This is a genomic window from Flavobacterium sp. DW-iso2, assembly GCF_058725285.1.
In genome coordinates, this window is the sequence record NZ_JBZXDY010000003.1 from 230687 (window position 1) to 276672 (window position 45986).

The following is a 45986-nucleotide window of genomic DNA, read 5'->3' on the forward strand; positions in this document are numbered from 1 at the left end:
GGAAGTAATTTAACCGTTAATGTTGTAGTAAAAGAAGAAACTAATACACTAAAAGAAGTAGTTGTTGTCTCGACTAAATCTAACGGAGCTTTTAATAAGGGAAAAACTGGGGCTTCGCAACAATTTTCTAATAGAGAATTGACTGCTATTCCTATTACAGGCGCCAGATCGATCAATTCAATCACCAAGTATAATGCTAATGCTGGTGGTGGTGGGTCTTTTGGAGGACAAGATTCAAGATTAAATAACTTTACTATCGATGGTTCTGTATTTAATAATGGTTTCGGACTTGGATCTGATGCTCAAGCGGGAGGAAGAACAGGTTCTACTGCTATTTCATTAGATGCAATCGAGCAGTTGCAAATAAGTATTGCGCCTTTCGATGTTCGTCAATCAGGTTTTACTGGTACTGGAATCAATGGTGTTACTAGAAGTGGAACGAACGAAATTGAAGGTTCTGTTTATGCTTCTACCAGAAGTAATAAAAAAGAATTCATTGGAACTAAAGCAGGTCAAACTGTAATTGCACCAGCTACTTTTGAAGAAAAAATATTAGGTGCTAGAATTGGTTTGCCAATCATTAAAAATAAATTGTTTTTCTTTGGAAACTTTGAAACAGTTGATAATACAAGTCCGGCTACAACATGGACATCCACAGGTTCTCCTGCTCCAAGTGGTCAGGTATCTGCTCCTACATTTCAACAAATGCAGGATCTTTCTACTTTTTTGCAAGATAAGTTGGGATATACTACTGGTCCATGGGAAAATTATGACGCAAAAAAACTTTCTAAAAAGTATCTTGCTAAAATTGATTGGAACATTAATGATAATAATAAATTTTCTATTCGTTACGTTCATCATGATTCCTCTTCTGACGAATTAACGTCTAATTCAAATTCATTAGGATTTGGAAACAGAAGAACGAATGTAAATTCAATGTCTTTCAAAAATAGTGGTTATACTATTCTTGACAATACAAGATCTATCGTTGTTCAATTAGACAGTAAATTATCTGAATCTTGGAGTAACAACTTCATTGGAGGTTATGATAAACAAATTGAGGATAGAGGTAGACAAGGTGGTGGATTATTCCCAACTATTGACATTAAAAATGGGCAGCCAAATGCTACGGGTCCTGGATTTACAACAGGTAACTTAACCTTCATTTCAGCTGGTTTGGATCCTTTTACGCAAGGAAATAAATTGACTTATTCTACACTACACTTTACTGATAATGTGACAAAAACGATAGGGAAACACTCTTTATTATTTGGAGCTAACTATGAGCATTTTGAATCAAGTAATTTATTTTTCTCGGGTTCTAATGGTGTTTTCATATTTAACTCTTTAGGTGAGTTTTATAATGCGGCCAATGAGTCTATTGCATTAAGTGGAGCTCCTTCAGTGAATAATTTACCAGTAAGAACTCAATTTAGATATTCTGCTTTACCAGGAGCCGTTGAGCCTTTACAGGTTTTAAAATCAGATAAAATTGATCTTTATTTTCAAGATGAATTCAAAGTTAACGATCAGTTAAAAGTTACTTTTGGTTTAAGAGGTTCAAGAGTATCATTTGTAGATACGGCACTTGAAAACGCTGTAGTGAATGGTTTGACTTTTGCTAATGGCCAAAAATTCAATACTGGTGATATGCCAAATTCTCAATATCTTTTTGAACCTAGAGCAGGTTTCAATTTAGATGTTACTGGTGATGCTAAAACTATTGTTAGAGGAGGTTCTGGTATATTCTCAGGAAGACCGCCGCTTGTATTTTTATCGAATGCAATAGGTAATAACGGAGTTCTTACAGGATTTATTGATGCAAGTGATTCTAATGTTGGTCCAGGTGGATATGGTTTTACAGCTGATCCTAATAAATATTTCACACCTTCTACACCAACCTTACCTTCTTCTATAGATTTAGCATTTACAGAAAAAAATTATAAATTCCCACAAACGTGGAAAACAACTATTGCCTTAGACCAAAAACTACCTTTCGGTTTTACAGGTACAATAGAGGGAATTTACAGTAAGAATATCAATGAAACTGCTTATTCTAATGCCAATTTTGAAAATCCAGTAGGAACAATTAATGGTCCAGATAACAGACCGTTATTTGCTGGAAATGATAATGGTGTAAGAATAAACAACAATGTTATTAATGCGATTGTTCTTAGTAATACAGATAAAGGATATTTTTATTCTACGACATTCAAGCTAGAGTATCCTTACAAAAAAGGGCTATGGGGTTCATTTGCTTACACACATTCACAAGCTAATGACTTATTGTCTCCAGGATCAACTGCTTCAGGTAGCTGGAACGGAGTGCGTTCAATCAATGGAAATAACGATCAAAAATTAGGTTTGTCTAATAATAATACGCCACACAGAATGGTGGGTATTCTTGGTTACAAAATCGAATATGGAGATAAAACTGGAGCATCAACGTCTATCAACCTTGGGTACATTGGTGAGCAATCGAGTTCTTTCTCTTACACTTATGGAGGAGATTTAAACGGTGACCGTATTAATGGAAATGATTTATTATTTGTTCCTAATAAAGCGACTGATCTTCGATTTGTTCCAATATCTCAAAATTTTGGGGGTTCATCAATTGTATTGTATACCGAAGCGCAACAACAAGAAGCTTTTGATAAATTCATTGACCAAGACCCATACCTTTCTACAAAAAGAGGGCAATATGTTGATAGAAACGTGAATCTTTTACCAATGTTACATAGAGTTGATTTATCGGTAACACAAGATTTCTTTCTTAAAATTGGTGGAAAAAAGAATAGTTTTCAATTTAGAGCTGATATCTTAAACTTTACAAACTTACTTAACCGTAGTTGGGGAGTTTCGCAAAGAGCGACAGCAGCAAGTATTTTAAATGTCTCTCAAGCACCAAGTAGTTCAAATAATTTTATTCCAGGTTACACGTTAGCATTTCAAACGGACAATCAAGGAGTAAGGACTTTGGCGAAGGACACTTTCCAAAAAAACGCCTCGACATTTGATGTTTGGCAAGCGCAGTTTACACTTAGATATACTTTCGGAAATTAATTAGTATTACATATTTTAAAAATAAAAAGTTCAAAAAATAAATTTAAACGTCATGAAAATAAAAAATCAAATTCTGTCTTTCATAGCAATCGTAGCTGTTGCTGTTACGACTTTTTCTTGTACTAGTGATTCACCAAAAGAGGTGACTCCTTTGAAATCTATTCTAGATATAGCAAAAGCTGATCCTGCTAACTTTAGTATATTAGTTGATGCATTAAAGAAGACCGGCTTAGATGCTACTTTAGGTAATGCAGGATCTTATACTGTTTTTGCTCCAACAAACGCTGCTTTCACTGCAGCAGGTTTTACAAGCGCAAGTATTAATGCGTTAGTTGCTCCAGCTGATAACGTTGCTATCGCAAATTTAAAATTGGTATTGCAAAACCACGTAATTGGTTTAGGAACTAAAGCTAATGATTTAGTTGCAGGAGGTTATTTTAAAACTTTTGGGTTCTTAAAGACATCTTCTACTTCTACGTCAGGTGCTAACTTAAGTGTATTTGTTAGGATGGTAGGCAATGATGTAATTTTAAACGGAGGAATAGCTAACGGTGGTGCTAAAGTTACTACTGCTGATGCTGCAATTGCTAATAACGGAATCATCCATATTATTGATGCAGTTTTGAAATTACCAACAATCGTCGATCAAATAAAATCTAACCCTAACTTGTCTTCTTTATTAGCGGTTGTTACTTCTGCGCCGCAGGCTTCAGTTTTAACTACGTTGAATGGAGCTACAGGTTCAGCTGCAGTTACAGTATATGCTCCAGATAATGGTGCTTTTACTACTGCAACTGCTACGGGTGGTTATTTAGTAGGTAAAACGGATGCTGAAGTAACAAGTATCTTAAGATATCATTTAGAGAGCGGGAACAAAACTTCAAGTTCAGCAACTTCATTTACATCATCTAGTGCTACTGCTGACGTTTCAGTTACAACTTTAAATACACCTAATAAATTTACTATTTTATTAGGTACTGTAAAAATTAAGGATGTAGTAGGGACTAATAATGGTACGATTAAGACTGTTAATATTCAAGGAACTAATGGAGTAATTCAAATAGTAGATAAAGTATTGCAACCATTTTTGTAAGACTATAATCTAAATTTATATAAACTGCCTAAAATTTATTTTAGGCAGTTTATTTTATAATAGTAATTATACAGCCACTTTAGCTTTTAGCAATAAGTGGTTTTTTTATGCCTTTTTTGTTTATATTTGTTTTTAAAAAAATAACATTTACTCTATGTACGAATTTTTAAAAGAATTTCATTCTGGTTGGGCTTATGTAGCTCTTGTATTATTAGTGGTTGCAGTAGTTAATGCTTTTATTGGAATGTTTTCCAAAAAAGAATTTACGGCTAAGGATCGAAAAATAGCTATTTTTGGTTTGATAGGAACACATACTCAGTTATTAATTGGATTGATTTTGTATTTTGTCTCCCCACTTGGTTTTGCTTCATTGGGGCAAATGTCTGATAAAGCATTGCGATTGACTTCCTTAGAACATCCTCTAATTAACATTATTGCTATCACGTTAATCACGATTGGATGGACAAAACATAAAAAATTGACAACGTCTGAATCAAAATTTAAGACTTTTTCTATTTTTTACGGATTGGGATTGTTGCTTATTTTGAGTAGAATTCCATGGGCAATGTGGTTATAAAAAAACAAAAAAAGTCCTATTTATAGGGCTTTTTTTATCAAGGTATGGTTTTTGTTTAAACAGAGTCGAACTAAAAAGTTAATAATGAGAAAATCAATCACAGCTCTTTTTTTATTTACCATTGTTGCATTGGTGAGTAGTCAAAGTTTAATTATCAATAATCAAAAAACTCCAATTCAAAAAACTTCAGTAGCCAAAGACACTATCAAAAAGGCCAAGGTCTTAGTTCTGCAGCAAGAAATTAAAAAAGATTCGGTAGAAGATAAGATGGGTCAGTTAGTAATGTACAAGAAAGATGCCCATGCCTCGTATTATGCTGATAAGTTTCACGGTAGGAGAACAGCCAGCGGTGCACTATTTGACATGCACAAATATACAGCAGCTCATAAAAAATTCCCATTTGGAACTAAGCTAAAAATAACGAATCAAGCCAATGGACAATCTGTTATTGTAGAGGTTACTGACAGAGGGCCTTTTGTAAAATCGAGAGATATTGACCTTTCTAAAATAGCTTTTATGGAAATAGCAAAAAACAAAGGCGCTGGAGTTATGATTGTAACGATTGAAGCTTTTAAAAAATAATTATTACCAGTTCATAAAAGGATTAATACTTAAATTAGAGTTGTAATACCGGTTGTCATTCGTTACTTCTTTGCCTAGCCAGCTTGGTTTTTCAAAAGTTTCACCTTCAGAGTGAAGCTCTATTTCGGCAATAATTAATCCTTTGTTTTCGCCATAAAATTCGTCTATTTCATAGATGTGATTTCCTATTTTTACCTCAAAGCGAGTTTTATCAATGACTCCTTTCTCACAGAGTAACAATAATTTGTTTGCTTCGTCTACGGGGATTTCTTTTTCCCACTCAAAACGGGACATGCCTGTCTCGTTTGAAGCTCCTTTTATCGTTATAAATGCTTTGTCTCCTTTTGTTCGAACACGAACGGTTCGTTCAGGAACGGAGCTTAAATAACCCTGTTTAATGCGTTTTTGAGAAAAGGCTTCTTTTTTATAAGTGTCTGATGTAACTAAAAATTTTCGTTCTATTTCTATCATATAAAAGTGTATTTGTTTTAAGTGCAAAGATGTCATTACCGTCTGGGCTATCCGGAATTCAAATGTATCAAAATTATATACTGGAATAGAATGTTTTCATAGAAAAGCTATTTAAATTTGTATCATGTCCGAAAGTATCCCAAATAGAAAAATCATACACATTGACATGGACGCTTTCTACGCTTCTGTGGAGCAGATGGATAATCCTTCATTACGAGGAAAACCAGTTGCTGTGGGTGGTTCTGAAAATCGGGGTGTTGTAGCGGCTGCAAGTTATGAGGCGAGAAAATTTGGAGTAAGAAGTGCTATTAGTGGGGTAATGGCAAAGAAAAATTGTCCTGACATTATTTTTGTTAGTCCGCGATTTGATAGATACAAAGAAATTTCGACTAAGATTCATAAAATTTTTAGAGAGTATACTGATTTAGTGGAGCCGCTTTCACTTGATGAAGCCTATTTAGACGTTACTCAAAATAAAAAAGGAAACCCTAGTGCTAGTCTATTGGCAGAAGAAATCCGCTTACGAATATTCAAAGAAGTGGGACTAACCGCATCAGCAGGAATATCAGTCAACAAGTTTGTTGCAAAAATCGCTAGTGATTACAACAAACCCAATGGACAAAAGACAGTAAATCCAGAGGAGGTGATCACTTTTTTAGAAGAATTACCCATTCGTAAATTTTATGGAGTAGGGAAAGTTACTACCGAAAAGATGTATCAGTTGGGAATCTTTACCGGAGTTGAATTAAAAAGCAAGTCATTAGAATTCCTGGAGAAACATTTTGGAAAAGCGGGAGGCTTCTATTATAATGTCGTGCGGGGAATTCATAACAGCGAGGTCAAATCAGATCGAATCACTAAATCTGTTGCTGCAGAACATACTTTTGACATAAATCTTTCATCGGAGATCTTTATGATTGAGCAACTGGAAAACATTGCAAATACATTAGAGAGAAGGCTCAAAAAACATAATATTTCTGGGAAGACAGTTACTTTAAAAATCAAGTACAGTGATTTTACTCAGCAAACCAGAAGTAAAACATTGCCTTATTTTATTGCTGACAAAGGATTGATTTTAGAAACGGTAAAGGAGCTTTTATATCAGGAACGCATGAAAAATTCGGTTCGGTTATTAGGAATATCCTTGAATAATTTAAATACGGAAGTTAAGAAAGCTGTTGTGGTACAGCTAAAATTTAGTTTTTAAGACCTGCTTAGGCATCTTCAACAATAGTTAAATCCCTTAGAAAAACATTTTATTTTTTTATTTTTATTTATATTTGATTAAAAATACAGGTCATGTTAGATTTTAAACACTACGATAGTGCATTTGCGAGGCGTTATGATACTCTTGATCGGACGTTAGTTCCTATTTTGACATGGAATTTTCACCGTGAATACTTAGATGAAGTAAAAAACATCTATGTTGACTGTATTAAATTAAATCTAATTGCAAGTAATAGTAAATGGGGAGTAGATGATTGGGATTTCAAAAATAAGCTAAAAGAGGAGGTGATTATTGTTACTGACGCTAAATTAGAGATTGTTTTTGCTTCACATAACCTTACTAAAATGAATGGTTATAGAGAAGAAGAAGTTATGGGTAGGACCCCAAAAATGTTTCATGGGTCTGCAACGAATTCACTAACTTCTAATGAAATTAGAAAAGCAATCCAATTGCAAGAGCCTTTCGAAAAAACAGTTTTGAATTATAAAAAGAATGGTGATACTTATCTTTGTCTAATTAAGGGATTTCCAGTATTTAATAGAAAAGGGGAATTATCTCATTTTATTGCCTTTGAAAAAGCAGCATAAAAAAAGCCCTTTTTATTTAAAAAAGGGCTTTTTTACGTTTTATAGAATCTAGAATTAATCTTTACTTGAGAGCTTAGAAAGCAATCTTAAAAACTCAATGTACAACCATACAAGAGTAATCATCAAGCCCATCGCGCCAAACCACTCCATGTATTTAGGCATTTTTTCTTGAACTCCTTTTTCAATTCTGTCAAAGTCCAAAAACAAGTTTAAAGCAGCGATAATAATTACAAACACACTGATACCAATACTCATCATCGAATTACCATAGTGAACCGGAGTAAAACTGGTAAACATAGAAACAATCCATGAGATAATGTAGTAAGTAGCAATGGCAAGTGTAGCAGCAACAACAACTGATTTAAATTGTTCTGTTACTTTTACAATTTTGAATCTGTAAAGGCCTAAGCATACTGCAAAAGTTACAAATGTGGCTCCGACTGCCTGTATCACAATTCCAGGATATTTAGCTTCGAAAATAGCAGAAATTCCTCCAATAAACAGACCCTCAAATAACGCGTATCCAGGAGCTAAATAGGGTGAATATTGCGGTTTGAAAGCGGCAATTACAACTAGGACTAATCCGGCTATAGCGCCACCAATAGCAGGTACTATTGGGTTTGTGCCATTAAAAGCCATCCACCAAATCACGATGGCAGAGGCAATAAGTAATAGAAACAAAAGTAATGTCTTATTCATTGTGCCAGATAACGTCATCTCTTGATCGTAATCAATAACAGTAGCTCTGTGCACTTGTTCTTTTCCTGATGCTGATGTAGCCGAAAAAGATTTATTAGTTAAAAAAGGGTTTTTTGATTTGAAATTCATGTTAAATAAAATTTGTTTTTTCAAAGGTAAATTAAAAAAAATGTAAGCACAAAAAAACCGTCTCGTTTAATTTATAACAAGACGGTTTTTGATTGAAGAGTATTTAAATTACTCTATTTCTGAAACTCTCATGGTGTTTACCATCCCTTTTTCTTTAATAGGCATTGCGGCTAAGTTGATCAGGAAATCTCCTTTAGTTACGTATCCTTTTTCTCTTGCAATTTCATTAACATCAGTTACGGTATCATCAGTACTTACAATTTTGTCATAGTAATATGATTTTACCCCCCATAACAAACTTAATTGTGTAACGATTCGTTTGTTTGATGTGAATACTAAAATATGTGCTGATGGTCTCCAAGCAGATATTTGAAATGCTGTATAACCACTATTTGTCAAAGTACAAATTGCTTTCGCTTTAATAGCATCGGCCATAATTGCTGCATGACGACAAATTGTTTTAGTGATAAAACGTTTTGTTTTAATTTGTGGTGTATTTTGTGGCACATGAATTAACGGAGAGTTTTCAACAGCTTTAATAATCTGTGTCATTTTCTCGATTACTTGTACTGGGTAATTTCCTGTAGCAGTTTCTCCAGAAAGCATTACCGCATCTGCACCGTCCATTACAGAGTTAGCAACATCATTTACTTCAGCTCTTGTAGGAGTCAAACTAGTAATCATAGTCTCCATCATTTGAGTAGCTACAATAACTGGGATTCGTGCCATTTTGGCTTTACGAATCAATTCTTTTTGAACTAATGGTACTTCATGTGCAGGAAGTTCCACTCCAAGATCACCACGCGCTACCATTAAGGCATCACAATAAGCAACAATCTTGTCTATGTTTTCTAATGCTTCCGGCATTTCTATTTTGGCAACAATCGGAATTTTATAATCAGAATGTTCAGCGATCAGATTTTGTAAATCTTTTAAATCTTGAGGTGTTTTTACAAAAGAAAGTGCAATCCAGTCTACTTTTTGTTCAATAGCAAAAATAGCATCAGCAATATCTTTTTCTGTCATTGCAGGAAGAGATATTTTTGTATTAGGAAGATTAACTCCTTTTTTAGACTTCAATTCACCACCTTGTATTACTCTAGCAACTACCTCTGTATTTTTGTCTGTTTCTACAATTTCGAAAATTAGTTTTCCGTCATCCAATAAAATTCTTTCTCCCGGATTGACATCATTTGGAAAGTTTTTATATTTCATGAACACTTTTTGAGCTGTTCCAAGAATATCTTCTGCAGTCGTAAACGTAATTAAGTCACCGTCATGTACTACAACGCCTTCATTCATTACTCCTACACGAAGTTTTGGACCTTGTAAGTCGCCAAGTATTGCTGTAGTATATCCATACTCTTCATTAAGATCTCTAATGATTTTCATTTTTTCTTTGACATCAGCATAATCGGCATGAGAAAAATTAACTCTAAACACATTTACGCCTGCGTCAATCATATCTTTTATAATCTCTCTTGTGCTACATGCAGGTCCTAGTGTGGCTACAATTTTGGTTTTTTTGCTTGGAATCATTTGTATTAAAAAATTAAATTGTTTTTTGATTTTATTTGGTTAGTATCAACAGTATAAATTGCTGATATACTATCAATGGTATTTAATATTGTTTTTATTTTAGGTAGGTTCATCGTATCTTCCGTATTTTCAATTTTTAGAAAATAATCTGCCTTTTTAAATTCTGGAAGCAAGTACACTTTTGTAGAAATTTCCAGGGTTGTATTTGAAAATAAATTTTGGATAGCGTCTTTTTTTTGTTGCGTAACCTCATTTTTATTTTGAATCAAATTCCAGGAAATTGCATTTTCGGAATCATAATAATAAAATCTGGAAAATTTTGTCTCTCCTTCTTTTATATTGATTTGAACTTCATCCTTACTTTTACCTAAGTTTATGGGAAGCTTTTGGTTGATGAAATAGGCTAATCGATAATCCTCTAATGAAGTATGTATCGCAATAAGATGGTAATCTATTTCGTCAAATTCGCCAAGATCCAGTTTATGAATTGCCATTTGATGATAAAATAAGTTGTAAATATAGTGTATCCAAAGAAGTTATGATGCACTAATTCAGGATGTTTTGGTTAATTTACTAACGAAAACGTTATAGCTTTATGTAAATAGATTTTATTTTTTATCCATTTTTTCCTGTAATGCAAAATAGGTACGCTGAGATGCTTTTTCTTCTGCTTTCTTTTTTGAAGTAGCTCTTGCCTTTGCAATTACTTTACCGTCTATACTTAATTTTACCCCGAAGAAGCGTGTTCCGTCTATTCCGTTGTCTTCATAGATATCATAATGAAATATTTTTTTCTCTTTTTGACACCATTCGATAACAAGACTTTTGTAGCTAATTACTTTTCCTTCTAATCTGGAAATGTCCACATAAGGAATGATCACTCTTTTCTGAATGAATTTTTCACAGTAGCTATAGCCTCTGTCTAGGTAAATTGCACCTACTAACGATTCAAAGATGTTTCCGTGGATGTTTTCTCCAAAATGATGTACTGGAACTTTACTTTCGATAAACCGAATTAGATTTAAATCTTTTCCTAATTCATTTAAGTGTTCTCTACTAACAATTTTAGAACGCATTTTAGTAAGGTAGCCTTCGTCTCCAAGTGGTGCTTTATTAAATAAATGCGCTGCAATTACGGAGCTTAACATGGCATCTCCTAGAAATTCTAAGCGCTCGTAATTGACAGGAACCCCGTCTGAATTAAGTTTATTTGAAGAACGATGTGTGAACGCCTTTTTATAGTTGTCTAGATTTTTTGGAGGAAAACCTAAAATGACTTGTATAGAACCAAAAAAAATCCCGTCTTCTAGAGAACGGGATTTTGTAAATATTTTTTTTAGTATACTCATTTAAATTAGAAGTCTAATTTTTTAACTAACACACAAGCGTTGTGTCCACCAAAACCAAACGTATTGCTCATCACAACATTCATTTCTCTTTTTTGTGCAACATTAAAAGTGAAGTTCAGTTTAGGGTCAATATTTTCATCATCCGTAAAATGATTTATTGTTGGAGGTACTATTCCGTGTTTCATAGAAAGAATTGAGGATATAGTTTCAACAGCCCCAGCAGCGCCTAAAAGATGACCTGTCATGGATTTTGTTGAATTTAAATTCATTGTGTAAGCATGTTCGCCAAAAACATGTGTGATTGCTTTAGATTCCGCTAAATCTCCCAGCGGAGTTGAAGTACCGTGCATGTTAACACCATCAACATCTGTTGGTTTTAACCCTGCGTCTCTTAGGCAGTTTATCATTACGTTTTTAGCTCCTAAACCATCAGGGTGCGGTGCTGTAATATGATACGCATCAGCAGACATACCACCACCACCAATCTCGCAGTAGATAGTTGCGCCACGAGCGATTGCGTGTTCATACTCTTCAAGAATTAATGCTCCTGCACCTTCCCCTAAAACAAAGCCATCTCTGTCCTTGTCCATTGGTCTGGAAGCTGTTTTTGGATCATCATTTCGTGTAGATAGTGCGTGCATGGCATTAAATCCACCCATACCTGCTATTGTTACCGCAGCTTCAGAACCTCCAGTTACCATTACGTCTGCATGTCCTAATCTAATATAATTGAATGCGTCAATAATTGCATTTGTAGAAGAAGCACAAGCGGATACGGTAGCGAAATTAGGGCCTCTAAAGCCGTATTTTATTGAAATATGACCACAAGCAATATCTGAAATCATTTTTGGAATAAAGAAAGGATTGAATTTTGGCGTACCGTCACCAGCAGCAAAGTTCAACATTTCTATTTGGAAAGTTTCCAATCCACCGATGCCTGATCCCCAAATCACTCCTGCTCTGTCTTTATCCAGTTTCTCAAAATCGAAACCGGCATCAGTTACTGCTTCTTCTGAAGCAACCATAGCATATTGTGCATAGCGGTCCATTTTTCTGGCTTCCTTTCTATCTAAAAAATCTTCAGCATTAAAGTTTTTTAGTTCGCATGCAAAATGTGTTCTAAATTTAGTAGGATCAAAATAAGTTATTGGGGCGGCTCCACTAACACCGTTAATAAGAGCATTCCAATATTCTTTAACATTATTTCCAATAGGAGTAAGAGCACCTAAACCTGTCACAACAACTCGCCTTAATACCATAACTTTTATATTTTGTTATCTTTAAACAAATAAAACCCATGCTTTCTTCACTGTATTAATATTACAAAAGAGCCATGGGTATTACAATAAATATTTTTTTGATTGAATATTTAAAATCAATCTTGAATTTAAATTTAAAAAAAATAATAACACCCGCATGCATGTAAGTAAGCGGGTGTTTAAATTATTATTTTTTAGCTTCTTCGATATAAGAAATAGCTTGACCTACAGTAGCAATGTTTTCTGCTTGATCATCTGGAATTTGAATGTCAAATTCTTTTTCGAATTCCATAATAAGCTCAACAGTGTCTAATGAATCAGCCCCTAAATCATTAGTGAAGCTTGCTTCTGTTACAACTTCGTTTTCGTCAACACCTAATTTGTCTACGATAATCGCTTTTACTCTTGATGCAATGTCTGACATAATCTTTAATTTTAGAATTTAATTTGTTGGCAAAAATAAAAAACTTTATTTTAAAACAACGAATAAGTTGATAAATGTATCAACTAAATTATAAAATAAATTTTAACAAAGACTTCCTAATGTTATTTATTTTCAATTTTTATCCCGTTTTTTGCGTAATTAAAATGAGGTTGATCATGAAAAAAATAGTTGTTTTTGCTTCTGGATCGGGTACTAATGCTGAAAATATTATAAAGTATTTTGCTTCTAGTGAAACCGGAACGGTGGTTGCAGTTTTTACAAACAATGCAAGTGCCAAGGTAATTGAACGAGCAAAAAATAATCAAATACCAACAGAGGTTTTTTCGAAAGAAGAACTGTTTGAAAGTAAAGTACTACGGGTATTAAATGCAATTGAACCAGATTTGATTGTTCTTGCTGGGTTTTTGTTGAAATTTCCTCAAAATATTATCGCTGCCTATCCCAATAAAATTATAAATATACACCCCGCATTACTGCCCAAATATGGGGGCAAAGGAATGTATGGAATGAATGTGCATAAAGCAATTGTAGAGAATAGGGAAAAAGAAACCGGTATTACCATTCATTATGTGAATGAACATTATGATGAAGGAGGGATTATTTTTCAAAAAAAGGTACTCTTAACTGGAAATGAAGCGCCAGAAGACGTGGCTGAAAAAATTCATGAATTAGAGCAGGAATTTTTCCCTCAGGTCATCGCTGGCTTATTGGGATAACTATTTGAAGATTCATTTCTAATATTGCACAAATCTATTTTAACTATAATGAATTACGATGTACATATATATACAGATGGTGCTGCCAAAGGAAATCCTGGAAAAGGTGGCTATGGCGTTGTTATGGAAAGTGTGAAAGACGGTAAAACCTATAGAAAGGAATTTTTTGAAGGGTTTAGGCTAACGACTAATAATAGAATGGAGCTGTTAGCGGTGATAGTAGGTCTTGAAAAATTAAAAAATCCAAATACAAAAGTGCTTGTTGTTTCTGACTCGAAGTATGTTGTGGATTCAGTACTGAAGAAATGGGTTTTTGGTTGGGAGAAAAAAAGATTTTTAGATCGAAAAAATTCTGATTTATGGAAACGGCTGTTGATTATTTATCGAAAACACCAAGTTGATTTTAAGTGGATAAAAGGGCATAATAATCATCCGCAGAATGAACGTTGTGATGCCCTTGCTGTTATGGCTACCCAAAGCACTCCCTTGTCAATAGATGCTTTTTATGAGAAGGAAGAGGGAAAAGTTTTATGAAAATTTTGCGAGTTTGAAACTTTGCAATATTGTAACTTATGAACTATCTTTGCGCCTTAATTCGAAACTCAAAAAATGAACAAATTATTGATTGTTGGAACCGTTGCTTTCGACGCAATTGAAACTCCCTTTGGCAAAACAGATAAAATTTTAGGTGGAGCAGGTACTTATATAGGACTTTCGGCTTCTTTTTTTAATTTGCAATCGGCTATAGTTTCTGTAGTTGGAGATGATTTTCCACAAGAATATTTGGATTTACTATTGGAGAGGAATATTGATATTTCTGGTCTTGAAGTAGTTAAAGGCGGAAAAACCTTCTTTTGGAGTGGTCGTTACCATAACGATTTAAACTCAAGAGATACTTTAGATACACAATTGAATGTTTTAGCTGATTTCCAGCCTAAAGTTCCAGAGAACTATAAAAATGCTGATGTTGTAATGCTAGGAAACTTGCATCCATTAGTACAAAGCAGTGTTTTAGACCAAATGGAAACCAAGCCAAAATTAGTAGTTTTAGATACTATGAATTTTTGGATGGATTGTGCATTACCGGAATTGCTTGAGGTGATGAAACGTGTTGACGTAATTACGATTAATGATGAGGAGGCAAGACAACTTTCGGGAGAATACTCTCTTGTTAAGGCTGCAGCCAAAATTCAGTCTATGGGGCCTAAATATGTTGTAATTAAAAAAGGAGAACATGGTGCGTTATTGTTTCATGATCTTCAGGTTTTCTTTGCGCCAGCTTTACCATTAGAAGAAGTTTTTGATCCAACAGGAGCGGGAGATACTTTTGCAGGTGGATTTGCCGGATTTATTACACAGAGTGAAAACGTGTCATTCGAAAACATGAAAAACGCCATTATTTATGGCTCAAATTTAGCTTCTTTTTGTGTAGAGAAATTTGGAACAGAAAGAATGATTGACTTGGAAAAGAATGAAGTAGTGTCAAGATTGAAACAATTCAAATCTTTAACACAATTTGATATAGAATTATAATGCCATAAAGCCTCGGAAACGGGGCTTTTTTGATTAATAGTCCCAGATGCTATTTGTAAGAATTTATTTTAGGAAACAACAACACAACAAACTACAATACGATGAGCGATGCTTTACAACATGAATGTGGGATAGCCTTAGTTAGACTACTTAAACCGCTTGAATTTTATAAAGAGAAATACGGGACTGCTTTCTACGGAATACAGAAAATGTATCTCCTAATGGAAAAGCAACACAACCGTGGACAAGATGGTGCTGGTTTTGCCAGTGTTAAACTTGATGTGGAACCAGGAGAAAGATATATTAGCCGAGTGCGATCCAATCATGCTCAACCCATTCAAGATGTTTTTGCTCAAATAAACGATAGAGTAAACGAAGAAATGGCTGCGCATCCTGAATATGCTGATAATGTGGCGCTTCAAAAAGCAAATATTCCATACATAGGCGAATTGTTTTTAGGACACGTTCGTTATGGAACATTTGGGAAAAATAGTATCGAGAGTGTTCATCCTTTCTTGCGTCAGAACAATTGGATGCATAGAAACCTGATATTAGCCGGGAATTTCAATATGACTAATGTAAAGGAGCTTTTTCAAAGTCTGGTTGAATTAGGTCAACATCCAAAAGAGATGGCAGATACGGTTACTGTAATGGAGAAAATAGGTCATTTTTTGGATGATGAAGTTACTGATTTGTATCAAGAGTGCAAAAACAATGGCTTGTCAAAAAGAGAGGCGTCTCCAGTTATTGCAGAAAAATTAGATGTTGCTAAAATATTGACTAGGGCCTCTAAAAATTTAGATGGAGGATATGCTATGGCGGGACTTTTGGGTCATGGTGATGCTTTTGTTTTTAGAGATCCGGCAGGAATTCGTCCAGCGTATTTTTATCAGGATGATGAAGTAGTTGTTGTCGCTTCAGAAAGACCAGTTATTCAAACTGTTTTTAATGTCCCTTTTGAAGCAGTACATGAAATAGATCCTGGAAAAGCATTAATAATCAAAAAAAATGGGACTGTTTCTATGGAAGAAATTCTTCCTCCAACAGTGAAGAAAGCCTGTTCTTTTGAAAGAATCTATTTCTCAAGAGGAAGCGATGCCGAAATATATCAAGAAAGAAAAACTTTAGGAAGGTTGATATTACCTGCAGTTCTTGAAGCAATTGATCAAGATACTGATAATACTGTCTTTTCCTATATACCAAATACGGCGGAAACGTCATTTTATGGTTTAGTAGAAGCCGCTCAGGATTTTTTAAATCAAAGAAAGAAAAATTACATTCTTGAAAATAGAGATAAATTAACTAAGGATTCTTTAGAAGAGCTACTTTCAGTAAAGATTCGTACTGAGAAAGTAGCGATTAAAGACGCTAAATTACGAACGTTTATTACTGAAGACAGTAGTAGAGATGATCTAGTTGCCCATGTTTATGATGTGACCTATGGCGTTATTAAACCAACAGATAATTTAGTAATTATTGATGATAGTATCGTAAGAGGAACAACGTTAAAAATGAGTATCATCAAAATGATGGATCGTTTGAATCCAAAAAGTATTGTTGTCGTTTCCTCTGCACCACAAATAAGATATCCGGATTGTTACGGTATCGATATGGCTAAACTAGAAGGTTTAGTAGCTTTTAAAGCAGCTTTAGAATTACTTAAAGAGAGAAACTTACATCATATTGTAGATGAAGTCTATTTAAAATGTAAAGCGCAGGAAAATTTTAAAGACCATGACGTAGTAAATTACGTTACGGCTATTTATGAACCATTCCAGCCGCAAGAAGTTTCAGATAAAATTGCAGAAATGTTAAGTTCTGCGGAGATCAAGGCTGAAGTGAAAATTATATTTCAAACAGTTGAAGATTTACATATTGCTTGTCCAAAAAACCTTGGAGATTGGTACTTTACAGGCGATTACCCTACTCCAGGTGGTAACCGAGTAGTGAATAAAGCTTTTATGAATTTCTATGAAGGAAAAGATGCTAGAGCGTATTAATTTCATTAAGTGTAGTTAAACGTTTTTATAAGTTATTCATCTAAAATTTTTGCCAGAATATTTCATTTGGGTTAGATTTGGCTCACCATAAAATTAGTAGGTTAAGTTTATGGTAGATTTGGGGCAAAAAAGGTGGAAGTAATTCCACCTTTTTTATTGGAGTAGAATTGAGATAAAAAAGCAGTTAATTTCAGAAATGGAAAGTAACTGCTTTTTTATTTAGAATAACAGGATTTATATGTTTTGGCTTAGACATTTCAAAATGTTAACTATTTAGGATGTTGTTCTTTTTAAAATTGAGGTTAAAACTTATTAATCAGTAGTTTATCGTTTTAATATGTTGTTCGTCTTAAAAAGTTGCAGACAGCATTTTTTTGACTTAAATTTATATCACCATAAAATTAGTAGGTTAAGTTTATGGTAGATTTGGGGCAAAAAGGGTGGAAGAGATTCCACCTTTTTTATTGGAATAAAGTCAAGAGATAGTAAGTTAGAGAGCAGCGGTAAAAAAGCCATAAAAAAAGTCGTATCAACTATATAGTTCATACGACTTTTTTATTTCTAAAGTTAATTAAAGCCAGTTACGCGATTCGTAGATCCTGACTTCTAACCTTTTTATTATTTTTCAGATGCAAATCTTCGAGATACTTCTGTCCAGTTAATTACATTAAAGAAAGCTTCAATATAATCAGGTCTTCTGTTTTGGTAATGCAAATAATAAGCATGTTCCCACACGTCCATTCCTAAGATTGGAGTTCCACCACATCCTACTCCAGGCATTAGTGGATTGTCTTGATTAGGTGTTCCACAAACATCTAGTTTACCACCTTTATGAACACATAGCCAAGCCCAACCTGAACCAAACTGAGTCGCTCCCGCTTTGCTGAATTTTGCTTTAAATTCTTCAAAAGAACCAAAAGCCGCTTCAATCGCAGTAAGTAAATCTCCATTTGGAAGTCCGCCTCCATTTGGAGTCATTACATTCCAATAAAGATCGTGGTTGTAAAATCCTCCACCATTGTTACGAACGGCAGCATTTTTCATATCGAGGTTAATCAAGATGTTTTCGATAGTCTTACCTTCCATATCTGTACCTGCGATTGCTGCATTAAGATTGGTAGTATAAGCGTTATGATGCTTCGAATGATGAATTTCCATTGTACGTGCATCGATATAAGGTTCTAATGCGTCATACGCATAAGGTAATTGAGGTAATTCAAAAGCCATGATATATTTGTTTAATGATTTATAAAAATTTTATTCAAATTTAAACATTTAACTTTGTAATTGGAAATTCTATTTACCTATTATAACATTTATTTAATTGATAGTGTCATTTTTTTCGATGATTATCAGTCTTTAAGCAGATTGAAATGCCTGCCATGTTAAAATGAGAATGGTGTAAAAAGGTTGTTTCGGTCCAATGATAACTCGTATATTTCTTCGTTTGGAAACAGATTAATTTTTAGTTTAATTAATCTGTGAATGATAATTTGTCGTAACGGATTCAAGCATTCGATTAAATTCAGAACATTAGGATTGTGCCATCGCCATACATACAATACTAATTCTTGCACCTGGAATTTTCAATAATGATCTGGAACACGCCTCTAATGTAGCTCCAGTGGTGATAACATCGTCAATAAGGAGATAGTGTTTGTCGTGATCTTTTTCATTGAATGAAACATCAAAAACAGTATCAATTCCTTCGGTTCGACCCAACAGATTTTTTTTCGATTGTGTTTTAGAATAAACTCTTCGAAACAATAAGTCATGATTGTAAGGTATATTGAGTTGCTCTGAAAGTGCCAATCCAAAAGTGGTTACCTGATTATAGCCTCTTTCTTTAAATTTCCGCTTATGCAAAGGAACTGGGATGATGACATCTGCTGTTTTTAGGATGCTGCTTTCTTTTAAATCGCCGACATACCAGTATCCTAAAACTGTTCCTATTTCTTCATGGCCTTTGTATTTTAATTTATGAATCAGTTCTTGTACGATTCCTTTCTTATGGAAATAAAGAAAGGCAGAGGCATATTCTAATGGAATTCGGCCATAAAATTTTTTGAAAGCTTCATTTTCAGGAGTTAAATGATGGTTTGTTAAAGGAATATGATGTCTACAAAGCGTACATATTACTTTTTCATTTGTCATTAAAAACGAGTTACATCCACTGCATACGGGAGGGAAGAATAGATTTAGAAGATATTTAAACATTTAATTGCTAATTTATTTATAAAAATATGAAAATGAATGCTTCAAACTTCAGCTATTTTTCTTTTTTTAAGTTCACTTTTTATATTTTTGCAGTATGGCAAAACAAGAAGACATATTTAAGAATGTAATTTCGCATGCAAAAGAGTACGGATTTATTTTTCCGTCAAGCGAAATATACGATGGTTTAAGTGCAGTTTATGATTATGCGCAAAACGGAGTAGAGTTAAAAAAGAACATCCGCGAATATTGGTGGAAAGCAATGGTTCAGTTGAATGATAATATTGTAGGTCTTGATGCCTCAATATTAATGCATCCGACAACCTGGAAAGCTTCTGGCCACGTAGATGCCTTTAATGATCCGTTAATTGACAATAAAGATTCTAAAAGAAGATATAGAGCCGATGTTCTGATTGAAGATTATGCTGAAAAGCTTAATATTAAAGCAATCAAAGAAGTCGAAAAAGCAAAAACTCGTTTTGGTGATGCTTTCAATGAACAGGAATTTGTAACTACAAATCCTAGGGTGATGGAATATAAAGCTAGAGAAAGAGAAATCCTGGAGCGTTTAGGGCGTTCATTAGGAAATGAAGATTTAGAGGATGTAAAAGCATTAATTGAAGAGTTAGAAATAGCTTGTCCTGAAACCGGTTCTCGTAATTGGACAGAGGTAAGACAGTTTAATCTAATGTTTGGAACAAAATTAGGAGCATCAGCAGATACTGCAATGGATTTGTATTTGCGTCCTGAAACTGCTCAAGGTATTTTTGTCAATTTTCTAAATGTGCAAAAATCAGGAAGAATGAAAGTTCCTTTTGGAATTGCTCAAACAGGAAAAGCTTTTAGAAATGAAATCGTAGCGAGACAGTTTATCTTCCGTATGCGTGAATTTGAACAAATGGAAATGCAATTTTTTGTTCGTCCAGGAGATGAAATGAAACATTATGAATTCTGGAAAGAAGCGCGATTGAAATGGCATTTGTCTCTAGGTTTAGGGAAAGAAAATTACCGTTTCCATGACCACGAAAAACTAGCTCATTATGCTAATGCTGCTGCTGATATAGAATTTAATTTCCCTTTTGGATTCAAAGAATTAGAGGGAATTCATTCTCGTACGGATTTCGATTTAAAAGCACACGAGAAATTCTCAGGTAGAAAATTACAATATTTTGATGCTGAATTGAATCAGAATTATGTTCCTTATGTAGTGGAAACATCGGTAGGCTTAGACAGAATGTTCTTGGCTGTTTTTGCAACTTCTTTAAAAGAAGAAACTTTAGAAGATGGTTCAACACGAACAGTCTTGAAATTACCGTCAGTACTTGCGCCTACGAAAGCAGTAGTTTTACCATTGGTTAAAAAAGATGGTTTACCCGAAATAGCGCATAAAATTGTTGAAGACTTAAAATGGGATTTCAATGTAGGATACGATGAGAAAGATGCGGTAGGTCGTCGATATAGAAGACAAGATGCTTTAGGAACTCCATTTTGTATTACAGTGGACCATCAAACGATAGAAGATCAAACCGTAACGATTCGTCATCGCGATACGATGAAACAAGATCGAGTTAAAATTTCGGACTTGAATTCGATTATCGAAAATGAAGTGTCGATGAAAAATTGGTTGATGAAAATGTAACAACCTGCTTTATAGTGTATAAAAAGGCTTTCCGATTCGGAAAGCCTTTTGTTTTTAAATGTATATTACATTAATAAAGAGGTTTATTACGAGTCACGAAAACACGTTTTTTATCGGATTTATTTGCATTTCGTCGTGTTTTGTAAGCGTATACGAACAGCTTATTAGCATCATGCTCTAATGCGTACTGAAACATGTAATTTTATTTTGTTAAATAACAGGAACTAATTAATTAATTTTTATTTACTTAGTTTCCCCAAACTACCATAGATTTTATTTTTTTTGACGTAGTAGCTGCTGTAAGCATCTAATTAATAAGCCTAACAATTTAGGAACTGCTATAAATGAACTATTCGTACATTATTATTGACGATGATCAAGAAAGTGTTTTGAAAACAAAAGCCATGGCTGATCGTTTTTCGAAGCTTGACTTCGTAGCTTCGGCAAATAGTTATGAAGAAGGTCTAAATCTTATATTAGAACATATTCCCCAATTGATTTTTCTCGAAATTGATCCTTATGATAAAGAAAGTAAGTTGTCGTTGATGTTTATCGATGAATTGCACCGGTATCTGAAAGTAATCCCTAAAATTATTATTACCACTTCCAAGAAGGATTTAGCTTACGAAGCAATCCAATATGATGTTATAGGTTATATCTTAAAGCCTGTGGCTCGTATCGATTTTATAAAGTCAATATTAAAGTTAAATAAATTGAAAGCTGATCGAGCGCTTTTTTTTGCAGAGCCAGCTACTCTTGATGATAAAGCTATTTTTGTAATGAAACATGACGCTCTCATTAGTAAATTACCTCTAGTATTGTGCATCAAATCGTATGGTGATCACAGATATATTGACTCTAGAGATATTTGTTACTTGCAAGCGGATAATAATTCTACAGATATCCACTTGACTGGAGGCGAAATGATTACTGCTTTTAAGACATTAAAACATTTTGAAGCCATATTGTCTTACCCATTTGCACGAATTCATAATAGCTATATTGTTAACTCGCGGTACATTTCTAGAATCCACACCGGAAATGCAGTTTGTTATATTAAAAACAAGACAACGAAAATTCCTTTTTCGAAATCGTATAGGGTCAATATTGACCTTATAATCTCTGAAATTTCTAGCGGAAACTATTTAGAAATTTAAAAAAAACTGCCATTCACCACGATTTGGTTGTCACTCACTATCAAACAACGGTACTCTACAATATACTCTTTTTTTTGTAATAAAAACAGAAAGCCCTTGTGTACTTTTACATTGTAATAACTTATAAATCAATTTATTACAGGAGCTTTAAAACAAAACAATAACAAAAAAATCCCCAAATCATGAAAAAATCTATCTTAACAATCGGACTTTTCTCTTTAGTGATGACTTTAACATCTTTTACTACACCTGAGACAAATAATATCATTGGCAGTAATGAAGAAATGGATATCGTAGGAGGTCAAGCTACGGGTCATAATATGAAATTAGATATTGTAGGGGGTCAAGCTACCGGTCATAATATGAAATTAGATATCGTAGGAGGTCAAGCTACGGGTCATAATATGAAATTGGATATCGTAGGAGGTCAGGCTACGGGTCATAATATGAAATTAGACTGATTCTTTTAATAAATATCTGTTATAATATTTTGGCTGTCAATTTTTTGACAGCCTTTTTTTATGCTAATAGTTTTATTTTATTATTTTTGGTAAAATTAGAGAGCAACTATATTGAAAAATAATCGTTTTATAAGTGCAGTACTATTTTTTCTGTTTATTTTTTTTGGGTGTGCCAAGAAGAATTCGGATACCAATATCATTAATTCATCTAAAGATAGTCTTTCTGTTTATTTTTCCTTGGCCAACGATTTAAGTCTTAGTGTGGAGAAAAGAAGAGAAAACGTCCAAAAAGCTTTTGATATAGTGGTGAGCGAAGAAAATGATTCGCTTACGAGAGTGAATTTATTTAAAGTTGCAAATCGGTACTATAACATAAATGACCACAAAGATTATAGTAAAACGGTACAGTTTGTTTTGGATAAATCAGAAAGAGCCAGAGATAGTGTAAGTATTGCGAAAGCCTACAGCTATTTAGGAGATTATTACGACTCTCAAGGAGTTTTGGATAGCGCATATTTATTTTACTACAAAGTAGAAAAGATGTATAAAAAGCAAGGAAATAATATTAACCTCGCGAAAATTCTAATAAGTAAAGCATCTTTACAATTTAATTCTGGAGATTTTTTAGGATCTGAAAAATCGGTTTACAATGTGTTGCGAATAATTAAAGGAGAAAAAGGTGTTAATGGAATATATTATGATGCATATAATCTTCTTGGAGTTTCTTATAACGAACTTGGGGATTTTGATAGAGCGCTTGAATATAATAATAAGGCATTATCAGTGATTGATGGCGAAATAATACCTGAAGAGTTTCAGTCGAAAGCTACTTCTTACAATAACATTGGATTTTTATATTTGGATGCCAAAAAATACGAACTTGCTAAAAATTATTTTAAAAGGGGATTAGAGCAAAAAAATCTTATTATCCAAAAGCCTTTTGTTTATGCGCTTCTTTTAGATAATTTGGCCTATGCTAAATTTAAATTAAAAGAAAAAACGGGGCTACCTGAACTTTTTTTTCAATCACTAAAGTTGAAAGATAGTTTGAAATTATCCTCAGGAATTTTTATTAGTAAAATCCATTTAGCGGAATATTTTGTTTCTGAAGGAGATACTACAAAGGCAATCCTATATTCCAAAAAAGCATTATTATTATCTAGGAGTAATAATAATCCAAGGGATATTTTAGTAGCTTTAAAGCAATTGTCAATTATTGAACCCAAAAAGGCAGCGGTCTATAATAAAGAATATATCCGTATTAATGAAGAATTACAAAAAGAAGAGCGTAAAATGGGTGAGAAGTTCTCTCGCATTGAATATGAAACGGATGAAATTAAAGGACAAAACTCGAGTTTAGAACTTCAAAATAGGAATTTAGTGTATATTTTTAGTTTTGTAACGATCTTAGGTCTATTTCTGTATATTATCAAAGACCAAAAAACTCGAAACAGAGTTCTTTTATACAAGCAGCAGCAGCAAAAAGCGAATGAGGATATTTATAATTTAATGATATCTCAGCAAAACAGCATAGAATCCAGTAGAGTTGAAGAGAAAAAAAGAGTAGCTCAAGAATTACATGACGGTGTTTTAGGGAGGATGTTTGGTATTCGTATGAATTTAGACGGCTTAAATGGATTTCAGGACGAAATGGCTATCAATCAACGGAGTAGTTATTTAAATGAATTAAAGAATATAGAACAAGATATTCGTGAAATTTCACATGATTTAAACAAGGAAAAATCAGAATTAATTAATAACTTCGTTGCCATCGTCGACAATCTTTTTGAAGAACAAAGGAAAACGTTTCCTTCTAAATTAATTTCAAATATTGACAGGACTATAAAATGGGAATTGATAGAGAATTCTGTCAAGATCAATTTATACCGTATCATGCAGGAATCGCTTCAGAATATTAATAAATATGCCAATGCGAATACTATTAGGATAGAATTGAAGAAGAAGGATGACGATTTATCTCTTGTGATCAGTGATAATGGCGTCGGATTCAATACAAAAATAAAAAAGAAGGGAATTGGGATTCAAAATATGCTTACTCGAATAAATGAGTGCAACGGTGAATTTCATATTACTTCAAAAAAAGATGAAGGTACAATCATTACCATTATCATTCCAATAGAACAAAGTTTAAAACCTACAAAAAATGACAATTGAATCAGCTGCTACAACGACTGTAAAAAGTAATATACTTATTGTCGATGATCACCCTTTTATCATACAGGGGTATAAGAATGCAATTACAAGATATAAACCTAACAAATATGAGTTTTTTATAACTGAAGCCAAAGACTGCGAATCAGCTTACAATGTAATTACAAATCCTGACAGTGTAGTTTTTGATATTGCTTTTTTAGACATTAGCATGCCGCCTTATGAGGATAAAGCTATTTATTCAGGTGAAGATTTGGCAAAATTGATTTTAGAATTCATGCCAAATTGCAAAATTATCTTGCTTACCATGTTTACTGAGTTTTTAAAGATAAAAACGATCATAAAGAATATTAATCCTCATGGATTAGTTATAAAAAATGACTTAACATTTGATGAGCTATTATTTGCCTTCGATAAAGTGATAAAAAACGAAACGTATTACAGTCAAAGCGTTATTAAAATGTTAGAGTCACAAGAGCATAGTATCGAAATTGATTTGTTTGACAAACAAATTTTATTTCATTTGTCTAAAGGAACAAAAGCCAAAGACATGCCGCAATATATTCCAATATCTTTAAATGCAATCGAAGTACGAAAGTTGAATCTGAAAGAATTGTTGAAAGTAGTTGAAGGAAGTGATGTCGATTTGGTTCGCGAAGCAAGAAACATAGGATTGTTATTTTAACGGTCTGACAAGTAGTAAAAAACGGCATTTATAAATTTATAAATGCCGTTTTTGTTTTTTATTCAGTCATAGCATCCCAGCCACGTGCTTTTAGAGGAATTTTAGTATTCGCCCTCGTGATTAGATGTATTCCTTCGCTTTCCTGCGTCATGTGACCAATGATAGAGAAGTTAGGGTTTCCTTTAATTTTATCAAAATCTTCCATCGCAATGGTGAAAAGCAATTCATAATCTTCACCACCGTTTATCGCTACTGTGGTAGAATCGATGTCGAATTCTTCACAAACATTAATCAACTGTGGGTCCAGTGGTAATTTATCTTCGTATAAATTACAACCTACATTGGACTGCTTGCATAAATGCATAATTTCCGATGACAATCCATCTGAAATGTCAATCATTGCTGTTGGTTTTATTTCCAAAGCATGCAATAAGGTACGAACGTCTTTTCTAGCTTCTGGTTTCAGTTGACGCTCTATTAAATAAGTATAAGCATCTAAATCAGGTTGCGAATTTGGGTTTACTTGAAAAACTTGCTTTTCACGCTCTAAAACTTGTAGTCCCATATAAGCTGCACCAATGTCGCCAGTAACCACTAATAAGTCAGTTTGTTTGGCGCCATTTCTATATACAATCTCGGCTTCATCTGCTTCGCCAATAACTGTTATGCTGATGATTAATCCTTTTTGTGATGAAGTAGTGTCTCCACCAATAACATCTACTTTATATTCATTACAAGCATGTGTAATTCCAGCAAATAATTCGTCTAGTGCTTCCAATGGGAAACGATTTGAAACGGCAATTGAAACTGTAATTTGCGTAGCCTTTGCATTCATCGCACAAATATCAGAAATATTGGTAGTTACCGCTTTATAACCTAGATGTTTCAAAGGCATATAGGCCAAATCAAAATGAACGCCTTCTACCAGTATATCTGTAGAAATAATGACTTTCTTGTCCTTAAAGTCTAGCACTGCAGCGTCATCACCAATTCCCTTTAAAGTCGAAGGTTGGATGATTTCAAAGTTTTTTGTTAGGTGATCAATCAATGCGAATTCTCCTAATTGAGCAATACTAGTACGTTGTGGGGTTTTATCTTCAATCATATTTTTAAGTTTGTTTTTCTGTACGAGATTCTAAAGCAGTCCAGAGTTTGCAAAGGTACAAAGGTTTTGTCTAATTAATTCTGGATTCATCATCTGAAAAGAAGTAGTTAGATAGCAACATTTGAGATTTGAATATTTTTTCGCATCTTTAGAGTAGTAAAATTAAACAAAATGAAAGCATTTGATATAGTTACCATAACAGTAAATCCTGCATTAGATAAAAGTAGCCACTTTAAAGGTTTAGTAGCAGAGCAAAAAATTAGATGTGCAACTCCTCGTTATGACGCAGGTGGAGGGGGAATAAATGTTTCTAAGGCAATCGCTAGATTAGGAGGGGAATCAGTAGCTGTTTTCACATCGGGAGGAGCCACCGGAAAAATTCTTGAAGATTTAGTAGAAAAAGAATCTATTGCTTATCATGCGATTAAAGTAGAAACATGGACAAGAGAAAGCTTTGTAGCCGTTGATGATAATACGAACTCACAATACCGATTTGGTTTTACTGGAGGGGAAATCTCAACAAATGAAGAAAGCAAGTTGTTAGAAACGATCTCTACTATCCACTCTAGGTTTATCGTGGCAAGCGGTAGTTTAAATGAAGGTTTGTCTACTGATTTTTATCAAAAAATTGCTAAAATTGCAAAGAAATCAAATTCGAAACTAATAGTAGATACCTCAGGGGAAGCGTTAAAAAAAGTACTAGAAACAGGAGTTTATTTAATTAAACCTAATGTAGGTGAATTAGCCAAGCTAATAGGGGTAGAAAAACTAGAAATGGAGGAGGTGAATGCAGCTGCAAAACAAATCATTGCAAGCGGTGGAGCCGAAATTGTGGTTGTTTCTCTAGGGCCTCAAGGCGCAGTATTAGTTACCAAAGATTCTTATGATTACGTTCCTGCTCCAAATGTTGCTAAAAAAAGTACCGTAGGTGCCGGAGACAGCATGGTGGGTGGAATGACTTGGGCGCTAGCTCAAAACAAACCGCTGAAAGAAGTAATTCGTTGGGGAGTTGCCTGCGGTAGTGCTGCTACAATGAATGAAGGCACTCAGTTATTTAAATTTGAAGATGCTAAAAGGTTGTTTGAGTGGTTAAAGGATAAATAAGAGTCCCTAACCCCCGAAGGGGGAACAAAGTTGAGGAGTATAAAAAAACCTGACAATTTTTACATCGTCAGGTTTCTCAATATTGTAGTTCTCCGCCGCAGCGGAGCTAGGAGCTTTAATCATTCAATTTCAAAACAGCCATAAACGCTTCTTGAGGAATTTCAACATTCCCAACAAGTCTCATACGTTTTTTACCTTTTTTCTGTTTTTCTAATAGTTTACGTTTACGAGAAATATCTCCACCATAACATTTGGCAGTAACATCTTTACGTAACGCTTTAATAGTTTCACGAGAAATTACTTTTACACCAATAGCGGCTTGAACTGGAATATCAAATTGTTGTCTTGGAATCAATTCCTTCAACTTTTCACACATTTTTTTACCTATCGAGTAAGCATTGTCGGTATGCATCAAAGATGACAAAGCATCCACAATAGTAGCATTCAATAATATATCTACTTTTACCAAACTAGAAGTTCTCATTCCAATGGGCGTATAATCAAATGAAGCATAACCTTTAGAAACGGTTTTCAAACGGTCATAAAAGTCAAATACAATCTCAGCCAAAGGCATATCGAATGTCAATTCAACTCTTTCTGTAGTCAAATAGGTTTGATTAGTAATCAATCCACGTTTTTCAATACACAAGCTCATTACATTCCCAACATAATCAGACTTGGTAATAATAGTTGCTTTAATAAATGGCTCTTCAACATGGTCTAAACGGGACGGCTCAGGTAAGTCTGAAGGGTTGTTTACAATCAAAATAGTGTTTGGATCCTTTTTGGTGAAGGCGTGGTAGGAAACGTTAGGGACAGTTGTGATAACCGTCATGTTAAACTCTCTTTCCAGGCGCTCTTGAATAATCTCCATGTGCAGCATTCCAAGGAATCCACAACGGAAACCAAAACCTAATGCTGCTGAACTTTCCGGTAAAAACACAAGTGAAGCATCGTTCAATTGCAGTTTTTCCATAGAGTTTCTCAACTCCTCATAGTCTTCCGTATCCACGGGGTAGATTCCTGCAAAAACCATTGGTTTTACATCTTCAAAACCCTTAATTATATTTGTTGTTGGTGTTTTCGCATCGGTCAACGTATCACCTACTTTTACTTCTTTAGCTTCTTTAATTCCTGAAATTAGATATCCAACATCACCTGCTGAAATCATTTGCTTTGGAACTTGGTTTAACTTCAAAGTACCAATTTCATCTGCAAAATATTCATTTCCGGTAGCCATGAATTTAATCTTCTGCCCTTTTTTTATCTGCCCGTTTTTTACACGGAAAATAACTTCAATTCCACGGAATGGGTTATAGTGAGAATCAAAAATCAAAGCCTGTAATGGTTCATCAATATTTCCTGATGGAGGAGGTATTTTTTCGATTATTGCAGCCAAAATATTTTCTACACCAAAACCAGTTTTACCTGAAGCATGAATAATATCTTCTAATTTACATCCCAGTAAATCAATAATATCATCACTTACTTCCTCAGGATTAGCACTCGGTAAATCCACTTTATTTAAAACCGGAATAATTTCCAAGTCATTTTCTAAAGCCAAATACAAGTTAGAGATCGTTTGTGCTTGAATGCTTTGAGCCGCATCTACAATCAAAAGTGCCCCTTCACAAGCGGCAATAGATCGAGAAACTTCATAGGAGAAATCCACGTGACCAGGAGTGTCAATAAGGTTTAGAATATATTCTTCTCCTTTATAAGTGTATTCCATTTGGATCGCGTGACTCTTAATCGTAATCCCACGTTCGCGTTCCAAGTCCATGTTGTCAAGCAATTGTGCTTTTTCTTGACGTGCCGTAACAGTTTGTGTAGCGCCAAGTAAACGGTCAGCAAGTGTGCTTTTACCGTGGTCAATATGTGCAATAATGCAGAAATTCCTTATTTTTTTCATCTTATCCATCTGTCAATTTTATTTTTGGCTTACCCTGAAGTTATTTCTGGGCTTGTTCACCTTGGCGAACGGGCTATTCACTACAATCTTGCGAGGCAATATCACAACTACAAGGGTTTTCGTTGCAGTCCCGCATTCAAACTCATCTTTGAGGTAATTTACCTGACAGCCACTGGCTGTCCTCCTTTTAATTTCAAATCTCACGCATTCGTACACCGCGACCATTAATCTGCAAAGATAGTTTAAATTCAACAGTTTCAAAGTCCCAAATCGCAAACTAATGAGTTAAGTAATAAGTCTTTCATCGTTGCTATTTCATGCTTTGATCAAAAAAGCGTAATTTTGCACAAAATTGAAGCAGATGATTAAGATTGGCAACATAGAATTACCGGATTTTCCTTTACTTCTTGCTCCTATGGAGGATGTGAGCGACCCACCTTTTCGCAGGTTGTGTAAGATGCACGGTGCCGATATGATGTACTCAGAATTTATTTCCTCCGAAGGGCTAATTCGTGACGCTATAAAAAGCCGAATGAAATTAGATATCTTCGATTATGAAAGACCTGTTGGTATTCAGATTTTTGGAGGTGATGAAGAAGCTATGGCGTTGTCTTCTAAAATCGTTTCTACGGTAAATCCAGATATTATTGATATTAATTTTGGTTGTCCTGTAAAAAAAGTAGTTTGCAAAGGTGCTGGTGCCGGAGTATTAAAAGATGTCGATTTAATGATTCGATTGACTCAAGCTGTTATCGATAGTACGCATTTACCAGTAACGGTAAAAACCCGTTTGGGTTGGGATGATAATTCTATTAATATCGATGAGGTTGCAGAGCGTTTGCAAGATATTGGAGTTGCGGCATTAAGTATTCATGCGCGTACAAGAGCTCAAATGTACAAAGGTCATTCTGACTGGTCGCACATTGCCCGAGTAAAAAATAACCCAAGAATTACGATGCCTATTTTTGGTAACGGAGATATTGATAGCCCAGAAAAAGCATTACAATATAAAAACGAATACGGTATTGACGGAATCATGATTGGTCGTGCTGCGATAGGATATCCTTGGATTTTTAACGAAATCAAACATTATTTCAATACAGGGGAGCATTTGGCAAAACCTACCGTTGTCGATAGGGTTGAAGCAGTGCGCAATCACCTTACATGGGCAATGGAATGGAAAGGTGAAAGACTCGGTATTGTAGAAACAAGACCTCACTATACGAATTATTTTAAAGGGATTCATTCTTTTAAACCTTTCAAACAAAAACTAGTTACCTTAGATCGTCCAGAAGAGTTATTTGCTGCTTTGAATGAGATCGAAGAAGCGTATGTAGGATACGAAGTTGTTTAAAATTTTGTTTACCGCAAATTCGCAAATTATCTTTTTTGGCATTTAAAAAGACAGAGAATTTAAAAGAGAATGAAATTTGCGAATTAGCGGTGAAAACCTACTCTAACAACTTTTTACTCACTCGACTACTTGCAATCAGTGAAGCGATAAAACCAAGGGTTACAATCGTTCCCATAACAATCAATACATTTTCGAGTGTAAAAACCACCGGATAAGCCAATGTTGGGGTAATCATCACCAGCTGAAAATGTTGTTGCAAAAGCACAATTGCAATTCCTAAAAGGAGTCCGATAATTCCACCAAAAAGACTCAGTAAAGTTCCTTGTAGTAAAAATATTTTACGTAAATCCTTGATTTCAGTTCCCAGATTAAAAAGTGTTTTTAAGTTTCCTTTTTTGTCGAGAATCATCATGATCAGTGCGCCAATAAGATTAAAAAGCGCTACCACGATAACCAAAGTAAAAATTAAATACACAGCAATATTCTCTGTATTCAACATTTTATACAAGGCTTCGTTGAGTTGTGCCCTATTTTTTACCGTGATTTTATTGTTGAAGATGGTCTGTAGTTTCTCGATGATTGCTGCTTCATCAGCTCCAGCTTTTTCCTTAATCTCAATTCCCGAAATCTGATTGGTTTTGTATTCCAATAATTCTTGGGCCAGACCCAAATCTGCAAAAACATATTTAGAGTCGAGATCTTCACTTATGGCATAAATGCCTACGGGAAAAACATCGGTTTTATTAAAAGCTTGCGCGGGATTTGTAATGGCTCCTCTTCCTGGTTTAGGAACTAATACTTCCAGTTGTTTATTAAAATCCAGTAATCCCATGGAGAATTTCTGAGCAATTCCATAACCTACAACGACCTGATAGGTATCAGGCTCAATCCATTGTCCATTATACAATGTTTTTTTAATGTCGTTAACTTTACTGAAATTGGTGTCAACTCCTTTCAAATAGGTAACGACTTGCTTGTCATCAAAAACAAACAAAACGCGTTCTTCTATTATTTTGCTATAGGAAGCCACGCCTTCTATTTTCTTTATTTGTTCTTCTTCTGATGGAGAAACGAGAAATGATTTTCCTAAAGTGCTGCTTATTTTTATATCGGGATCAATGTCGTTTGTGAACGAAAGACTAAATACTTTCAATCCGCTAAAAACAGATAGTACCACAAACAAAGCCATGGCGCCAACAATGATTCCCATACTCGCAATGCGATTGATGATGTTTATGGCATTGTTTTTACTGTTACTTAGAATATAACGTTTGGCTATGTAAAGGGGGAAATTCAAATTATATCAGCTTGCGTTTCTCTAGAAGATCTCTATTTTCAATAGGATTATCTTTACTTGCTAAAGCATTGTCAATTTTTTCAATGTAGTCTAAAGAGTCATCAATAAAGAAAACCAAATTAGGCACTTTTCTCAATTGCAAACGTACTCTTTGTGATAAATCATGTTTTATTGTTTTAGAATTCGACTTAACAGCCTCTAAAATTTCTTTTGCTTTATCCTGAGGAAAAACACTTAAATGAACCGTCGCCACAGATAAATCTGAAGTAACAACAACCTTGGATACCGAAATAATTAAATTACTTACTCCGTTTTTTCTCACTTCACCTTGTAGGATATCAACCAAATCTTTTTGGATCACCCCACCTATTTTTTTCTGTCTATTTGTTTCCATAGTGCAAAAATACTACTTTTAAACATTAAACAAACAATTTTTAAAAGCAACCTAGCAATAGTTCTGTTTTTAGGAGCTTTTTCCTGCTATTCGTTACAATCTTTTTCTAAATCTTCCAGATTTAGAAAAAGGATTTTCACTTCTATCAGGGCTAGTTCTAGTAGTCATCGACATAGAGTATAATGTAGGAAAGGAATCCTACCGTATTGAAATACAAATAAAAAAACATAAACTAATTTGGAACATAAAGTAAATCCAGTTTCGACTCCCTCCCCTTCAGGAAGGTTAGAGAGACCATCCTTCGCCATATATGATGCATCCGCAGGTTCCGGTAAAACGTATGCGCTTGTAAAAGAATATCTGAAGATCATTTTAGTGGCTCCTAAAAATGATGCGTATCGCAACATTCTCGCCATTACGTTTACCAATAAAGCGGTACACGAAATGAAAAGTCGTATCGTGGGAAGTTTGTCCGAATTTGCAAAAGACGAACCTTCGAAAAAAGCAGAGGATTTGATGCAAGATTTGGCAAAGGATACAGCGTTGTCGATTATCCAAATTAAAACCAAATCGCAGCAAATCATCAAGCATATTATTCATAACTACGCTGCTTTTGATATTTCGACCATTGATAAATTTACGCACAAAGTCATTCGTGCCTTTGCCCATGATTTAAAGTTGCCTATGACATTTGAGGTAACCTTAGATACGGAGAATTTATTAATCGAGGCGGTTGATGCTATCATCGCGCAAGCTGGGGAAGACGAAACGCTGACCAAGTTGCTTATCGATTTCACCATGGAGAAAACGGATGATGATAAGTCCTGGGATATTTCCCGTGAGATTCTGGACACGGGGCGTTTAGTTCTTAATGAAAACCACCGAAATGAAATCACTCATTTTCATGATAAATCCATTGCCGATTTTGTCGAGATCAAAAAGAAATTAATTGAGTCCTGTAAAGTCTTGGAAAAAGACAATGCGGAATTTGCTCAAGCAGCTTTAGCATTAATAGAAAATAACGGAATTGATTTAAAATCATTCTCGCGAGGAACCTTTCCAAATCACTTAATTAGTATTCGAGATGGAAAATACAATCCGAAAAATAAAACCTTTCACGAGTTTGATGATATTGCCATTAATAAAACGGCTAAAGATCGCGCTTTAATTGAAAACCTAATTCCGGAGTTGATTCAGGTTCTCGTAACAATTTATAAAAATTTCGAAAAAAGAGATTTCTATAAAGCCTTTCTTAGAAACATAACGCCGTTATCATTACTGAATACGGTGAGCAATGAATTAGCTAAGATTCAAGAAGAGCAGAATGTGCTTTCGATTTCCGAATTTAATGCAATTATACATCGGGAGATTCAAAATCAACCTGCGCCGTTTATTTATGAGAGATTAGGGGAACGCTACCGTCATTTTTTTATTGACGAATTTCAGGATACCTCAGAGATGCAATGGCAAAATTTAATTCCGTTAATTGATAATGCGCTTGCCGGTCAAGATGATTACGGGGAGAAAGGAACTTTGATGATTGTGGGTGATCCCAAACAATCCATTTACCGCTGGCGTGGTGGAAAAGCGGAGCAGTTTATAGAACTAAGCAAAGACAACAATCCTTTCGCTAATCCAGACAAGAAGTTAGAGCACTTAGATAAAAATTACCGTTCTTATTCGCAGGTAATTGAGTTTAACAATGAATTTTTCAAGTTGTTGTCATCAGAGTTTGAACAGCCTGATTACAAAGATTTATATGAAAATCACAGCCACCAGAAAACCAATGATAAAAGCGGTGGCTATGTGAATATTTCTTTTATTCCAAAAGTGGAAACTATAGAAGAGGACGAAGAAGGCTTGGATAAAACAGAGCTGTTTGTCTTAGCCACTTTGAATACGATTCAAAAAGTACTTCAAGAAGGATTTGAATACAAAGACATTGTGATTTTGACTCGTAAAAGAAGTCAGGGAATTGCGATTGCTAATTACTTGACAGAACAGAATATTCCGCTGTTGTCTTCAGAAACGTTGATGATTCAGAACGCAACCGAAGTCAGGTTGATTATTCATCTTTTAAAATACCTGAAAAACAATGCCGATTTAGAGGCAAAAGCTCACTTTCTACATTATATCGCCAAAAACATTCAAGATCAGTTGTCTGTTCATGATTTCATTGCCAAAGGAATGGAACAAAAACTAGAAGCTGATTTTGAGAAATGGCTGATGAGTTATGATATTTCACTATCCTTTCAAAACATTCGAAAAAAATCATTGTACGAAGCAGTGGAAGTGATAGTGGCGAAGTTTATCCTCCCCCCGGCCCCCTCCGAAGGAGGGGGAGACAGTGTGGAAATACTGGGTGGAAATACTAATGAAGTAGTAATAAATCATAATACTATTTCGGGTAAAAAAGGATTTATGACTGGTGGGAATTATTCGCATCTTTTGATAGAAAAAGCAATTGCACATAGAAAAGAACTTACGGTTGCTGAGAAAATACTTTGGGATGAACTCAAAGAGCAGTCTTTGGGCAGCAAATTCAGGCAGCAACATTTGATAGATAATTATATAGTTGATTTTGTTTGTTTGTCAAAAAAACTAATCGTTGAGGTTGATGGAGAATATCATTTCACGGAGGAACAAATAGTATTAGATCAAGAAAGAACAACTGTTTTAAATAGTTTAGGATATAAAGTAATCCGCTTCCTTAATGAAGAAGTAGTAAGTTCAATTTCAAAAGTTTTAGATACTATTAGAAACGTACTGGAAGAGCAGCAACAAACTTTAGAATTGAATAATGACAAATTATTCAATTTGGCTAATAAATCAAAAGACAATACAACCGTTAAGTCTCCCTCCCCTTCGGGGAGGGCTGGGGTGGGGAATGCCTACGTGCAATATTTCCTTGATATTGTTCTCGAACGCGATGTTAGAAACCAGGCAGGAATAGCAGACTTTCTTAATTTTTGGGATAAAAATGGTGAGAAATTCAGTATCCCGTCACCTGAAGGAAATAATGCGGTTCGTATTATGACGATACACAAATCCAAAGGATTGGAATTTCCTGTGGTAATCATGCCTTTCGCCGAAGAAGATTACAGTCGAAAGCCAAAAGATAAGTTATGGCTTGACGGTGAAGAAATGGATTTCGGTCTGTCAAAGGTGTTGGTAGATAATAGTAGTGCTGTAGAAGGTTTTGGTGTCGAAGCAAAAGCGATCTATGATCAAAAGAAACAAGAAGAATTATTGGATAATGTCAATGTTTTGTATGTGGCTTTAACTAGGGCAGAGGAGCAGCTGTATGTGATTTCAAATATGAATTTGTCTAGTAAAGGAGAAGTTCCTAAAAATAATATGGCTACTTTTTTTATTAATTATTTAATGAGCAAAGGAGTTTTTGACGAAAACAAATTGGATTACGAATTTGGAAGTGCTACAAAATTATCAAATAAGGCAAAGCATATTGATACTTCAAAAGCAATTCGTGTTGTGGCTGAAATTTTAAATCCAAAAAATATTAAAATAGCCCAGCGAGAGGCATTGATGTGGGGGACATATCAGCAAGAGTCTATAGAATACGGGAATGTAGTTCATGAAATATTATCTTTTGTAAAGACAAAAAACGACATTGATCTGGCGGTTACTAAATCAATTGAAAGCGGATTGATTACTTTGAATCAAAAGGAATTGGTACACAAGACAATTCAAGATATTGTAAATCATCAAGAGTTACAATCTTTTTTTTCTGAAGAGCATGAAGTGTTAAATGAGCAAACCATAATTCAAAAGGAAGGAAAAACGATAAAGCCTGATAGAATGGTGGTGACCAAAGGCAAAGAGGTTTTTTTATTGGATTATAAAACGGGAGCTCACGATGCAAAATATCAAAAGCAATTAGAAAATTACCAATCGGCAATTGAATTAATGGGTTATAAAGTCGTAAAAAAAGCACTGATTTATATCGGAAAAGAAATCGATGTAGTAAATTTGTAGCGTAAAAATGAATTATTCGCAAAAATCAAACTTTTAAAAAAGATAAAAAAATGTACGGAAAAATAAAAGAACATCTTCAAAACGAATTGCAAACAATAGAAGATAACGGGATTTTTAAGAAAGAAAGAATCATTACATCACCGCAAGATGCTGAAATTACGGTTTCAACAGGAGAAACGGTTTTGAATTTTTGCGCTAATAATTATTTGGGACTATCATCACACCCAGAGGTGATCCAAGCGGCAAAAGACGCAATGGATACGCATGGTTTCGGAATGTCATCGGTGCGTTTTATTTGTGGAACACAAGATATTCATAAAACATTAGAAAGAAAGATTTCTGAGTTTTACGGAACAGAAGACACAATTCTGTATGCAGCAGCTTTTGATGCAAACGGAGGGGTTTTTGAACCATTATTTGGAGAAGGCGATGCTATAATTTCAGATAGTTTGAATCATGCTTCTATTATTGACGGAGTTCGTTTGTGTAAAGCAGCACGTTACCGTTATGCAAATAACGACATGGCCGATTTAGAACAACAATTGATCAAAGCAAACGAAGCGGGTAGTCGTTTTAAAATAATCGTTACTGACGGTGTTTTTTCTATGGACGGTATTGTAGCATCGTTAGACAAAATTTGTGACCTAGCGGATAAATATGACGCAATGGTTATGGTAGATGAATGTCATGCTGCTGGTTTTATTGGAGCGACAGGAAAAGGAACACTGGAGGCTAAAGGAGTAATGGGAAGAGTCGATATCATCACTGGAACTCTTGGAAAAGCCTTGGGAGGAGCAATGGGCGGATATACGACCGCTAAAAAAGAAATTATTGAATTGTTACGTCAACGTTCAAGACCGTATTTGTTTTCTAATTCTTTAGCACCTGCGATCGTTGGAGCCTCGATTAAAGTTTTCGAATTATTAGAAAAAGATACTACGTTAAGAGATAAATTAGAGTGGAATACCAATTATTTCAAAGCAGGGATGAAAGAAGCCGGTTTTGATATCGTCGAAGGAGATTCTGCGATTGTACCAGTTATGTTGTACGATGCCAAATTGTCCCAAACTATGGCAGATGAATTGTTGAAGAAAGGGATTTATGTCATTGGATTCTTTTTCCCCGTGGTACCTAAGGATAAAGCAAGGATTAGAGTCCAACTGTCTGCAGCACATACTAAAGAGCATTTGGATAAAGCAATTTCGGCATTTATTGAAGTTGGGCGGTTTCTGAATGTTGTATAATTATAATCTAAAGTTATATAATTGCCATTTTTTCTTATTTTAATAGGTTTTTTTTAACATTTCGTTTTGTAATTAAAGAATTACGTGTTACTTTTGTTTGTAATTAACTAAATTGTAATTAAAAAAAATAAGTATGAAACATCTTAGCAAAATTTTAGTTGCTGTAATGATGGTGATGAGCTTGAGCTCTCACGCACAAGACAGTAATAATCCATGGGCTATCTCTTTTGGAGTGAATGCCGTAGACACCAGAACTAGTGCAGGTGGCGGAAATGGTTGGGCAGACCAACATTTTTCTCAACCTTTCGCTATAAAAGACAATTGGAATGTTCTTCCATCTGTATCTTATATCAGTGTATCTAAATACTTAGGGGATAATTTCTCTTTTGGTTTGCAAGGTTCTGTTAACAAGATTGACAGATATGTGAAATTTGCTCCAACAGCTGTAGGACATGATGCAAGAGGAATGGTTGTTTCTAATCCTGGAGACTTAATGTATTACGGTATTGATGCTACAGTTAGATATAGCTTCATGAGTCTTATTAATTCTAAAGTGATTGATCCATCGCTATCTGTTGGAGGAGGTTATACTTTCTTTGGTGATAGTAGTTATGGTACATTGAATCCTGGTGCTGGTTTAACTTTTTGGTTTACTGAAAACGTTGGTCTTTCTCTTGCTACTGCTTACAAAAAATCTTTTGGAGATAGAGAAGATGCTGTTGGAACTCCTGATGCTCCATCTCATTTCCAACATACTGCTGGTCTTATCTTCAAATTTGGAGGAAAAGATACTGATGGTGACGGAATCTACGATAAAGATGATGCATGTCCAGAAGTTGCAGGTTTAAAAGAATTCAACGGTTGTCCTGATACTGATGGAGACGGAATTCAAGATAGTGCTGATTCTTGTCCAGAAGTTGCTGGTCTTAAAGAACTTAATGGTTGTCCTGATACAGATGGAGATGGAATCGCCGATAAAGATGATGCTTGTCCAGAAGTTGCTGGTTTAGCTTCATTGAAAGGTTGTCCAGATGCTGATAAAGATGGAGTAGCTGATAAAGATGATAAATGTCCTACTGTTGCAGGACCAAAAGAAAATGCTGGTTGTCCTTGGCCTGATACTGACGGTGACGGAGTTTTAGACAAAGATGACAAATGTCCAGAAGTAAAAGGTACTGTTGCTAATAAGGGTTGTCCTGAAGTATCAGAAGCTGTTATGATGAAATTAAATGAGTATAGTAGAACTATCTTGTTTGATTCTGGAAAAGCATCTTTCAAAAAAGAAACTTACCCAACTTTAGTGTCAATCACTGAAATCTTAAAAGAATATCCTTATTCAAGATTCTTAATTGAAGGACATACTGATAGTGATGGAAGTAATGAGTTGAATCAAACTTTATCGATGAATAGAGCTCACGCAGTAAAAAATTATTTGATTGAAAATGGAATCAAAGATGATAGATTAGAGCATACTGGTTTTGGTGAAACTAAACCAATGGATACTAATAAAACTGCTGCAGGAAAAGCACACAACAGAAGAGTTGAAATTTCTTTAATAAAAGAATAAATTTTCCTAAAATATTTATTGAAAACGCCTCGATTTATCGGGGCGTTTTTTTTATTTTTATGAAATGATAAATACTTCTTTTTTAGATAAAATCGCACAAGTTTTAATAGAAAATTACTCAGGCAAACTATCCAATACGATAGTAGTCTTGCCAAATAAGAGAGCTAAAATTTTCCTGATTGAAGCCCTGAAAAAGCAAGTTGACGGTAACATTCTTTCTCCTGAAATTAGTAGCATCGAGGACTTTATCCAAGATATCGCAGGAATTCGTACTGTAGATCCCATCGAATTGTTATTTGAATTCTATGATGTGTATTTATCAGTTACTGAAAAAGCAAACCAACAATCATTTGAATTGTTTGCTAATTGGGCCAAAACACTCTTACAGGATTTTAATGAAATCGATCGCTATCTGTTAGAGTCATCTTATGTTTTGTCTTACTTAAAAGACATTGAAGATATTAAGAAATGGGGAATCGAAGTGGAGAATAAAACTCAACTACTCGAAAATTATATAGACTTTTGGAAATTATTGCCTAATTACTACCAAACGCTATATGCTCACCTACTCAAAAAAGGGATTGGTTACCAAGGATTAATCTATCGGGAAGCGGTGGGGAATCTGAATCAGTTTTCGAAATCAATTACTAATAAGAACTTTGTTTTCGCGGGATTTAATGCCTTAAATGCTTCCGAAGAAAAAATCATTCAACACCTTATAGCCTCTAATCAGGCCAAAATATACTGGGATGCCGACCAAACCTTCCTAAATGACCCTTATCATGATGCGGGCTTGTTTGTTAGGCGATTCAAAAAAGGCTGGAAAAAATACAAGTCAAATCCTTTTGAATGGATTGTGGATGATTTTTCACAAACAAAAAACATTCAAGTTATTGGTACGCCAAAAACAATTGGTCAGGCGAAAATTGCTGGAGGCATTATTGAAAATATAATTAATAAGAATCCCAATACTACGCTAGATAAAGTTGCTATTGTACTTGGTGAAGAAAATCTTCTAGTACCACTTTTATATTCGTTGCCCTCCACTGTGGGAGCTCTGAATATTACCATGGGATATCCTAGTAAAAATAATCCTGCTCAGATTTTGATCGCCAAGTTGTTCAAGATGCATACGAATGCGCTGGCCAGAAATGCGAAAAATTATGTATTGTATTATAAAGATGTGTTGGATATTCTAACGCATCCTTTAGTGGAGCCTTATGCGCAAACAAGCTCTTTAGTTAACCTTATTAATAAAAATAATTACACTTTTATAACCCATCACAAATTGATGGAATTGAATGGGAATCCTACTGATTTATTTCTGCTGTTATTCCAAAAATGGGAAAATGGTTCGATTGCGGTTTTACAAACTGTTTCCAAGTTGTTGCTTACCATTAAAGAGAATTTAAGCAATGACAATGAAGAAGAAAAAATTACAAAAGCCTTTGTATTCTCTATTTTTAAAGTGATCAATAAACTGATTAACTATTATTCACAACACGAGCACATTGATAAGATAGAAACGCTTTACGCCATATATAAACAAGTGATTGATCTTGCCGAAGTTTCTTTTGAAGGAGAGCCGCTAAACGGTTTGCAAATCATGGGTGTTTTAGAAAGTCGTGTACTTGATTTTGATACTGTGATAGTAACTTCTATGAATGAAGGGAAATTTCCTGCCGGAAAATCGCAGAATTCGTTTATTCCGTATGATGTGAAACGGGAATTGGGTTTGCCTACATTCAAAGAGAAAGACGCTATTTATACCTATCATTTTTATCATTTATTACAACGTGCTAAAAACATCTATTTGCTTTATAACACCGAAAGTGAAGGATTAGATGCAGGCGAAAAAAGTAGGTTTATCACTCAATTAGAAGTCGAGAAACAGCCAAAACATAATTTGACACACGAAATTTACAATGCCGTATTGCCGGAAACAGCGTATACACCAATGGTTATTGAGAAATCAGAATCGGTGATGTTACGTTTAAAGGAAATTGCTGCTGTTGGTTTTTCACCATCGGCATTGACAAGTTATATCAGGAACCCGATTCAGTTTTATTTTCAAAAGATATTGCGAATCAGAGAAGTCGAAGAAGTGGAAGAAAATATCGCGTTGAACACTTTGGGAACTATTATTCACGAGACTTTGAAATCGCTATACGATCCATTTGTGGGGAGATTTATTTCAGAGTCAGACATTCAAAACTGTTTCAAACAAATTGATGATGAGGTGCTGAAACAATTCAAAGTAGTGTATAAAGAAGGCGAAATTAAGAAAGGTCGTAATCTACTTGCTTTTGAAGTGGCGAAACGAAATGTTTCCAATTTCCTGAAAGTCGAATTAGAAAGTATAAAAGCAGGTGATGCAATAAAGATTTTAGCCTTAGAAGAAACTTTTCAAAGAACCTTAAATCATCCCACTTTGCCGTTTCCGGTATTGATAAAAGGGAATGTCGATCGAATCGAAGAACGAAACGGAGTTATTCGGATTATTGACTATAAAACCGGAAAAGTTGAAAAGTCCAGTGTAATGCTGAAGACATGGAAAGGATTGACCGAGGAGATTAAAAACGATAAAATTATTCAGGTTTTAGCTTATGCGTACATGTATGAAACCGAAGCCAATTGCAAACCCATTGAAGCGGGAATTATCTCTTTTAAGAATTTAAAATCGGGGTTTTTACCGTTTAATTTCAAAGAAGAAAAAGAAGGAAATGTGATAATTAATGAAGAAGTGATGACTAATTATCTCGAACAGATTGTGCTGTTGTTGAATGAAATTTTAGATGTCAGTATTCCATTTGAAGAGAAAGTGTAAAAGGATAAAAAGTATGACTTTACAAAAAGCAAATAACATATTTGAATTCTTTAAAAGTACCTTAGTAATTAACTTGGCTGTTTGTGTGTTGCCAATTCTCTTTGGAGGGTTATTTGCGTTTAAATACACTTTTTTGACTTTTGGTTTTGTGGTTAGTTTAGTGGTCAAGGAATTAAATTCTAAAAACGAATATTTGTTTTACTACAATAATGCCATTTCAAAAAAGGAGCTTTGGCTGTCTGCCTGGGGTTGTGCTTTTGTTTTTCTTGTTATATTAAGTTTTACCTTTAATTTTATCGCTACACTATTTTGAAAAAGCATATTTTAGAAGTTGATAGCGTACAGAAAAGATATGATGCTCAATCCATTCTTTCAGATGTATATTTGAAATGCGAAACTAATGACATTATAGGTTTATTAGGTCGAAATGGTTCTGGAAAATCGACCTTGTTAAAAATCATCTTCGGAATTGAGAATGCTGATTTTAAGTTCGTGCGAATTGATGGTGTGGTCAAAACGAAAATCAGTGATCTTTTTAATGAAATTAGTTATCTCTCTCAAGACAATTTTATTCCGAATCAATTATCAGTCAAGAAAGCCATTTCGCTCTCCATAAATAGCGAACATGCGGAGTGTTTTTATAATGATGAAATGATCCAGTCGATTAACAATAGAAAAATTTCGCAGTTGTCAGGTGGGGAATTACGCTATTTAGAAATTAAGTTAGTGCTTTGTAATCCTTCTAAATTTGTTCTTTTAGACGAACCTTATAATGGTTTGTCGCCGCTTATGATTGAAAAAGTAAATAAACTGATAAAAGAAAACGCTACACGAAAAGGGGTTCTCATTACAGATCATAATTATGAAAATGTAATTTCGATTTCGACAAAATTGATGCTAATGAAAGACGGCAAGCTACATCATATTAAAAGTAAAGAGGAGCTAGTTGATAAAGGATATTTAAACGCTAATTTTTTAAATACTCTTAAAAAATTTCAATAGAACTTCTGTCAATTCTTCTTTATTTTCAATATGACTCATATGTCCGTCTGGAAAAGTAACTAACTGCACCTCGGTGTTTTGAATTTGCTGTTTTGTTTCTTCATGTGGTAAAACGGGATCTTTTTCTCCAAGAATCAATAGTTTTGGAAAAGTGGAAAGGTGTAATAATACTTCACGATCATTTCTGATTTTCATTCCCTCAAGCGAAGCTACGATACCTTGCAGTGGTGTTTTTAGGGCTTTGTTTTTTACACTTTCAATTTCGTTGACTAGTCTTTCTCGGTTTCCTTCGCTAAATAAATTGGCAATAGAGAGCGATATAAAATTCACAAAAGATTGTTTTACGGCTCTAATCGCGCGATCGCGATTCACTTTTCGTTCTTCGCTATCTGCTCTTGCCGTTGAATTTAGTAAAACTAAGCCTTTTACATTTTCAGGATACAATTCTGCGAAAGCCAAAGCTACATAGCCGCCCATCGAATGGCCAACGAGAATTGCTTTTCGGATGCGCAATTCTGTCAAAACAGCATGAACGGCATCAGCGTTGTCTTCCATGGAATGGACATAGCCCAAACATTCTGTTTCTCCGTGACCCAATAAATCAATGGTAACAACCCGGTTTCTCTTAGAGAAAGTAGCAATGTAGTTATCCCACATGCTTTGATTTTCCAGGAAACCATGAAGCAGGACTATAGCGGTGCCTTTTCCGGTATCAGAATAAGAGATGCTGGTATTTTTGAACTGAATTTGTTTCAACGGGTTTAGTTTTTTTGCAAAATTAGGACTTTATTTTTTTTAAACCATATAAGTCATAGAAGTTGATATAAGTTTTTAGAACTTTTCTTGTATTAAAAATAGTATATTTGAGAGAAGCAATTTTTTAGATATGAACAGACTTGTTATTATTGGAAACGGATTTGATTTAGCGCATGGATTACCAACTTCTTATAAAGATTTTATTGATGATTATTGGGCTGGAATTAAAGAATCAAATCATAAAGACGAGTTTGTAGAATTTAATTTTGATTCAAGAATCCTATTTGAAAACATTAGAGATTTAGCAGGTCTAGCTAAAAACTTTATAGTAGTAAACGAAAAAATAAAATTTTCTGAAGCTGAAATTTACCGAGAATATGGGAATAATGCTCAAACGGGTAAATATCCAAGAGAACATATCCTTATTTATAAAAACGAATTTTTTAGACTCATTAATAAAAAAATAATTCAGAATTGGGTTGATATAGAAAATGAATATTATAAGGTAGTAAAAGTTGTTGTAAATTTAAAACCGGCTAATAAATTAGTGGACGAAGATGAGTTTGAAATCTCGCGGAAAGGGAAAATAATAAAACTGAATAAGGAGTTTGAACAAATAAAAAACTTGCTGGAAAAGTATTTAAAGGATAAAATAATTGAGAGTAATAAAAGAATAATACCTATTTGTGATTTGCTTAAAATTAATAAAGAAAGTGATGAATACTTCTTAGAATTCCCAAGTCAAGATCAAGATGAATTAAGAGATTTTTATAAGGAATATACTTTAAATAAGAGAAAGGAAATAAACACTCGCTTTTTAAATTTTAATTATACTAAAACTATTGATAGCTATTATAGTCTCACTAAGGAATATGGGGAAGATAGGAATTATGGAAATGTCGAAAACATACAAATTCACGGAAGGTTAGATGACAACAACAATAGAATTAATTTTGGATTTGGAGACGAAATGGATGAAGATTATAAGATAATTGAAAATTTAGATGACAATGAGTATTTAAAGAATTTTAAGTCATTCCAATATTTACAAAACTCTAATTATAAAAACTTACTAGATTACATTGATAGTGAAAAATTTCAAGTTTTAATTATGGGGCATTCCTGCGGTCTGTCAGATAGGACCTTGTTAAACACAGTCTTTGAGCATTCAAATTGTCGTTCCATAAAAGTTTTTTATTATAAGAAAGAGGATGGTAAAGATAATTACACAGAAATCATTCAAAATATTTCGAGACATTTTAATAAGAAGAAGTTAATGAGGGAGAAAATTGTCAATAAAACACTTTGTCAACCTTTGCCTCAAATCCAATTGCCTAAAAAATAAAACGGCTCCCATTTCTGAAAACCGTTTGTTTTTATTAAGTTTTATGATAGGATCCTTCCTTTGTCAGGATGACAAGGGATCATAACGAAAACCTGTGGAGTAGCAAAAATTAGGCATATATATTAGTTAGCCTAAAAAGGAAAAACTCAATGTTTCTCACGCCTCTAAATTGAGATCTAAACGCTTTAATTTTTGCATTGAAAGATTCCGCTGATGCATTAGTGCTTCTGTTGTCAAAATAGTTTACGATTGTTTGATAATGATTCTGTATTGATCTAGATATGGTATTAAATGATTTAAATTCAGCCTGAGCTACTTTTTCATGCCATATGGCTAATTTGGTTAAACCATAAATTTTATCCGTAGTATTTTCAAAAACATTTCGTAAGTCTTGAGCAAGCTGATATGGGATCAATACCAAAACCTGTGGAGTAGCAAAAATTAAGCGTAAATATTTGTTAGTCTGAAAAGGAAAAACTCTATGT

General features: G+C 34.3%; 39 protein-coding genes (1 of these 39 cut by a window edge). 24 read left to right on the top strand and 15 right to left on the bottom strand.

Features of this window, described 5'->3' with window-relative positions; translation table 11 throughout:
• From AC4PRO_RS03720 to AC4PRO_RS03735, 4 genes are all read left to right on the top strand, one after another.
• A protein-coding gene (locus tag AC4PRO_RS03720) for a TonB-dependent receptor (RefSeq protein ID WP_492116365.1) crosses the window boundary here: on the top strand, positions 1 to 3063 show its 3' portion. 285 nt of this gene lie to the left of the window's left edge; the window shows 3063 of its 3348 coding nt (coding positions 286-3348); its start codon lies beyond the left edge, outside the window; its stop codon occupies positions 3061 to 3063.
• 52 nt (positions 3064 to 3115) lie between these two features.
• A complete protein-coding gene (locus AC4PRO_RS03725; RefSeq protein WP_492116366.1) occupies positions 3116 to 4156 on the top strand; it encodes a fasciclin domain-containing protein in 1041 nt (346 codons plus the stop codon).
• A 154-nt stretch (positions 4157 to 4310) separates the two neighbouring features.
• Entirely contained in the window at positions 4311 to 4733 is a 423-nt protein-coding gene (locus AC4PRO_RS03730) for a hypothetical protein (protein WP_492116367.1), read from the top strand.
• A gap of 84 nt (positions 4734 to 4817) precedes the next feature.
• Positions 4818 to 5315 (top strand): septal ring lytic transglycosylase RlpA family protein, encoded by a 498-nt coding sequence (locus AC4PRO_RS03735; RefSeq protein WP_074720633.1) that lies wholly within the window; start codon positions 4818 to 4820, stop codon positions 5313 to 5315.
• Between the two features lie 3 nt (positions 5316 to 5318).
• Here AC4PRO_RS03735 and AC4PRO_RS03740 read toward each other — a convergent pair whose 3' ends face one another.
• On the bottom strand, positions 5319 to 5786 hold the full coding sequence (locus AC4PRO_RS03740) for a CYTH domain-containing protein (RefSeq protein WP_492116368.1): 468 nt from the start codon (positions 5784 to 5786) through the stop codon (positions 5319 to 5321).
• A gap of 124 nt (positions 5787 to 5910) precedes the next feature.
• Here AC4PRO_RS03740 and dinB point away from each other — a divergent pair, with 124 nt between their 5' ends.
• Both dinB and AC4PRO_RS03750 read left to right on the top strand, forming a co-directional pair.
• Positions 5911 to 6993, top strand: a complete 1083-nt coding sequence (dinB, locus tag AC4PRO_RS03745; protein WP_492116369.1) for a DNA polymerase IV — start codon at positions 5911 to 5913, stop codon at positions 6991 to 6993.
• A 92-nt stretch (positions 6994 to 7085) separates the two neighbouring features.
• Positions 7086 to 7601, top strand: a complete 516-nt coding sequence (locus tag AC4PRO_RS03750; RefSeq protein ID WP_492116370.1) for a PAS domain-containing protein — start codon at positions 7086 to 7088, stop codon at positions 7599 to 7601.
• Between the two features lie 54 nt (positions 7602 to 7655).
• On the opposite strand, the gene AC4PRO_RS03755 is transcribed toward AC4PRO_RS03750, so the two are convergent.
• The 6 genes from AC4PRO_RS03755 to AC4PRO_RS03780 all read right to left on the bottom strand — a co-directional run bounded on the left by AC4PRO_RS03755 (position 7656) and on the right by AC4PRO_RS03780 (position 13000).
• On the bottom strand, positions 7656 to 8429 hold the full coding sequence (locus AC4PRO_RS03755) for a Bax inhibitor-1/YccA family protein (protein WP_074720641.1): 774 nt from the start codon (positions 8427 to 8429) through the stop codon (positions 7656 to 7658).
• Positions 8430 to 8537: 108 nt separating this feature from the next.
• Positions 8538 to 9968 carry a pyruvate kinase gene (gene pyk, locus AC4PRO_RS03760; RefSeq protein ID WP_074720643.1) on the bottom strand — a complete coding sequence of 477 codons (1431 nt, stop codon included), beginning with the start codon at positions 9966 to 9968 and terminating at the stop codon, positions 8538 to 8540.
• A gap of 5 nt (positions 9969 to 9973) precedes the next feature.
• Positions 9974 to 10462: an IPExxxVDY family protein gene (locus AC4PRO_RS03765; protein WP_074720645.1), complete on the bottom strand. Its 489-nt coding sequence runs from the start codon at positions 10460 to 10462 to the stop codon at positions 9974 to 9976.
• A gap of 114 nt (positions 10463 to 10576) precedes the next feature.
• The gene (locus AC4PRO_RS03770; RefSeq protein WP_074720647.1) at positions 10577 to 11317 is read right to left on the bottom strand and encodes a ribonuclease III family protein; all 741 of its coding nucleotides are present in this window, start codon (positions 11315 to 11317) and stop codon (positions 10577 to 10579) included.
• Between the two features lie 5 nt (positions 11318 to 11322).
• Positions 11323 to 12576 (bottom strand): beta-ketoacyl-ACP synthase II, encoded by a 1254-nt coding sequence (gene fabF, locus AC4PRO_RS03775; RefSeq protein ID WP_492116371.1) that lies wholly within the window; start codon positions 12574 to 12576, stop codon positions 11323 to 11325.
• Positions 12577 to 12763: 187 nt separating this feature from the next.
• A complete protein-coding gene (locus tag AC4PRO_RS03780) occupies positions 12764 to 13000 on the bottom strand; it encodes an acyl carrier protein (protein WP_007137004.1) in 237 nt (78 codons plus the stop codon).
• 176 nt (positions 13001 to 13176) lie between these two features.
• Here AC4PRO_RS03780 and purN point away from each other — a divergent pair, with 176 nt between their 5' ends.
• The 4 genes from purN (at position 13177) to AC4PRO_RS03800 (ending at position 17270) form a co-directional block, all read left to right on the top strand.
• Positions 13177 to 13737, top strand: a complete 561-nt coding sequence (gene purN / locus AC4PRO_RS03785; protein WP_492116372.1) for a phosphoribosylglycinamide formyltransferase — start codon at positions 13177 to 13179, stop codon at positions 13735 to 13737.
• 48 nt (positions 13738 to 13785) lie between these two features.
• The gene (gene rnhA / locus AC4PRO_RS03790) at positions 13786 to 14271 is read left to right on the top strand and encodes a ribonuclease HI (RefSeq protein WP_074720653.1); all 486 of its coding nucleotides are present in this window, start codon (positions 13786 to 13788) and stop codon (positions 14269 to 14271) included.
• Between the two features lie 75 nt (positions 14272 to 14346).
• Entirely contained in the window at positions 14347 to 15270 is a 924-nt protein-coding gene (locus tag AC4PRO_RS03795) for a PfkB family carbohydrate kinase (protein WP_074720655.1), read from the top strand.
• 101 nt (positions 15271 to 15371) lie between these two features.
• Positions 15372 to 17270 carry an amidophosphoribosyltransferase gene (locus tag AC4PRO_RS03800; RefSeq protein WP_074720657.1) on the top strand — a complete coding sequence of 633 codons (1899 nt, stop codon included), beginning with the start codon at positions 15372 to 15374 and terminating at the stop codon, positions 17268 to 17270.
• Between the two features lie 618 nt (positions 17271 to 17888).
• On the opposite strand, the gene AC4PRO_RS03805 is transcribed toward AC4PRO_RS03800, so the two are convergent.
• Together AC4PRO_RS03805 and AC4PRO_RS03810 are read right to left on the bottom strand one after the other, a co-directional pair.
• Positions 17889 to 18497, bottom strand: a complete 609-nt coding sequence (locus AC4PRO_RS03805; protein ID WP_492116373.1) for a superoxide dismutase — start codon at positions 18495 to 18497, stop codon at positions 17889 to 17891.
• Between the two features lie 306 nt (positions 18498 to 18803).
• On the bottom strand, positions 18804 to 19424 hold the full coding sequence (locus AC4PRO_RS03810; protein ID WP_492116374.1) for a ComF family protein: 621 nt from the start codon (positions 19422 to 19424) through the stop codon (positions 18804 to 18806).
• Positions 19425 to 19581: 157 nt separating this feature from the next.
• Between AC4PRO_RS03810 and AC4PRO_RS03815 the strand changes: the two genes are divergently transcribed.
• The 5 genes from AC4PRO_RS03815 (at position 19582) to AC4PRO_RS03835 (ending at position 25598) form a co-directional block, all read left to right on the top strand.
• On the top strand, positions 19582 to 21123 hold the full coding sequence (locus AC4PRO_RS03815; protein WP_492116375.1) for a glycine--tRNA ligase: 1542 nt from the start codon (positions 19582 to 19584) through the stop codon (positions 21121 to 21123).
• A gap of 344 nt (positions 21124 to 21467) precedes the next feature.
• Positions 21468 to 22280 (top strand): LytR/AlgR family response regulator transcription factor, encoded by an 813-nt coding sequence (locus AC4PRO_RS03820; protein WP_492116376.1) that lies wholly within the window; start codon positions 21468 to 21470, stop codon positions 22278 to 22280.
• A gap of 182 nt (positions 22281 to 22462) precedes the next feature.
• Entirely contained in the window at positions 22463 to 22741 is a 279-nt protein-coding gene (locus AC4PRO_RS03825) for a 3-oxoacyl-ACP reductase (protein WP_492116377.1), read from the top strand.
• Positions 22742 to 23002: 261 nt separating this feature from the next.
• Positions 23003 to 24916: a tetratricopeptide repeat-containing sensor histidine kinase gene (locus AC4PRO_RS03830; RefSeq protein ID WP_492116378.1), complete on the top strand. Its 1914-nt coding sequence runs from the start codon at positions 23003 to 23005 to the stop codon at positions 24914 to 24916.
• Positions 24906 to 25598, top strand: a complete 693-nt coding sequence (locus tag AC4PRO_RS03835; protein ID WP_074720671.1) for a response regulator — start codon at positions 24906 to 24908, stop codon at positions 25596 to 25598. The genes AC4PRO_RS03830 and AC4PRO_RS03835 overlap by 11 nt, the downstream gene beginning before the upstream one ends.
• 58 nt (positions 25599 to 25656) lie before the next feature.
• On the opposite strand, the gene thiL is transcribed toward AC4PRO_RS03835, so the two are convergent.
• Positions 25657 to 26703 (bottom strand): thiamine-phosphate kinase, encoded by a 1047-nt coding sequence (gene thiL / locus AC4PRO_RS03840; protein WP_492116379.1) that lies wholly within the window; start codon positions 26701 to 26703, stop codon positions 25657 to 25659.
• 171 nt (positions 26704 to 26874) lie between these two features.
• Between thiL and AC4PRO_RS03845 the strand changes: the two genes are divergently transcribed.
• Positions 26875 to 27807, top strand: coding sequence for a 1-phosphofructokinase family hexose kinase (locus AC4PRO_RS03845; RefSeq protein WP_492116380.1), 933 nt, complete (start codon positions 26875 to 26877; stop codon positions 27805 to 27807).
• Positions 27808 to 27922: 115 nt separating this feature from the next.
• On the opposite strand, the gene lepA is transcribed toward AC4PRO_RS03845, so the two are convergent.
• A complete protein-coding gene (lepA, locus tag AC4PRO_RS03850) occupies positions 27923 to 29719 on the bottom strand; it encodes a translation elongation factor 4 (protein ID WP_074721142.1) in 1797 nt (598 codons plus the stop codon).
• A 361-nt stretch (positions 29720 to 30080) separates the two neighbouring features.
• Between lepA and dusB the strand changes: the two genes are divergently transcribed.
• Positions 30081 to 31073 (top strand): tRNA dihydrouridine synthase DusB, encoded by a 993-nt coding sequence (dusB, locus tag AC4PRO_RS03855; protein ID WP_492116381.1) that lies wholly within the window; start codon positions 30081 to 30083, stop codon positions 31071 to 31073.
• Between the two features lie 97 nt (positions 31074 to 31170).
• Here the strand turns inward: dusB and AC4PRO_RS03860 are convergent, their stop codons facing one another.
• Together AC4PRO_RS03860 and rbfA are read right to left on the bottom strand one after the other, a co-directional pair.
• On the bottom strand, positions 31171 to 32370 hold the full coding sequence (locus AC4PRO_RS03860) for an ABC transporter permease (protein WP_492116382.1): 1200 nt from the start codon (positions 32368 to 32370) through the stop codon (positions 31171 to 31173).
• Between the two features lies 1 nt (position 32371).
• On the bottom strand, positions 32372 to 32764 hold the full coding sequence (gene rbfA, locus AC4PRO_RS03865) for a 30S ribosome-binding factor RbfA (protein WP_074720684.1): 393 nt from the start codon (positions 32762 to 32764) through the stop codon (positions 32372 to 32374).
• Between the two features lie 237 nt (positions 32765 to 33001).
• On the opposite strand from rbfA, the gene AC4PRO_RS03870 reads away from it, so the two are divergent.
• From AC4PRO_RS03870 to AC4PRO_RS03895, 6 genes are all read left to right on the top strand, one after another.
• A complete protein-coding gene (locus AC4PRO_RS03870; RefSeq protein ID WP_492116383.1) occupies positions 33002 to 36760 on the top strand; it encodes a UvrD-helicase domain-containing protein in 3759 nt (1252 codons plus the stop codon).
• Positions 36761 to 36810: 50 nt separating this feature from the next.
• Positions 36811 to 38004 carry a glycine C-acetyltransferase gene (kbl, locus tag AC4PRO_RS03875; protein ID WP_492116384.1) on the top strand — a complete coding sequence of 398 codons (1194 nt, stop codon included), beginning with the start codon at positions 36811 to 36813 and terminating at the stop codon, positions 38002 to 38004.
• 133 nt (positions 38005 to 38137) lie between these two features.
• Positions 38138 to 39571, top strand: a complete 1434-nt coding sequence (locus AC4PRO_RS03880; protein WP_492116385.1) for an OmpA family protein — start codon at positions 38138 to 38140, stop codon at positions 39569 to 39571.
• Between the two features lie 64 nt (positions 39572 to 39635).
• Positions 39636 to 42398 carry a PD-(D/E)XK nuclease family protein gene (locus tag AC4PRO_RS03885; protein ID WP_492116386.1) on the top strand — a complete coding sequence of 921 codons (2763 nt, stop codon included), beginning with the start codon at positions 39636 to 39638 and terminating at the stop codon, positions 42396 to 42398.
• A gap of 13 nt (positions 42399 to 42411) precedes the next feature.
• A complete protein-coding gene (locus AC4PRO_RS03890; RefSeq protein ID WP_492116387.1) occupies positions 42412 to 42711 on the top strand; it encodes a hypothetical protein in 300 nt (99 codons plus the stop codon).
• Positions 42708 to 43400 carry an ATP-binding cassette domain-containing protein gene (locus AC4PRO_RS03895; protein WP_492116388.1) on the top strand — a complete coding sequence of 231 codons (693 nt, stop codon included), beginning with the start codon at positions 42708 to 42710 and terminating at the stop codon, positions 43398 to 43400. The genes AC4PRO_RS03890 and AC4PRO_RS03895 overlap by 4 nt, the downstream gene beginning before the upstream one ends.
• On the opposite strand, the gene AC4PRO_RS03900 is transcribed toward AC4PRO_RS03895, so the two are convergent.
• Positions 43374 to 44156, bottom strand: a complete 783-nt coding sequence (locus AC4PRO_RS03900) for an alpha/beta fold hydrolase (RefSeq protein ID WP_074720696.1) — start codon at positions 44154 to 44156, stop codon at positions 43374 to 43376. The genes AC4PRO_RS03895 and AC4PRO_RS03900 overlap by 27 nt on opposite strands.
• Before the next feature lie 130 nt (positions 44157 to 44286).
• On the opposite strand from AC4PRO_RS03900, the gene AC4PRO_RS03905 reads away from it, so the two are divergent.
• Positions 44287 to 45501 (top strand): AbiH family protein, encoded by a 1215-nt coding sequence (locus tag AC4PRO_RS03905; RefSeq protein WP_492116389.1) that lies wholly within the window; start codon positions 44287 to 44289, stop codon positions 45499 to 45501.
• A 109-nt stretch (positions 45502 to 45610) separates the two neighbouring features.
• Here the strand turns inward: AC4PRO_RS03905 and AC4PRO_RS03910 are convergent.
• Positions 45611 to 45986 (bottom strand): transposase (locus AC4PRO_RS03910; RefSeq protein WP_492116390.1); only part of this gene is annotated, 376 nt, incomplete at its 5' end.

Bases quoted from the DNA above. Each gene is read 5' to 3' on its own strand.
- AC4PRO_RS03810 (WP_492116374.1), bottom strand. From the start codon at position 19,424: ATGACAAATGAAAAAGTAATATGTACGCTTTGTAGACATCATATTCCT.
- AC4PRO_RS03730 (WP_492116367.1), top strand. From the start codon at position 4,311: ATGTACGAATTTTTAAAAGAATTTCATTCTGGTTGGGCTTATGTAGCT.
- AC4PRO_RS03845 (WP_492116380.1), top strand. From the start codon at position 26,875: ATGAAAGCATTTGATATAGTTACCATAACAGTAAATCCTGCATTAGAT.
- lepA (WP_074721142.1), bottom strand. From the start codon at position 29,719: ATGAAAAAAATAAGGAATTTCTGCATTATTGCACATATTGACCACGGT.
- AC4PRO_RS03750 (WP_492116370.1), top strand. From the start codon at position 7,086: ATGTTAGATTTTAAACACTACGATAGTGCATTTGCGAGGCGTTATGAT.
- AC4PRO_RS03725 (WP_492116366.1), top strand. From the start codon at position 3,116: ATGAAAATAAAAAATCAAATTCTGTCTTTCATAGCAATCGTAGCTGTT.
- rnhA (WP_074720653.1), top strand. From the start codon at position 13,786: ATGAATTACGATGTACATATATATACAGATGGTGCTGCCAAAGGAAAT.
- purN (WP_492116372.1), top strand. From the start codon at position 13,177: ATGAAAAAAATAGTTGTTTTTGCTTCTGGATCGGGTACTAATGCTGAA.
- AC4PRO_RS03880 (WP_492116385.1), top strand. From the start codon at position 38,138: ATGAAACATCTTAGCAAAATTTTAGTTGCTGTAATGATGGTGATGAGC.
- AC4PRO_RS03780 (WP_007137004.1), bottom strand. From the start codon at position 13,000: ATGTCAGACATTGCATCAAGAGTAAAAGCGATTATCGTAGACAAATTA.
- AC4PRO_RS03795 (WP_074720655.1), top strand. From the start codon at position 14,347: ATGAACAAATTATTGATTGTTGGAACCGTTGCTTTCGACGCAATTGAA.
- dinB (WP_492116369.1), top strand. From the start codon at position 5,911: ATGTCCGAAAGTATCCCAAATAGAAAAATCATACACATTGACATGGAC.
- fabF (WP_492116371.1), bottom strand. From the start codon at position 12,576: ATGGTATTAAGGCGAGTTGTTGTGACAGGTTTAGGTGCTCTTACTCCT.
- AC4PRO_RS03765 (WP_074720645.1), bottom strand. From the start codon at position 10,462: ATGGCAATTCATAAACTGGATCTTGGCGAATTTGACGAAATAGATTAC.
- AC4PRO_RS03825 (WP_492116377.1), top strand. From the start codon at position 22,463: ATGAAAAAATCTATCTTAACAATCGGACTTTTCTCTTTAGTGATGACT.
- AC4PRO_RS03805 (WP_492116373.1), bottom strand. From the start codon at position 18,497: ATGGCTTTTGAATTACCTCAATTACCTTATGCGTATGACGCATTAGAA.
- AC4PRO_RS03890 (WP_492116387.1), top strand. From the start codon at position 42,412: ATGACTTTACAAAAAGCAAATAACATATTTGAATTCTTTAAAAGTACC.
- dusB (WP_492116381.1), top strand. From the start codon at position 30,081: ATGATTAAGATTGGCAACATAGAATTACCGGATTTTCCTTTACTTCTT.
- AC4PRO_RS03815 (WP_492116375.1), top strand. From the start codon at position 19,582: ATGGCAAAACAAGAAGACATATTTAAGAATGTAATTTCGCATGCAAAA.
- AC4PRO_RS03770 (WP_074720647.1), bottom strand. From the start codon at position 11,317: ATGAGTATACTAAAAAAAATATTTACAAAATCCCGTTCTCTAGAAGAC.
- rbfA (WP_074720684.1), bottom strand. From the start codon at position 32,764: ATGGAAACAAATAGACAGAAAAAAATAGGTGGGGTGATCCAAAAAGAT.
- AC4PRO_RS03885 (WP_492116386.1), top strand. From the start codon at position 39,636: ATGATAAATACTTCTTTTTTAGATAAAATCGCACAAGTTTTAATAGAA.
- pyk (WP_074720643.1), bottom strand. From the start codon at position 9,968: ATGATTCCAAGCAAAAAAACCAAAATTGTAGCCACACTAGGACCTGCA.
- AC4PRO_RS03755 (WP_074720641.1), bottom strand. From the start codon at position 8,429: ATGAATTTCAAATCAAAAAACCCTTTTTTAACTAATAAATCTTTTTCG.
- AC4PRO_RS03820 (WP_492116376.1), top strand. From the start codon at position 21,468: ATGAACTATTCGTACATTATTATTGACGATGATCAAGAAAGTGTTTTG.
- AC4PRO_RS03835 (WP_074720671.1), top strand. From the start codon at position 24,906: ATGACAATTGAATCAGCTGCTACAACGACTGTAAAAAGTAATATACTT.
- AC4PRO_RS03905 (WP_492116389.1), top strand. From the start codon at position 44,287: ATGAACAGACTTGTTATTATTGGAAACGGATTTGATTTAGCGCATGGA.
- AC4PRO_RS03800 (WP_074720657.1), top strand. From the start codon at position 15,372: ATGAGCGATGCTTTACAACATGAATGTGGGATAGCCTTAGTTAGACTA.
- AC4PRO_RS03740 (WP_492116368.1), bottom strand. From the start codon at position 5,786: ATGATAGAAATAGAACGAAAATTTTTAGTTACATCAGACACTTATAAA.
- kbl (WP_492116384.1), top strand. From the start codon at position 36,811: ATGTACGGAAAAATAAAAGAACATCTTCAAAACGAATTGCAAACAATA.
- thiL (WP_492116379.1), bottom strand. From the start codon at position 26,703: ATGATTGAAGATAAAACCCCACAACGTACTAGTATTGCTCAATTAGGA.
- AC4PRO_RS03735 (WP_074720633.1), top strand. From the start codon at position 4,818: ATGAGAAAATCAATCACAGCTCTTTTTTTATTTACCATTGTTGCATTG.